The 57,671-nt window shown below is 60.1% G+C and carries 47 protein-coding genes and 9 pseudogenes; 24 read left to right on the top strand and 32 right to left on the bottom strand.

All coding sequences use genetic code 11. From position 1 onward, the window contains the following. Positions 1 to 49 precede the first annotated feature (49 nt). Positions 50 to 502, bottom strand: a complete 453-nt coding sequence (locus tag C7449_RS20590; protein WP_108004787.1) for a transposase — start codon at positions 500 to 502, stop codon at positions 50 to 52. A gap of 1,204 nt (positions 503 to 1,706) precedes the next feature. After that, positions 1,707 to 2,423, bottom strand: a pseudogene (locus tag C7449_RS20580) (penicillin-binding transpeptidase domain-containing protein); the annotation flags it as partial. 11 nt (positions 2,424 to 2,434) lie between these two features. Here C7449_RS20580 and C7449_RS20575 point away from each other — a divergent pair. Beyond that, positions 2,435 to 2,681 (top strand): annotated as a pseudogene (locus C7449_RS20575) (IS630 family transposase); the annotation flags it as partial. Here the strand turns inward: C7449_RS20575 and C7449_RS20570 are convergent. Next, complete coding sequence (locus C7449_RS20570; protein WP_108004785.1) at positions 2,678 to 3,259, bottom strand: helix-turn-helix domain-containing protein; 582 nt, start codon at positions 3,257 to 3,259, stop codon at positions 2,678 to 2,680. The pseudogene C7449_RS20575 and the gene C7449_RS20570 sit on opposite strands and share 4 nt — an antisense overlap. 367 nt (positions 3,260 to 3,626) lie before the next feature. Between C7449_RS20570 and C7449_RS20565 the strand changes: the two genes are divergently transcribed. From C7449_RS20565 to C7449_RS20530, 8 genes are all read left to right on the top strand, one after another. After that, the gene (locus C7449_RS20565) at positions 3,627 to 4,658 is read left to right on the top strand and encodes an ABC transporter substrate-binding protein (RefSeq protein WP_108004784.1); all 1,032 of its coding nucleotides are present in this window, start codon (positions 3,627 to 3,629) and stop codon (positions 4,656 to 4,658) included. Positions 4,659 to 4,734: 76 nt separating this feature from the next. Further along, the gene (locus C7449_RS20560; protein WP_108004783.1) at positions 4,735 to 5,910 is read left to right on the top strand and encodes an ABC transporter permease; all 1,176 of its coding nucleotides are present in this window, start codon (positions 4,735 to 4,737) and stop codon (positions 5,908 to 5,910) included. Then, complete coding sequence (locus tag C7449_RS20555) at positions 5,910 to 6,692, top strand: ABC transporter permease (protein WP_108004782.1); 783 nt, start codon at positions 5,910 to 5,912, stop codon at positions 6,690 to 6,692. Before C7449_RS20560 ends, C7449_RS20555 begins: the two co-directional genes overlap by 1 nt. A 24-nt stretch (positions 6,693 to 6,716) precedes the next feature. Beyond that, complete coding sequence (locus C7449_RS20550; protein WP_108004781.1) at positions 6,717 to 7,766, top strand: ABC transporter ATP-binding protein; 1,050 nt, start codon at positions 6,717 to 6,719, stop codon at positions 7,764 to 7,766. A gap of 19 nt (positions 7,767 to 7,785) precedes the next feature. After that, positions 7,786 to 8,139, top strand: a complete 354-nt coding sequence (locus C7449_RS20545) for a cupin domain-containing protein (protein WP_108004780.1) — start codon at positions 7,786 to 7,788, stop codon at positions 8,137 to 8,139. A gap of 61 nt (positions 8,140 to 8,200) precedes the next feature. Further along, positions 8,201 to 9,508, top strand: a complete 1,308-nt coding sequence (locus C7449_RS20540; protein WP_170115973.1) for an NAD(P)/FAD-dependent oxidoreductase — start codon at positions 8,201 to 8,203, stop codon at positions 9,506 to 9,508. 23 nt (positions 9,509 to 9,531) lie between these two features. Continuing rightward, positions 9,532 to 10,419, top strand: a complete 888-nt coding sequence (locus C7449_RS20535) for a DMT family transporter (protein ID WP_108004778.1) — start codon at positions 9,532 to 9,534, stop codon at positions 10,417 to 10,419. Between the two features lie 27 nt (positions 10,420 to 10,446). Next, entirely contained in the window at positions 10,447 to 11,664 is a 1,218-nt protein-coding gene (locus C7449_RS20530) for a flavin monoamine oxidase family protein (RefSeq protein ID WP_108004777.1), read from the top strand. Between the two features lie 839 nt (positions 11,665 to 12,503). Here C7449_RS20530 and C7449_RS20520 read toward each other — a convergent pair. From C7449_RS20520 to C7449_RS20415, 21 genes and pseudogenes are all read right to left on the bottom strand, one after another. After that, positions 12,504 to 12,608, bottom strand: a pseudogene (locus C7449_RS20520) (chemotaxis protein CheW); the annotation flags it as partial. Between the two features lie 473 nt (positions 12,609 to 13,081). Continuing rightward, positions 13,082 to 14,221, bottom strand: coding sequence for an amidohydrolase (locus C7449_RS20510; protein ID WP_108004775.1), 1,140 nt, complete (start codon positions 14,219 to 14,221; stop codon positions 13,082 to 13,084). A gap of 129 nt (positions 14,222 to 14,350) precedes the next feature. After that, positions 14,351 to 15,784, bottom strand: coding sequence for an aldehyde dehydrogenase (locus C7449_RS20505; RefSeq protein ID WP_108004774.1), 1,434 nt, complete (start codon positions 15,782 to 15,784; stop codon positions 14,351 to 14,353). 138 nt (positions 15,785 to 15,922) lie between these two features. Continuing rightward, positions 15,923 to 17,506, bottom strand: coding sequence for a GMC family oxidoreductase (locus C7449_RS20500; protein WP_108004773.1), 1,584 nt, complete (start codon positions 17,504 to 17,506; stop codon positions 15,923 to 15,925). A gap of 17 nt (positions 17,507 to 17,523) precedes the next feature. Beyond that, a complete protein-coding gene (locus C7449_RS20495) occupies positions 17,524 to 19,428 on the bottom strand; it encodes a dipeptide ABC transporter ATP-binding protein (protein WP_108004772.1) in 1,905 nt (634 codons plus the stop codon). After that, a complete protein-coding gene (locus C7449_RS20490) occupies positions 19,425 to 20,345 on the bottom strand; it encodes an ABC transporter permease (protein WP_108004771.1) in 921 nt (306 codons plus the stop codon). Before C7449_RS20490 ends, C7449_RS20495 begins: the two co-directional genes overlap by 4 nt. Beyond that, positions 20,345 to 21,334 carry an ABC transporter permease gene (locus C7449_RS20485; RefSeq protein WP_108004770.1) on the bottom strand — a complete coding sequence of 330 codons (990 nt, stop codon included), beginning with the start codon at positions 21,332 to 21,334 and terminating at the stop codon, positions 20,345 to 20,347. Before C7449_RS20485 ends, C7449_RS20490 begins: the two co-directional genes overlap by 1 nt. Before the next feature lie 134 nt (positions 21,335 to 21,468). Beyond that, positions 21,469 to 23,019 carry an ABC transporter substrate-binding protein gene (locus C7449_RS20480; protein ID WP_108004769.1) on the bottom strand — a complete coding sequence of 517 codons (1,551 nt, stop codon included), beginning with the start codon at positions 23,017 to 23,019 and terminating at the stop codon, positions 21,469 to 21,471. 267 nt (positions 23,020 to 23,286) lie between these two features. Continuing rightward, positions 23,287 to 24,306 carry a helix-turn-helix transcriptional regulator gene (locus tag C7449_RS20475; RefSeq protein WP_170115972.1) on the bottom strand — a complete coding sequence of 340 codons (1,020 nt, stop codon included), beginning with the start codon at positions 24,304 to 24,306 and terminating at the stop codon, positions 23,287 to 23,289. Between the two features lie 576 nt (positions 24,307 to 24,882). Next, positions 24,883 to 26,127, bottom strand: coding sequence for a flavin-containing monooxygenase (locus C7449_RS20470; RefSeq protein WP_108004767.1), 1,245 nt, complete (start codon positions 26,125 to 26,127; stop codon positions 24,883 to 24,885). A 240-nt stretch (positions 26,128 to 26,367) separates the two neighbouring features. Next, entirely contained in the window at positions 26,368 to 27,207 is an 840-nt protein-coding gene (locus C7449_RS20465) for a carbon-nitrogen hydrolase family protein (protein WP_108004766.1), read from the bottom strand. Beyond that, complete coding sequence (locus tag C7449_RS20460; RefSeq protein WP_108004765.1) at positions 27,204 to 27,899, bottom strand: DUF1028 domain-containing protein; 696 nt, start codon at positions 27,897 to 27,899, stop codon at positions 27,204 to 27,206. Before C7449_RS20460 ends, C7449_RS20465 begins: the two co-directional genes overlap by 4 nt. Beyond that, positions 27,899 to 29,182, bottom strand: a complete 1,284-nt coding sequence (locus tag C7449_RS20455; protein WP_108004764.1) for an NAD(P)/FAD-dependent oxidoreductase — start codon at positions 29,180 to 29,182, stop codon at positions 27,899 to 27,901. Before C7449_RS20455 ends, C7449_RS20460 begins: the two co-directional genes overlap by 1 nt. A 14-nt stretch (positions 29,183 to 29,196) precedes the next feature. After that, entirely contained in the window at positions 29,197 to 29,544 is a 348-nt protein-coding gene (locus tag C7449_RS20450) for a RidA family protein (protein WP_108004763.1), read from the bottom strand. Between the two features lie 67 nt (positions 29,545 to 29,611). Then, positions 29,612 to 30,418, bottom strand: a complete 807-nt coding sequence (locus C7449_RS20445) for an ABC transporter permease (RefSeq protein ID WP_108004762.1) — start codon at positions 30,416 to 30,418, stop codon at positions 29,612 to 29,614. Continuing rightward, complete coding sequence (locus tag C7449_RS20440) at positions 30,418 to 31,275, bottom strand: ABC transporter permease (protein ID WP_170115971.1); 858 nt, start codon at positions 31,273 to 31,275, stop codon at positions 30,418 to 30,420. Before C7449_RS20440 ends, C7449_RS20445 begins: the two co-directional genes overlap by 1 nt. Then, positions 31,275 to 32,354 carry an ABC transporter ATP-binding protein gene (locus C7449_RS20435; RefSeq protein ID WP_170115970.1) on the bottom strand — a complete coding sequence of 360 codons (1,080 nt, stop codon included), beginning with the start codon at positions 32,352 to 32,354 and terminating at the stop codon, positions 31,275 to 31,277. The genes C7449_RS20440 and C7449_RS20435 overlap by 1 nt, the downstream gene beginning before the upstream one ends. 198 nt (positions 32,355 to 32,552) lie before the next feature. Beyond that, positions 32,553 to 33,212: a GntR family transcriptional regulator gene (locus C7449_RS20430; RefSeq protein ID WP_170115969.1), complete on the bottom strand. Its 660-nt coding sequence runs from the start codon at positions 33,210 to 33,212 to the stop codon at positions 32,553 to 32,555. 90 nt (positions 33,213 to 33,302) lie between these two features. After that, complete coding sequence (locus tag C7449_RS20425; protein WP_170115968.1) at positions 33,303 to 34,481, bottom strand: M20/M25/M40 family metallo-hydrolase; 1,179 nt, start codon at positions 34,479 to 34,481, stop codon at positions 33,303 to 33,305. Between the two features lie 122 nt (positions 34,482 to 34,603). After that, positions 34,604 to 36,001 (bottom strand): amidase, encoded by a 1,398-nt coding sequence (locus tag C7449_RS20420; RefSeq protein WP_108004757.1) that lies wholly within the window; start codon positions 35,999 to 36,001, stop codon positions 34,604 to 34,606. 143 nt (positions 36,002 to 36,144) lie between these two features. After that, positions 36,145 to 37,113 carry an ABC transporter substrate-binding protein gene (locus C7449_RS20415; RefSeq protein WP_170115966.1) on the bottom strand — a complete coding sequence of 323 codons (969 nt, stop codon included), beginning with the start codon at positions 37,111 to 37,113 and terminating at the stop codon, positions 36,145 to 36,147. Positions 37,114 to 37,789: 676 nt separating this feature from the next. Between C7449_RS20415 and C7449_RS20410 the strand changes: the two genes are divergently transcribed. The 9 genes and pseudogenes from C7449_RS20410 to C7449_RS20370 all read left to right on the top strand — a co-directional run bounded on the left by C7449_RS20410 (position 37,790) and on the right by C7449_RS20370 (position 46,730). Continuing rightward, the gene (locus tag C7449_RS20410) at positions 37,790 to 38,059 is read left to right on the top strand and encodes a helix-turn-helix domain-containing protein (protein ID WP_108004755.1); all 270 of its coding nucleotides are present in this window, start codon (positions 37,790 to 37,792) and stop codon (positions 38,057 to 38,059) included. Between the two features lie 98 nt (positions 38,060 to 38,157). After that, a complete protein-coding gene (locus tag C7449_RS20405) occupies positions 38,158 to 38,604 on the top strand; it encodes a FixH family protein (protein ID WP_210204772.1) in 447 nt (148 codons plus the stop codon). Between the two features lie 9 nt (positions 38,605 to 38,613). Continuing rightward, positions 38,614 to 39,854 (top strand): annotated as a pseudogene (locus C7449_RS20400) (cytochrome-c peroxidase). A gap of 156 nt (positions 39,855 to 40,010) precedes the next feature. Further along, entirely contained in the window at positions 40,011 to 41,582 is a 1,572-nt protein-coding gene (locus C7449_RS20395) for an ABC transporter substrate-binding protein (RefSeq protein WP_108004754.1), read from the top strand. Positions 41,583 to 41,592: 10 nt separating this feature from the next. Continuing rightward, positions 41,593 to 42,534, top strand: coding sequence for an ABC transporter permease (locus C7449_RS20390; RefSeq protein ID WP_108004753.1), 942 nt, complete (start codon positions 41,593 to 41,595; stop codon positions 42,532 to 42,534). Next, positions 42,531 to 43,421, top strand: a complete 891-nt coding sequence (locus C7449_RS20385; protein ID WP_108004752.1) for an ABC transporter permease — start codon at positions 42,531 to 42,533, stop codon at positions 43,419 to 43,421. The genes C7449_RS20390 and C7449_RS20385 overlap by 4 nt, the downstream gene beginning before the upstream one ends. After that, a complete protein-coding gene (locus C7449_RS20380) occupies positions 43,418 to 44,419 on the top strand; it encodes an ABC transporter ATP-binding protein (RefSeq protein ID WP_108004751.1) in 1,002 nt (333 codons plus the stop codon). The genes C7449_RS20385 and C7449_RS20380 overlap by 4 nt, the downstream gene beginning before the upstream one ends. After that, positions 44,412 to 45,458 (top strand): ABC transporter ATP-binding protein, encoded by a 1,047-nt coding sequence (locus C7449_RS20375; protein WP_108004750.1) that lies wholly within the window; start codon positions 44,412 to 44,414, stop codon positions 45,456 to 45,458. The genes C7449_RS20380 and C7449_RS20375 overlap by 8 nt, the downstream gene beginning before the upstream one ends. Before the next feature lie 27 nt (positions 45,459 to 45,485). Continuing rightward, the gene (locus tag C7449_RS20370; protein ID WP_146165113.1) at positions 45,486 to 46,730 is read left to right on the top strand and encodes an aminotransferase class V-fold PLP-dependent enzyme; all 1,245 of its coding nucleotides are present in this window, start codon (positions 45,486 to 45,488) and stop codon (positions 46,728 to 46,730) included. On the opposite strand, the gene C7449_RS20365 is transcribed toward C7449_RS20370, so the two are convergent. The 3 genes and pseudogenes from C7449_RS20365 to C7449_RS20355 form a co-directional block, all read right to left on the bottom strand. Beyond that, on the bottom strand, positions 46,714 to 47,853 hold the full coding sequence (locus C7449_RS20365; RefSeq protein WP_210204771.1) for a M24 family metallopeptidase: 1,140 nt from the start codon (positions 47,851 to 47,853) through the stop codon (positions 46,714 to 46,716). The genes C7449_RS20370 and C7449_RS20365 overlap by 17 nt on opposite strands. A 32-nt stretch (positions 47,854 to 47,885) precedes the next feature. Beyond that, complete coding sequence (locus C7449_RS20360; RefSeq protein WP_108004747.1) at positions 47,886 to 48,641, bottom strand: UTRA domain-containing protein; 756 nt, start codon at positions 48,639 to 48,641, stop codon at positions 47,886 to 47,888. 526 nt (positions 48,642 to 49,167) lie between these two features. Then, a pseudogene (locus tag C7449_RS20355) lies at positions 49,168 to 49,281 on the bottom strand (transposase); the annotation flags it as partial. Between the two features lie 601 nt (positions 49,282 to 49,882). On the opposite strand from C7449_RS20355, the gene C7449_RS21635 reads away from it, so the two are divergent. The 6 genes and pseudogenes from C7449_RS21635 (at position 49,883) to C7449_RS21630 (ending at position 55,678) form a co-directional block, all read left to right on the top strand. Then, entirely contained in the window at positions 49,883 to 50,098 is a 216-nt protein-coding gene (locus C7449_RS21635; protein ID WP_146165112.1) for a hypothetical protein, read from the top strand. 17 nt (positions 50,099 to 50,115) lie between these two features. Next, a pseudogene (locus C7449_RS20350) lies at positions 50,116 to 51,819 on the top strand (methyl-accepting chemotaxis protein); the annotation flags it as partial. Further along, positions 51,819 to 52,289 carry a chemotaxis protein CheW gene (locus C7449_RS20345; protein ID WP_108004745.1) on the top strand — a complete coding sequence of 157 codons (471 nt, stop codon included), beginning with the start codon at positions 51,819 to 51,821 and terminating at the stop codon, positions 52,287 to 52,289. The pseudogene C7449_RS20350 and the gene C7449_RS20345, both read left to right, overlap by 1 nt. 413 nt (positions 52,290 to 52,702) lie before the next feature. Next, the gene (locus tag C7449_RS20340) at positions 52,703 to 54,031 is read left to right on the top strand and encodes a sensor domain-containing phosphodiesterase (protein ID WP_170115964.1); all 1,329 of its coding nucleotides are present in this window, start codon (positions 52,703 to 52,705) and stop codon (positions 54,029 to 54,031) included. 112 nt (positions 54,032 to 54,143) lie between these two features. Then, positions 54,144 to 54,902 (top strand): GGDEF domain-containing protein, encoded by a 759-nt coding sequence (locus C7449_RS20335; RefSeq protein WP_108004743.1) that lies wholly within the window; start codon positions 54,144 to 54,146, stop codon positions 54,900 to 54,902. Between the two features lie 44 nt (positions 54,903 to 54,946). Continuing rightward, a complete protein-coding gene (locus C7449_RS21630) occupies positions 54,947 to 55,678 on the top strand; it encodes a YncE family protein (protein ID WP_146165111.1) in 732 nt (243 codons plus the stop codon). Here C7449_RS21630 and C7449_RS20330 read toward each other — a convergent pair. The 5 genes and pseudogenes from C7449_RS20330 to C7449_RS20310 form a co-directional block, all read right to left on the bottom strand. Then, complete coding sequence (locus C7449_RS20330; protein WP_108004788.1) at positions 55,585 to 56,127, bottom strand: MucR family transcriptional regulator; 543 nt, start codon at positions 56,125 to 56,127, stop codon at positions 55,585 to 55,587. The two genes, C7449_RS21630 and C7449_RS20330, sit on opposite strands and share 94 nt — an antisense overlap. A 27-nt stretch (positions 56,128 to 56,154) precedes the next feature. After that, a pseudogene (locus C7449_RS20325) lies at positions 56,155 to 56,354 on the bottom strand (IS3 family transposase); the annotation flags it as partial. Between the two features lie 181 nt (positions 56,355 to 56,535). Beyond that, a pseudogene (gene tnpB, locus C7449_RS20320) lies at positions 56,536 to 56,757 on the bottom strand (IS66 family insertion sequence element accessory protein TnpB); the annotation flags it as partial. A 170-nt stretch (positions 56,758 to 56,927) separates the two neighbouring features. After that, positions 56,928 to 57,161 (bottom strand): transposase, encoded by a 234-nt coding sequence (locus C7449_RS21985; protein ID WP_108004742.1) that lies wholly within the window; start codon positions 57,159 to 57,161, stop codon positions 56,928 to 56,930. An 86-nt stretch (positions 57,162 to 57,247) separates the two neighbouring features. Further along, positions 57,248 to 57,405, bottom strand: a pseudogene (locus C7449_RS20310) (ISNCY family transposase); the annotation flags it as partial. Positions 57,406 to 57,671 lie beyond the last annotated feature (266 nt).

Here is a 57,671-nt window from a genome sequence, read left to right as displayed (position 1 = left end):
ACACATAGATCCAGACGGGGCGTTATTTCAAGAGCTGCAGCCGGTCGGCTCAGTCCAGCCCCAACCGCTGGCGAAGCTCTGTGTTCTCCGCGTGGAGCTTTTCCGCGAGCAAACCGCGCAACCGCTGGTTCTCCGCTTCAAGCTTAACGAGATCGGCCAATGTCTCGATGCCAGCGGCCACGTTTGCTTGTGACCTCTTTGCCATCGGCGCTGCGCGTTTCCACTGATAGTAGGTCTGTTCGGAAATGCTTGCGTTCTTGACCGCGGCCTTCAATGTGGTGCCATCAGCAATCTGGGCTTCGATCTGGCGGAGCTTTTCAGCCTTCTCGCTTTCAGAATAACGGCGACCCTTCGTGGACGTCGCCAATATGGCTTCGGTTGATTGTGACGGACGAGGCTCTGTCTTCCGGGCCCGCGTCTTCCGCGCCTTCCGAGGGGGTGCAGATTCGGCCTCGGCTCTGGTCGCCGGGTTGAGTTGTGGAGGGTTTTGTTCTTCGGCCATTGCGAGATCCCCTTTAAACTCCCTTTTGTCAAACGGAAAGCGCGATGAGTCAATAAGGGCGCACTTTCGCGTGCTGATACGCGAACTGCAATGTCTCGCTAAAAGGAAGTGTCATGACCTACAAAGGGGACGAGCAGCGTGCAAAGCGCGCGTTTTTGTAGCCATGACCGGCGTGGCGGCCTGATCTCAGGAAGGCGCTGTTCGATCAGTGTCAATACGCACGGATTTTAATCGGCTAACAGACGGATAAGTATCCGGCCTCTAGCGCGGTGAACGCAATACTACCGCTCTTATTCCTCGTCCTCCTCGCCTATGATTTCGTATTCTCCGCGACGGGTAAAATTGATGAGCTCAATGGGACAGCGATCGTCTCCAATTTGAATGTGTAGGTCACAATCGGCCGTTGCGATGTTCACGGCGGCGATCGCCTCGTTCTCGGAGCGAGCCGTGACCCAAACGGAAGTCAGAGTGGGAATATCAATCAGAAATCTTTTCATTAGTGGGCACCAACTTGAGGTCATTAAAGTTTGTGGTGAGATTTCCGTCGGCGAACTGTTGAATTTCTGTCCGACAGAACTGCCCGACAGACACCGTATGATACGGGTTGCCGATGACCTTGTTATCAAGGGTGGAAGGGCCATACCACTGGCTCGACTGATTGTAGTTATGAGTTAGTTTTTGAGCTTTTAGGCGACAGTCAGCGCAGAGCAAGCTAGACATCTTCAACACCAATCAAGGCCCGCAGTTCACCTTCACCAGCAGACGCCGAACCAAACTTATTTCAAAGCGCTGACGCCGGCGACGGCGTAATTGAGACGGAATTCCACAGAGCGAAACGTCCGAAATAGCCAAACAAACCAAACTATGGGCGGTAATCTGTTGCGGGACTCAATCATGCTTGTGCTGACGCGGGCGTCCTTCGTCCGGGTGTTCTACACGCCTGCCCTTGACACCAAGTTCACGTGACATCACCCGTTGATCACCTGTTCGGCCGCTAATTTCTGCGGCCCCGATTTTGGCTCATCTTCGCTTCCTTTAAATAAGCTGCGATGAGCCCAAAATCCTCTCTTCTCAGTTAAGCCAGTTCTGCCTCAAGGGCGCCGTCCGGAACAGTAATCGCGGACGAAGGCCGCGACGGATGCCACCCTTGGTCGCCGCGTCGGGGACGTCTCCTACAGTTTCCGGCACCCGCGGGCCCGTAGCATCACTTTTTGCAGAGCCTCCGTCGGCCGGAATAGGGCTGGTAGGTGCAATCTGAAGGCCTGAGGGAACGGTAACTGCGGGAGCAGGCCGTGGCGTCGATACTTACTCCCGCTCCGTTCGGAGCAGACGCGGCCATCGCCTCACGCATGAAGTCCCGCCAGATATGCGCTGGCAAGGCGCCCCCGGTGACGCCATTCATCGGCGTGGCATCGTCATTGCTCACCCAAACGCCCGCAACGAGCGGCTCCGTGAAGGGGACGAACCAAGCATCGCGATTGTTCTGGCTGGTGCCGGTTTTGCCGGCGACAAACGCGCCCGGGTGGGCTCCACGTCCGGTGCCGCGCTCGACAACCAGTTGCAGGAGGTCGAGGAGATCCGATCGGTAGGGCGACAGGTCGGTATTCGGCTTTACCTGTGAACCTCGAAACGCTTTCGGCTGTCCGGCGGCTTGAAAGTCGATGATGCCCCAGGGCTCGACCGGCGCCTTGCCGAGATGGACGGACGCATAGGCGCTGGTGAGGTCAAGCAGGTTTACTTCGGATGTGCCGAGCGCCAGAGACGGCGTGTTGGCCAGTGGCGCCTTGATGCCGAGTTCTCGCGCGGCAGCAATGACATTGTCGAGTCCGACCTCTTCCGCAAGCGCCACTGTCGCGGCATTCGACGATCGGGCGAAGGCCTCGGCAAGTGTCAACCAGCCGCGATAGCGGCCGCCGGAATGCCTTCAAGTTAACTTTACGATGCCCCCCAACATCCTGTTCCTGGCTCAACGCCGTCGCGGGCTTCTTCGCCAAGCTCACGCGGCGCAGGCTCAAGCACCGCGTCTTCCATTCCGACGTCGATCTTCAGGCCGCCATCAACCGCTTCATCCGTGAATACAATGCCGACAAGCCCCGCACCGTTCATCTGGAAAGCCGACGCCGATGACATCATCGTCGCACGAAACCGTGGGCTCCGAACGTTGGAGTCAAACCACTAGACCGTCGCCGGGGACACGATCCAAAGCACTTCGCAGACTTGAGAACCTTCGTTCCAGTAGCGCACCAACGCCGTGGCCGGGAAGGCAAAGCTGTCCCCCTCGCGTATGGTCATGCGATACCCGTCCAGTTCCAGCTCCATCGTGCCCGCCAGCACGATACCGCATTTTCCGCCCTCGCTGTTCGAATATGGCTCGCCGGAATCGGCGCCGGGCTGCATGACAAAGCGCAGCATCTGGATCTTGGGCTGGGTGTCCGGAGTCAGGATCTGCTTGAACAGCCCGCCTTCATCATAGGCGATCTCGCGCCGCGAGGCCAAGCGCACGACAAATTCCGCATCATCGTCGTGCTGCGATTGCTGCGCCTCGAAAAGCCATTTGACCGGCATCTCCAGTGCATCACAGATCGCGCGCATCGACTTGATCGAGGGCGAGGTCAGCCCACGTTCGACCTGGCTCAACATGCCCACCGACAGGCCCGAACCATCGGCTACTTCCTTCAGTGACATGGAGCGCATCTTGCGCCGCAGCCTTAGACGCTCACCGATGCGCTTGCGCTCATCAGTATGAAAACTATCCATTCTGCAAACCCGATTTTTTCCAATGCCTGAACCGTAACCGGCACTGCCCAAGCGAAAGGCCCAACAAGATCGCCCGGTGAAATTCGCTGCAGGGTGATTGGTCCTCTGCCCCTGCCTTGCTATTCATGGTTCTGGCCCTCCCGTCCATTCCGAACTCCTACCATGCAAGTTCATTTTTTGCTGACAAAAAATAATGCTACTAAAACTATTTACAAAAATTTTCATTATGCCTAGCATAATCCTCGGATAACCTGCAGCGCAAGAGGAGCCCCTGCAGCTATCCCGCCATAAAAAGAACGAGACGGCACTAGGTGCCAAACGCCCCAGAAACATCTGCGGCGCGTGTTGGACGACGGGAGGTGTTCTTATGAAATTCAAAGCAATTGCAATCACCTGCGCATCCATTCTGGCAATGCCCTGCGCTGTACAGGCCCGCGATTTTACCATCGCAGCCTGGGGCGGCAACTATCAGGATGCGCAGCGCGCGGCCTATTTTACGCCCTTTGCGACCGACAAGGGCCTGAAGACGGTCGAAACCACTTATCTCGGTGGGTTGGCTGAACTCAAAACCATGTCGGATACCGGTAATGTGATCTGGGATCTGGTCATGATGGGCGCTACTGATGCCCAGTTGGCCTGCGACGAAGGCCTGCTGGAAGAAATCGACTGGGAAACTCTCCCCAATGCCGCCGATATCATTCCCGAAGCAAAGTTCGAATGCGCCGTAGGCAATGTCGTCATCGGCAATGGCATGGGCTATAACACCAAGGCCTTCGCTCAGGCCCCAAACAGCTGGGCAGACTTTTTCGACCTTAAAAAGTTCCCAGGCAAACGCGGCATGACCAATAATCCGACCATGAACCTCGAGCGCGCGCTGATCGCTGATGGCGTGCCGATGGATCAGGTCTATAAGGTACTGGCGACGCCAGAAGGCGTTGATCGCGCCTTTGCCAAGCTCGACACGATTAAGAAAGAGCTGCAGTTCTGGGATGCAGGGTCGCAGCCGGTGGAATGGCTATTGGCAGGCAACGTGGCGCTGAGCACCGGCTATAACGGCCGCTTCATCACTGCCAAGAAAGACGGCAAGCCACTGGAGTATGTCTGGAACGAGCACATCTACAATATCGACGTCTGGGCAGTTCCAAAGGATTCCCCCTTCAAGACAGAGGCGATGGAATTCTTCAAGTATGCCGATGATCCCGCGTCGCAGGCCAAATTCTCGTCGCTGATGCCTTATGGCCCAACCAACGCGAAGGCCAATGAACTGATCCCCCAGGCGGATCTGAACAATCTTCCGGCTGGGCCCAATAACGCCCATGCACTGGCCTATTCCGATGCTTTCTGGATTGAGAACTACGACGCGCTGAAGGAACGCTGGGCCAACTGGGTCATCCAGTAATTCCTAGTCCCTACCGTTCCCGCCCTGGCCGGCCCGCGCCTATGCGCCGACCGGGGCAAGCAACCGCAGGTTATCCATGTCGCACGCGAAGTCCCAACCGCATGGGAGCCGGTTTGCAGCCTTCTTGCTGCTCCTGATCCCCACCGCCATCTTTCTGCTGATCTTCGTCGTTCCGCTGGGTTCGATCATCTCGCTCAGCCTCGAAAACACTGCGCTTGGCTCGCGCTTTGTCACGTTCAACGCCGCCGCCGAAAATAATCCTGACCAACGGGCGCAGGCGGTTCTGCAGGATCTGGGCGCAATGGACCAAAAGCAGCTGGGCGAGGTCGCCCGGATGCTCAATCAGGAGAAATCAGGCTTCCGATCACTGATCCTTGACACCGGAAAGAAGGCCAAGACCATCCCGCCCAGTATGGGCGGACTGGTGGCATTCGACAAACGCTGGGCCGAGCCGGACTATTGGGAAATCATTTCGAAGAATGCCGGGGCGATCAGCTGGCGCCATTACCAAAAGGTCTCGGGGCTGAAGCTTGATGCGGCGGGCAATCTGACGATTGCCAAAGGCGATCTCATTTTCATGCGCGTGATGGGTCGTACGCTGGTGATCTCGGTGGAGGTTACCTTGCTGACCCTGCTGATCAGCTATCCCGTGGCATTTGCCGTGGCGCGCGGCAGCAGGCGCACCGCCGCGACCATCCTGACCATCGTCATGGTCAGCTTCTGGACCTCGGTTCTGGTCCGCACCACGGCCTGGGTCGTGCTGTTGCAGACCAATGGCCTGATCAACAATCTTCTTGTCTGGCTGGGCATCGTCCGCGAACCGATCCAGCTGATATTCAACCGCTTCGGTGCGCTGGTGGCGATGACGCATGTGCTGTTGCCCTTTGCCATCCTGCCAATGATCAATGTGATGCGGACCATTCCGAAGGCGCAAAGCGATGCCTCGCGCAGCCTCGGCGCCGGACCGATCGAGACCTTCCTGCGCGTCTATTTCCCGCAGACGCTGCGGGGTGTGGCAGTTGGTGGCGGCACAGTCTTCATCCTCGCCTTGGGCTTCTACATCACCCCAGCGTTGACCGGAGGCCCGAATGACCAGATGCTGGCCTATTTCATCGCCGATTTCGTCAACAAAACCCTGAACTGGGGCATGGCCGCCGCTCTGTCGGTTCTGCTCCTACTTATTGTCATCCTGCTGATCTGCCTCGGAAAACTGATCCAGCGCATGCTGGCAAAACGCGAAAGGGCCATCTGATGTCGCGTCTCATCTACTGGGTCAGCGTGACCTTTTGCGCGAGTTTCCTGATCCTGCCTCTTGTGGTGGTCTGGCCGCTGGCCTTCAACCCCTCAAGCTTCCTGACCTATCCGATGGAAGGCTTTACCTTCGACTGGTTCGCCAAAGTGCTTAGCGATCCGGGCTGGACGCGGCCGATGCTGAACAGCGTGAGAGTGGCGCTGGGGGTGACGGTGCTAGCCGTGGTGATCGGCGGTCTGGCGGCGCTGGGGGTAATGATGACCCGGCGCGGCACCCAGATCGTACTGAGCGCGCTATTCGTCTCGCCGCTGGTCGTGCCTTCGGTGGTGGTTGCTGTCGCGCTGGCCTATGCCTTCGGCCGCACTGGCGTCGGAGGCGGATATCTCTCGCTTGTACTGGCCCATTCGATCGTCGCGGCACCGTTGGTCTTCCTGTCGGTGATGACCTCACTACGGGGGCTGGACCCAAATCTCGATCTGGCCGGAGCTTCACTTGGCGCCTCGCGCATCTACCGCTTCTTCACGGTCACACTGCCACTCACCGCTCCGGGATTTGCCGCAGGCGCCGTCTTCGCCTTCATCACATCGTTCGACGAGGTGGTTCTGGCGCTGTTTCTTGCCGATCCCGGCTCCAGCACCCTGCCCATCGCACTATTCGCCGGACTGCGCGACCGGCTGGAGCCCCCCATCGTCGTGGTGGCTGTGCTTTTGTCAGTGCTCAGCGTGCTGTTCCTGATGCTGCTGAACTATTTACAAAAGCGCCATGCCGCACCGCGTTCGTGATCAGACCTTGTCGGGAATGACCTAATGACCTCGCTTGAAATCAAAAACATCAACAAACACTACGGGGCCGTGCAGGCGCTGCACGATGTCTCGCTCTCAATCAACAAGGGGGAGTTCGTAACCTTGCTGGGGCCGTCGGGCTCGGGCAAGACGACGGTCCTGAAGATCCTTGCAGGTTTCGAACCGGTGACATCGGGTCAAGTGCTGATGGAAGGCCGCGATGTCACCGCCTTGCCCCCGGAAAAGCGCAATTTCGGCTTGGTGTTCCAAGGCTATGCGCTGTTCCCGCATATGAGCGTCTATGACAATATCGCCTATCCGCTGCGGGTGCGAAGGCAATCGAAAGCGATGATCGACGAGCGGGTGCTTGCGGCGCTGGATCTGGTGCAGCTGCGCAAATTCGCCAATCGCCGCCCACAGGAATTGTCCGGTGGACAGCAACAGCGTGTAGCCCTGGCCCGGGCGCTGGTCTTTAAGCCCGATGTGCTGCTGCTGGATGAGCCAATGTCGGCCCTGGACAAGCAACTGCGCCATGACCTGCAGGAAGAGCTGCGCGAGATCCATCGCAGTCTGGGCACCACCTTCATCAATGTCACCCACGACCAGGAGGAAGCGATGCACATGTCTGACCGCATCGCGATCATGGATCACGGGCAGATTAAGCAATATGACACGGCGCATCAGCTCTATCGGCGTCCAGCCTCGCGCTTTGTTGCGGAGTTTGTCGGAAAATCCAATGTCTTCCAGGGCGAAGTCCGCGGGTCCGGCAGCAGCGCCCGCTTCTACAGCGCCAGTTTCGAGATGCCGCTGGCTGATGCCCAGACCGGCGCGTCGACCGTGATGATCCGCCCCGAGGATGCCGAGATCACCACCACCGCGCCGAATGATGGGCGTATCACCCTGCCCGTCCAGGTGATCAGCTCGACCTATTCGGGCGACCGCGCACTCTACACTCTGCTCCAGAGCGACGGCGCCGACTTCATCGCATACGCCCCCGCACGGTCCGGGGTCTTCCCGGATGGCACCGATATTTTTGTCAGCTTCGCGTCGCAAGACGTGATCGCGCTCGCCTGAGACCAGGGAACCAACAACCATGTCGAAACTGAAATTCTTTCGCCCCTCGACCGCCGGGATACCGGAATCCGCAGCCCCCGCGCCGGACCGTGTTCTGGAGGGCAACCCGCAGTTCAGCACCTGGCCGCTGAGCGAGATCGGCGGGGTCTATACCGGGATATGGGGCGCCACCCCTGGATCGCATCGTGTCGAGCGTGACGGATCCTTGCTTGAGCAGTTCTACCTGCTCGAAGGCGAGATGGAGCTGATCGAGGACGGCCTGCCCGCGCAGCGGTTCACCGCCGGGGATCTCGTGGTCATCGAGCCGAATTTCCGCGGTATCTGGAAGACCATCACCCCGGTCAAGAAGGTCTATTTCACCAAATCGCTGTGACTAGTCCGGTGCGCCCGGTTCGTCAGGCGCGCTCAACCAAACCGAATCAATGGGGACAGACATGAAAACCACACCCTTCTGGTGGGAGGAGGCCGAACCGACCCATGGCGAGCGCACCTTTGACCAGACCCGCTGTGATGTATTGATCGTCGGCTCGGGCTATGCCGGGATCAATGCCGCCATCACCCTGGCAGAGGCCGGCGTGAAGGACATCTTCGTTGTCGACGCAATGCGCATCGGCGAAGGCGCCAGTTCGCGCAACGGTGGTCAGATCGGCCGCAACAGCCCAAAATTCAGCCTTGCCGAAGGCATCAAGCGCTTTGGCGAGCAACGCGCCCGCGAGATCATTGAGGACTACGACCGCTCCTTCGACTTCATGCTCGACCGCGCAAAAACCCTGACTGATGATTTCGATCTTAATCTGACAGGTGGCCTGGTCGGCGCGCATAGCCGCAATGACTACGAAGCGCTTTCCGTTTCGGTAGCCGCCTTGCCGGCTGAGCGTCGCGCGCAAAGCCGCATGATCCCCGAAGCCGAGATGAAGCAATATCTACGGACGGACATCTATCGCGGGCTGATGCTGCGTGCAGAAGGCGGCTCGGTGCATCCGGCGAAATATATCCGGGCGCTGGTCAATCGTGCGCGTACGCTTGGGGTGCGAGTGTTCAGTGGCTGGCGCTATTTGGGCGCTACCGATCAGGCAGGCCGCAAGATCGCCACGCTTCAGGATGTGACCAGCAGCAAGAGCGTCACCATCAACGCTGGCAAGGTCTTGGCCGCGGTTAATGGCTATACAGGCAAGGAAGTGCCATGGCTGCGCCAACGCACGATTCCGGTGCAAAGCTACATGATTGCCACCGAACAGTTGCCGCTCGAGCAGATGGAAGAGCTTATTCCTCATAACCGCACGGTGGGCGATACGAAGCATATCCTTTACTACTTCCGTCGCTCGCCCGATGGCACTCGCATCCTCTTTGGCGGTCGCGCGCGCTTCCGCACCTCGACCGAGGAACAAGGCGCTGTCGGTCTCCTCAAATTCCTGCTGCATACCTTCCCGTCCCTAGAAAAGGTCAAGCTCAGCCATGGCTGGTACGGCAACGTCTGCTTTGCCTATGATTTCTGCTCCCATGTCGGGCGAATGCCAGATGGCGTCTATTACATTTCCTGCTGCAATGGGGGCGGGGTCAGCATGATGACCTATCTCGGCCATCGCTGCGCAGAGATGATGATGGATGTGCCTGACCATGACCGCGGGATCGTCAATTCGCGCTTCCCGCAGCTTTATTTCTACAACGGCCATCCCTGGTTCCTGCCCGCCGTAGGGACCTATTACCGCTTCCTCGACCGCGCCGCCCGCTGGGGCGAGTGACCGAGCGCTTTAAGGCTAAAACAATGGTTTCGACTGTCGGCTCCCCGGCCGTAAGCCCACGCACGCTTACGGCTGTGATCCTCATGTGCGTGGCGATGCTGATCGTGCCACTGGTGGATGTGGCCGCCAAGATACTGGGGGATCAAGGTATCTCGCCTTTCCAGATCGTCTCGCTGCGGATGCTGATCGGCACCATCCTGCTGACGCCGCTGATCATGCGCTATGAGCCGGGCATCGTCCGGCAGGCCGCGCGCCATCCATTGTCGGTTTTCGTCATCGGCTCCTCGATCTGCGCGGCCTCGATCTGCTTTTTTGTAGCCTTGAAATATATGCCGATCCCCGATGCTGTGGCGATTACCTTTGTGCAGCCTTTTTTCGTGACGATCCTTTCTCGGCTTTTCCTGCGCGAACATGTGACGGCCGCGCGCTGGATCGCATTGGCGATCGGCTTTTCCGCAACGCTGATGATCATCCGACCCGGCACCGGCAGCTTCGAGCCTGCCAGCATCTTTCCGCTGCTGGCGGGTTTCTTCTCGGCTATTTATGCCATAGCCCTGCGCCGCGGGGTTCCCGGTGTCTCGGGTCTGGCCACGACCTATTACACCCATATCGTCTCGCTGGCGCTGATCCTGCCTTTGGCCGCCCTGACTTGGATGCCGATCTCGGCAGAGCAATGTCTTTTAGTCCTTGGCATGGCCGTGATTGGCATCGGGGTGCAATACATGCTCGTCAAGGCCTATGAGTTTGGCGAGGCGTCGCTCATCGCCCCGCTATCCTACACCGAAATGATCGGCTCGGTGTTTGTCAGCTGGTTGTTCTTCCGCCAGGTGCCGGATTATCTCACGCTGATCGGTGTCAGCATTCTGATCGGATGCGCCATCTTCGCTTCGTATCAGGCCAAGGCAAAATAATTGACTTCAAACCAAGAGGAGAATTCCATGAAATTTCTCGTTGCCGGTGGTGGGCTTGCCGGGCTTAATGCAGCGTGGGAGCTTAAGAAGAAGGGTCACGAGGTGATCTTGCTTGAGGCGAACAGCCGAGTTGGGGGGCGCTGCTGGTCGGAAGAATTACCCAATGGCGAGATAATCGAACATGGCGGCGAATTCATCAGCGTCTTTGACCATACAATCCGTGCTATCTGTGCAGAATTCCGCCTGCCGATCGTTGGCCTCGGCATTCCGTTTGACCGCCGCCATCAGGTCGATGGCAGCTTCCCCAAATCAGAAGAGCTGACCGAAACCATGGCCAAGATGAGCGATGCTGCGGCGCGCCTGGTTAAGAATGGCTATGGCGCCTCGCTGCGTGATGTCGCGCGCGAGGCTTTCGGACCCGATTACGAGAGCCTGCCTTATTGCCAGAAGCTGTTTGCCACGACCACCTGCGATCCAGATCTGATCAATGGCTATGCGGTTGCCGGCAAGATGCAACGCGAGGGTTATGAATATGTCGAGCATCGCGGCCGGGTAAAGCAGGGCAATGATGCCATCGCCAAGGAGATCGAACGCCGTCTGGGCGACAGCGTCCGCTTGAATATGCCAGTGACGCGCGTCACCAATACCGACGCCGTCGTGACGATGGAAACCGCGAATGGCGAAAGCTTCAGCGCCGATCGCGCCATCATCGCCGTGCCGCTGCCGATCCTGCAACAGCTGATAGACACGCTGGATTTGCCCGCCGATATGGTCAAGGCGATCAAGGGACGCCAGATGGGGGCTGCCGCCAAGCTCAACATCATGGTCTCAGGTGATGCGCCGCCGCGGGGCGTCCAGGCTCCAAATGCGCCCTGGTGGTCTTGGACCACCGCCGATAACGGCGGCGACAAACAGCGCGGAGCGCTAACAGCCTATGCGGGCGGCAAAAAGACCATGTCGACCCTCAGCCTTGAAAACGGGGCCCAGGTCTGGCTGGAAAAGGTGCGTAACTACCGCACCGATGTCACAGTCAGCGACGATTACATCCTGACAAACTGGGCCGAACAACCCTTTACCAAGGGCGCATATTCGATGCCTGGTCTGGACTGGGAGCCAGAGCTTGACGGTGTTTTCAACCAAGCTGCCGGGAATATCGCCTTTGCAGGTGAGCATACCCACTTCGCCTCGCTGAATGGCGCCTTGGAATCCGGAGCCCGCGCCGCCAAACTTCTAACTCTGATCTGAACGGCCGCCATGTGCCGCGGCCAGCCACTGGCTGCGGCTGCTGGCGGGCACGTTTGTCACCATTGCCGTCCTGAACAATGGCCCGGACCCAGCGTCTGCGGGGCGACGGCTTCGCGCATCGCCCGCTCGGCCGGCTCGATGTCCTTGAACCACCTGCCGCTCGTCCGAGAGTTGGACGCATATCCTCCGCAAACGAATCTCGGCAGAGAGACAGTGTCAAATTCCCGTTGCTGGCATTGCTGATCCGAGCATTGATGGAGTCCTCCCCGCGCCAGTCGCAGGCGATTCCAGCAGTCCAGGAATAAGATCGGCGGGTACCGAGGCAAACAGCGCGCTTTCGGTTGAGTAGCCCTCTGTCCATCGGAATACGGTCACCCCGGCGAGCCTGAGATCCTCGTAGATTTGGGAGCCGTAAAGGACGTCCGAATCCATGAACAGCGCGGTCCGGTAACCCAGCGTGCGAAAATCTTGGCCCGCTTCAGCATCGTAAGATGGTCACCGTGCTGGACATTATGCGAACCCGGCGCGGTCACGTGGAGGCGCCAGCCGGCTGCGGCAAAACCGAACTCATTGCCAGCTGCGTCGCCGGTACGGTGTCGAAGCCGACTTTGGTCCTGACCCACACCACAGCGGGTGAAGCGGCTTTACGACAACGCCTGCACCGCGCCAACTTCCCATCGGCCAACTATCGGCTGACAGCCATTCAAGCGGCTGTCGGCCGGCGCTGCCAGTCCTGCGACATCGACCAAGAACTGCGCGCAACGTATGGTCGGTTGCTCGGCGACGAGTACCAGGATTGCTCCGTCAGCCAACATGCGATTAGTGGCGTGACCGATGCCCCATCCGCGAATCTCGCGAATGGAAGTGGTGCGCACGCAGAACTGCTGTTCATGCAGTATGAACGCGCTCTCCAGCGCATCGGTGTTGGACGTCCGGGACGTCATCAAAACTCCCATTCGCTCTGGTTCGTATCGAGCGCGGCATCGCAAGGAAAAGGCGGATGCGAGCTTGGCGGCCGAGCGCGCGCACTGGTGACGTTGCGGGCATCTCCCTGCCGTTACCAAGGCCATGCCGTGTCACTTCCGCCGCCAGGGTCTCGACACGGCGGCTCATCAGGTCGTCGGTCTCGTCGGAATGTCGAGCATCAGCCCCGCTCCGCCGCACGTCGCGCACGCTCTCGGCGCCATACCCGCGCAGATGGTCCGGCGTGGTATGGACATGACTGCGGATTGCGAGCAGACCCATCGATACCGCACAGTCGCAATAGCACATCGCACGTTCGATCATTTCATCAACCGTGGCGATCTCGCATAAGCGTTTAACCTTGGCGGTATGACAGGGTTGCGTCCATGCGGAAATGGGGGCCACGAAGGCGGTGAGACCAGATTGCCGCTCTCCGCCACGGAGGAGCACTTTCCTAGGCCGCCAGGGCCGCGCCAATTAGTCGGTCCCACAGCCTGATGCCATCCCCCAGCACCGCATCATTGAAGTCGTAGTACGGCGAATGCAGCATCGGGTTCTCACCGTTCCTGCCTGCGCCGAGCCAAATGTAGCAGCCGGGCTTGCGTTCCAGCATGAACGAGAAGTCTTCGGCGCCCATAGACGGCGGAGCCGAGACAATCCCAAATCCTGCATCTGCCGCAACGCTGCGTGCGAAGATGGCAGCCCCGGCATCGTTGATCGTTGCCGGGTAACGACGCTGATGCACGACCTCTGCGCGGCATTCGAACCCCGCGGCCACATGCTGCGCCACCTCCGTCAGCCGACGTTCGATCAGTTCGACGCCTTCAGCAGTAAACCAGCGGGTCGTACCAGCCAGATGCAGCGATCCGGGGATCACATTATAAGCGTCGCCTCCATGCATCTTGGTCACTGAGACGACGATGGAGTCGAGCGGCGAGACGTTGCGTGCCGCAATCACTTGCAGGGCCGAGACAATCTGGCTGGCGGCAAGGATGGGATCGGCACTTTGGTGCGGCATGGCACCATGCGCACCCTTACCCGAGACCGTGATGTCGAAGGTGCCGAATGCCGACATCATCGCCCCGTCCGGGGCTGCCACGGTGCCGGGCTGGGCATCAGGCCAGTTGTGCAAGCCGAAGATCCGGTCGGGCGCAATCTGATCGAACAGCCCGTCCTCGATCATCTTCTGCGCGCCGCCCTCGACCTCTTCGACATGGAGCACCCCGTCCAGATCCTTGCGGGTGGCGGCGTGGCGCGCCGCCGCCAGCAGCATCGCGGTATGGCCGTCATGACCGCACGCATGCATCATCCCCGCCACCGTCGAGGAGTGGGCAACCCCGGTCTGTTCATGGATTGGCAAGGCATCCATGTCTGCGCGAAGCGCGATGGAGCGTTTGGAACTGCCGCGTCGTAACGTGCCGACGACCCCCGTCCCCCCCAGGCCGCGGGTCACCTCATAGCCGTATTCGGACAGCCTGCCGGCGACAAAGGCCGATGTGCGGTGTTCCTGATAGGCAATTTCCGGGTGCCGGTGCAGGTCATGGCGCCATTGCAGCGCTTCCTGAACAAGATCATGGGGTAGGTCAGCTGTCATCTGGTGCCTCTGAAGCTTATCAAGAGGAGCCGTCCGCCGGGGGGCAGGCCGCGCATCCTTTTGTTACCAATGTTGTACCGGAAGCCTGCGGCGCAGGCGAACATGGACGTTGTTCCTTCTATCCATGGCTCAAATGGCAATCGTCTTGTGCTCGATATAGTGGTTGATCCCTTCAGCGCCGAACTCGCGGCCGATGCCACTCTGCTTGAATCCCCCGAAGGGCGAAAGCAGATCGATCGCCGCGTTGCCATGCGTCACCGTGCCAGTCCGCACGCGGCGGGCGATAGCCTCGGCCCTTTCCGCATCCGGCGTCCAGATCGACCCGGCCAAGCCATAGTCCGAGGCATTGGCCAAGCCGATGGCCTCTTCCTCGCTGTCATAGGGGGTCATGCAGACAACCGGGCCAAATATCTCTTCCTGGGCAATGCGGGAGCTGTTGTCGACGTCAATGAAGAGGGTGGGACGAATGAAACTGCCGTGGTTGATGCCATCGGGCATGCCGCTGCCGCCAACGGCGATGCGGGTGCCCTCCGCTTCGGCCTGACGGATGTAATCCGTTATCCGCAACCGCTGGCGTTCCGAGACAACCGGGCCAAGAAAGGTGGTCTCCGCACTTGGATCGCCGATGGTCATTTCGTTGATCATCGCGGCCATGGCATCGGCAAAGTCGACTTGGCGATGCCTCGGTACCAGTACCCGGGTCTGAGCCACGCAGACCTGCCCATTGTTCGGGAAGGAGCGAAACTTGAGCGCCGCCACTGTTTCCTCGATATCGGCGTCTTCCAGGACGATGGCTGCCGACTTTCCACCCAGTTCCAGGCTCACGCGTTTCAGAAGGGCGCCGCCAAGACCGGCAATGCGGCGCCCCACCGCAGAGGACCCTGTAAAACCGATCTTGTCGATTCCTGGATGGGTCACCAAACGTTCGCTGGTTTCTTTGTCGGCGGCAATTACGCTGAATACGCCCTCTGGCAGCCCCGCCTCGGCGAACAACTCGCCCAGGAACTGGCCGTCAACCGCCGTTTCCTCCGCAATTTTCAGCACTACGGTACAACCGGCGATCAGTGCGGGATAGAGCTTTCCAAGCGCCACCTGATGTGGGGCATTCCACGGAATGATGGCTGCGACGACGCCGACCGGCTCCCGCAACCAAAGGCTCTTGCCGGTGGGGAAACCATCGCGGCGGTCCTCCCACGGGTAGCTGCGCGCGGCCTTGAAAAAGGCATGGCTCTGATTGGTAATCAGGGTCCGGATTGCCTGGGTGAACCAGTGCGGCGCGCCCATCTCGCGCGAAACGAAGCGGGCGAATTCATCCGAGCGCGCCTCGTATAGCGCATGGAACCTCTCGATTACCTGAATGCGCTCTTCCACCGAAAGGCGCGGCCAGGGCCCCTGATCAAACGCACGGCGGGCCGCGTCGACCGCGCGGTCAATGTCTTCGTGGCTGGCCAGCGGGGCAGTGCCGACGACTGAGCCATCATAGGGAGAGCGGACCTCAATGATCCGCGGAGCGGTGGAGGTGACGCGACGTCCTCCGATGAAGAGTTCAGAAAATTCCGTCATGTTAGGATCTGCCTTTTGAACGTGGTTCACTGGCCCGCGTCCCGGCCGGGACGCAGTGGAGCGAGATGAGTGAGGCACGCGACGTGCCGGAAGTCTGGTTTGCGACAAGGCCGGAAACGCGCCCTTGCCAGGACGGCGTCAGGCGTGGATCAAATCCGAGGCCTTGTCCCCGATCATGATCGCGGTGGCATTGGTATTCCCCGAAATGTGCCGCGGCATGATCGAGGCGTCGGCGACCCAAAGCCCCTCGACGCCGCGCACCTTGAGGTCGGGGCGTACCACCGCCTTGTCATCCGATCCCATCCGGCACGTGCCGACTGGATGGAAGAACGGCACCGTCGTGCGACGCAGGTAGGCGATCTCTTCCTCTCGTGAGCTGCCCTCGGGCGGAAGGTCGAGAAAGCGCAGCATGTCTTTCGAAAAGGGCGGTTGGACACAGATCCGACGGATCCACTCGATGCCGCGAAGCAGCGTTTCAACATCATCGGGGTGGTCCAGCAGACGCGGGAAGATTGCCACCTTCTCCCGGGGGTCGGCCGACCGAAGTTCAAGATGACCAACGCTTTTCGAATGATTGATGTTCATCAAGATGGTGACAAGATCCGCCTTCGGCACCTTGAGCTTGGTCTTGGTCTGAGCCAGGCCGAACGGGAAGAGGTGAAACTGCAGATCGGTATACTCCAGCTCCGGCCGCGACTTGATGAATGCGATCAGTTGGGCGGTCGGCACGCTCATCACCCCTCGCCTGCCGAAGAGCCATTCTCCGAAGGCCAAGGCGCCGCGTAGTGGACGAGCCATACGGTTGGCGGTAGGCACTTTCATCTCGGCCAGCGCATAAAGGCCCGGATGCTCAAGCAGGTTCTTGCCCACCTCCGGGCTGTCGACAACCGTGAAGATCCCGTGCTTTTTGAGTTCCGCCGGATCGCCAATGCCGGACAGCATCAGCAATTGCGGCGAGTTGATCGAGCCTGCAGACAGCACCACGCCCCGCCTGGCGGAGAAGGTGACACGTTCACCAGATTGGAGCGCCTCCACCCCCGTAGCGCGGCCGTCCACGATGATCACGCGCTCGACCAGCGTATCGTCGACGAACCTCAGGTTCGGATCGCCAAGCTTCGGGCGGACGAAGCTGTCATAACTCGAAGCACGAACACCGTTCCTGGTCGAGCCTTGGTTCCAGGCCACGCCCTCATGCGAGACGCCGTTCATATCATCGTTGAACGTGGCACCGGCAGCGAGGAAACTTTTCAGAAAAATCTCCGATACCGGATGCGTCCAGCGGAGCGCCGAGACGCGCTGCGGCCCCATGCCGCCACGCACACCATTGTCCTTGTCGTTATCCGCCGTTTCCATCCGCCGGAAATACGGCAATACGTCGTTCCAACCCCAGCCTGGGTTGCCCAGCTTCTCCCAGGCATCGTAGTCCTGCTTGGCACCGCGGATGAAGATCATGCCGTTGATCGCGGAAGACCCGCCCGGCACCTTGCCGCGGGGCCAGGCCTCGGTCAGTCCGTTGCGGGTGGGATCAGGCTCGGTCTTGTAGCACCAATCATAGCGCGAATTGCCGACCGTATGTATCAAGGCTGCGGGAAGGCGGGTGATCGGAATGCGCTCGCGCTTGCCCGCCTCGATGAGTAGCACTTTCATGCCCTTCTCGAGAAGGCGAGCGGTCAGGGGAGACCCGGCACTTCCCGAGCCGATCACGATGTAGTCGAAGTCCATCTGGTGAAACCCTCAGTTCAAGCGCCTGTCCCGGATCTCAAGGCCGGCACTGGGTTAAGATCGTGAAGTCCTGCCGGCGACATGCCGGGTGCGGGCATCCCGCCTTCTGCCAAATGACAGGCAGCCAGATCGCCGCTGCCGCGCGCGAGAAGCGTCGGTTCGTCCTTGGCACAGCGACCGAAAGCAAAGGGGCAGCGTGTGCGGAAACTGCATCCGGGTGGGATGTTGATCGGGTTCGGCGGCTCGCCCTCCAGCAGGTAGGTCGCTGCGTCATAGGGCCGGTGCTCAATCGCCGGCACGGCTGAGAGAAGTGCCCTTGTGTACGGGTGGCCCGGGTTGAAGAACGTGGTTCCGTTCCCGGCCAGTTCGACCACGCGACCAAGATACATCACTGCGACGCGGCTACAGACCCGACGCACCATGCCAAGATCATGCGAGATGTAGATATAGGTCATGCCGTGGCGGACCTGCAGTTTCTCGAACAGCCCCAGTAGCTTGGCTTGCTCCACCTGATCCAGTGCCGAAAGCGTTTCATCTAGGATCAGAAGCTCCGGTTCCAGCACCATGGCGCGGGCGATGTTGACCCGCTGGCGCTGCCCGGCGCTGAGGCCGACCGGCAGGCTATGGGCAAGCTCGGGCCCCAGCCCGACCTCAGCCATGGTCTCTGCCACCTTCTCGCGGATCTCGGCCTTGGAGCGACCGCCGTGGATGATCAGCGGCTCGGCTACGGTCCGACCAATGGTCAGATGCGACGGGATCGAATTGTAGGGGTCCTGCAACAGCAGCTGGAAGCCCCGGCGGAGGTTGAGGAGGGCGGTCCCCCGTAAGCCGCCCACGTCCTGACCCTTGAACAGGATCTTACCGCTGTCGGGCTCCTCCAGTCGACTCAGCAGCCGCGAGAGGCTTGACTTCCCGCAGCCGGATTCTCCGACAATGCCAAGGCTGTCGCCCTTGTAGACGTCGAAGGAAACCCCTCGGACCGCTTGCACATATTGCTTGCCGAAAAGGCGACTTCTGTCCTTGGTCGCATAGGTGCGACTGACATCGCGTACCGAAAGGATAGCCTCTCGCCCATGATTGGAGTTCACACGGGCCCGGACGGCCGGGACTTCGCTCTGCGCCTCCCAGATGCGCGGCATGTCACGGACCAGATGACGGGTGTACTCATGTTCGGGCGACTGCAAGATGCCCTGCATCGACTGGCGCTCGACGACCCTCCCATTCGCCAGTACCAGCACTTTGTCTGCGATATCGTTGACCACCCCCAGAAGCGAGGAAACGAAAAGGATTGCAGTGCGGTATTCGGCCTGCAAGTCCCGTAGCAGCCGCAGAATCTGAGCGGCCACCGTCACGTCCAGCGGCTGGGTGATATTGTCGGCGACCAGCAGGTCGGGGCTGGTCACCAGTGCATCGACGATCATGACGCGTTGCATCATTCCGCCGGAGAACTGAAACGGGAACTCGTTGAACCGTTCGGCGGCCGAGGGAATTCGGACAGCCTGCAGTGTCTCGATCACCCGCTTCCTCGCGTCGGCCTCTGATATACCCGGCTCGACCGATTTCAACTTCTCGACGATCTGGTGCCCGATCGGCAGAGTCGGATCGAGCGCGCTGGTCGGATCGGCCCCGATATAAGAGATCTTGCGACCGCGCAGGACCTGCAACTGCCGCACGGGCATCTGCCTGAGATCCTCGCCATGGTAGAAGATCTGGCCGCTGGTCATCTCGAGCGGGCGCGAGACCCAGTTGACCATTGCCCGCGACAGCACGGTCTTCCCCGAGCCGCTTTCGCCGATGATGCCCAGAACCTCGTCCGCGTGGAGGTCGAGAGAGACACTGTCTAGAACCTTGCGGCGGCTAGCAGCGGATTGCAGTTCAACCGTAAGGTCGCGGACCCTGAGGATTGGATGCGCTTCGCTCATGATACCCCCTGCAGAAGCTTGTTGCGGGCCCGCTCCAGTGCGCCACCCATGAGGTTGATGCCGCAAAGCGAGATCGCCAGCAGTAGGCCTGGGACCGTGGTGATCCACCATGCATTCATCAAGTATTTCGTTCCATCGGCAATGATCGTGCCGAACGTGGGGGTCGGCGGCTGGATGCCGATGCCGATGAAGCCGAGGATGGCCTCGATGATCATCATCCGTGCCACTTCCAGAACCGCTACAAAGGCGATAGGCGGCAGAATGTTTGGCGCGATATGCACGATCATGATGCGCAGATCCGAGGCGCCGAGAATCTTGGCCGCGCGAACATATTCCTTGCGTCGTTCGGACAGCATCACGCTGCGGGCTGTGCGGGCATAGGCGGGCCAGCCGGCGAGAATAAGCACGCAGACGATTGAGAAAGGCGTCGGGCGAGAAACCCCGAGGATGGTGATCGCGAGTATGATGACCGGAATGGCCATCTGTGCGTCAGTGATCCGCATCAGGATCAGGTCCACCCACCCCCCGACGTATCCCGCAATCATTCCGATTGCCGAGCCCAGGAGAAACATTCCAACGACCGAGATCAATCCGATCATCAGCGCATTGCGCAACCCGATGAGCGAACGGGCAAAAAGGTCACGGCCCAACTGGTCGGTTCCAAGCACATGCGCCCAGTTTCCGCCTTCGAAGCCGATCGGAGGCAGAAACTTGTCCGTGACGCTGATTTTCGTGGGCGAGACGCCAAACAATGACGGCCCCAGGACCGACAACACGATCAGCCCGAAGAAGACGAAAAAGCCTATTCGGAACTCGGTCGTTCTCCAGGCATTGATGAACATCGTCGCCGAAAGCCAACGCTGACCGCGGAGGGTGGGTTGTGCGACAGAGGTAGTGGAGACAAGCTCGGGCGTCATCAGTATTGCAACCTTCTGTCAATCGTGGTGGCAGCGAAATCCACGAGGATGTTGACCAGCACCAGCACCGTGCAAGCGAGGATGGCGATGGCCTGGATCACGGGAAAATCGCGCTGGAAGACGGCGTTGATCATCAGCAGCCCGACACCAGGATAGTTAAATGCATATTCAATGACGAAGAGACTGCCGAGCAGCAGGCCGATGGCCTGGATACCGACGACATTCAACAGCGGGATCATCGAGTTGCGAAGGACGTGGGCCACGATCATCCTCGGTCGCGAGAGGCCGCGAATGATGCCCGACGGCACGTAGGATTCCATCATATTACTGGATACGGCCACCGAGGCCGAGCGGATGAACACCGGCGAGAGCTCGATTGCCAGAACGAGCGCCGGCAGGATGGCGTAGGTCCAGTTCTGGTAGCCGATGGCGGGCAGAAGCCCTCCCTTTACCGAGACTAAGAAGATAAGGACCAGTGCCAGCCAGATGTTCGGGAGGGAGACGAAGAGCGAGCTCAGGTATAGGGCAAGTCGATCGGGCCAACGCCCGGAAAACAGTCCCGCAACGATGCCTATGGGAAGCGAGATCACCAACGAGATGCCGAGAGCGAGGCCGGCCAAAAGAAGGCTGTAGGGCAAGGCGGTCAGGATCAGCCCCATGACCGGCGCGCGGTTTGAGGCATCGAAGGTGTCCCCGCCGCGCGAACCGCCGGTACTGCCCCCTTGTGCACTTCGCACGAATGAATGGCCAAAGTCGCCGCTTATGACCTGAGCGGCGTATCGGATGAACTGCACCGGGACCGGATCGCGCAGGCCCATCTTCTGCGCGGTCTCCTCGGCCATCTCGGCCGTGACCATCGGGCCCAGCATAATCCGGACGGGATCGCCCGGCACAACGCGAAGCAGCGTGAAGATCAGCATCGCGACAAGCACGACGATGACCAAACCCTGCACCAACCTGCGCAGAAAGAAGTCTACGGCAAATAACATGACCAGTCCTGTTCGGGTCGCCCTGGAAATCCGGCGGGCTCGCAAATTCTTGCGCCCGGCCCACCCGCAGGCGGGCCGATGCAAATAAGGGTTTCGGGAAATCCCCCGTCAGGGACGGGCAACCCGGCGCGACATCAGACCAGGTCGGCCTTGGTCAGGTCGATCGGGCCATTCGGGTAGTAGTAGGCACCCTTGAGGTTCTTCGCAGCACCGTGGAAAACGACCGCCGAGAAGAGCGAGAAGCTCGGCACCTTGGCAGCGAGAAGCGGGAAGGTCTCCTCGGCCAGCACCTTCATCCGCTCCGCCGGATCGAGCGTCGCCCGCTCCTTGTCCAGCGCGGCATCGATCTCGGCATCGTTCACCCCGTTGATCAGCGCGGCCGAGGAATGCCAGTTCGGGCGTAGCACCAGATCGGGCTCCGGCGAGCCGGTCATCCAGCCCACGTCACACATATGCCCCGGACCCTGACCATCGGCACCGCGGTAGATCGCCTGCTCCCAAGCCGCCGGCTCCAGTACGGTCAGTTGCACATCAAAGCCGACTTCCATCAGCATCGCTGCGATCAGCTCGCCATACTCCTTGGTCTTGGGATAAAAGCCGATCGAGGTGATGTATTCCAGCTGGGGCAAGCCCTTGCCGCCAGGGAATCCGGCCTCCTCGAGCAGACGCGCGGATTCGGCCGGATCATAGGTGGGATAGTTCGGAATGTCCGTGTAGCCGAACTTCATCGGCGAAACGAAGCAATTCGAGGCCACGCCCGCATCCCCCATAAGGGCGAGGATCTGTTCACGGTCGATTGCATGACAGGCCGCCAGACGGATGCGCGGGTCATCGAAGGGGGCCTTGTTGCAGCGGAAATGCAGATACTTGTTTTCCGTAGACATGCCCTTGCGCACCGCCACGGTGTCATTCGACAGCAGCGATTGATACTGCTCAGGTTCCAGCCGCTCGGCGATCTGATACTCGCCGTTCATGAGGCCAAGCACACGGGTGTTCGCGTCGGGCACATAAGCATAGACAATTTCGTCGATCTTCGGCCGACCCGCATAATAGCCGTCAAATGCCTCGAGCGTGCTGCGGTCACCTTCCGTCATTACATACTTGAAGCTGTTGGTGCCGTTCGGGCGCGACTGCAACTTGGCCGGATCGGCGATGTCGGCCGCGCAAAGGATCGGCAGGTAGCTCGACACGAACCAGAACGTGGAGGCCGGGTATCCGTATTTGTCGGTCTTGATACGGACGGTCAACGGGTCGACCACTTCGACTTCGACCTGCCCGGGATAGAAGGAAGAGGCAGGACGATCGGGCTGCGATGCATACTCATAGGTAGCCTTCACATCCGCTGCGGAAAAATCTTGCCCGTCATGGAACTTCACGCCCTCACGGAGCTTGAACTCGAGGGTATGCTCGTCGATGATTTGCCAGCTGAGGGCCAGATCGGGCTCGAGCACGTCAGTCTTGCCCTCTTCCATCGGCGCACGTGTCAGGTGGCTGAAGATCAGCTTGTCAAAATTGCCCTGCCCTAGCGTCGTATGGGAGGTCGGGTCGAAGTTACCGGTCAAGGGACCCATTGATGCCAGCACAACGGTCTTCTTGCCCTGGGCCTTGGCCGCAAGTGGCATCCCAACCGCGCCAAGCGCCAGCGTGGCGCCCGCACCTACCAAAACCTGTCTGCGAGTTGTCATCCGTTTATCTCCTCCCCCTTTGGGCTCCTTGACGAAGGCGCAACGTCACGCCTTCACATCGTTGTTCGATGCAGCAGGACTACATCCGGTAGGGAGGCGATCCTGGCCAGGCAATCACTGGATCATGCTATTGCACTTCCTGGTAAAAGCCCTTGGCTGTGCGGACAAATTTCTTGTCGCAACGGACAGGTCCGAAGGTCGCTCAAGCGTTGATTTGAGGGCAGCAGTGAGGAAGCCACCGCAACGACGCTGTACGATCGCACCCACTCAGCGCAGCGTACGCATTTGCATCGGGCTTAATCCGAAGGTTCGGGTAAAGGCGCGCGAGAAGGAAGCCAGCTCGGCATAGCCAAGTTGCTGTGCCAACTCACCGATCGCGACCTTGTCCTCACAGAGACGGTCTCGGGCATAGTTCATGCGGCACTGCCGCCAGTACGCCTCAACCGAAGTGCCCATCAGCGCGCGGAAACCGTGGGTCAAGCGGGTGCGGCTGATGCCTACCTCGCGGGCGATTTCATCGAGGCTGCCCATGCGATCCAGCCGTGCAGCGACAAGGGCGGCAGCCCGGGTGATGGCTTCGGTGGTGTGTCGCGTGAGCGAGACGCCGACGCTCTCGCCGGGCATTTCGACCGCGGCCTGATAGATCAGCGCGAGGATCTCAAGATAGCGCGAGCGGACGAAGGCACGCCGGGTACCTCCGGTAAAGGGGCAGTCCAGCACCTGATCAACCGCCAGAACCATCCGCCTGTCCAACGGCAGCGAAAAATGCCTCGGCGTATCGATGTGGCCGGGGTCGACCAGGAGCGAAAGATGCTCCGGAACGCGTGACATCGTGGTTTCAAGGAAGCGCAGTACCGCCGCGGGCCGCAGCCAGAGGCACGCTGTGCGCCAGCCATCGACCGGAGAGGAAATCCGCTCTATCCGCGCGCCGCCCGGATAGCGAGTGACGATGCAGCTCCGGCTGGGCTGGTCGATATCTGCGTAGTTCGAGATGCTTTCTACACCCCGCCCGCCAAGACGCAGACAGAAATGCAGCCAATCCCCGCTCTCGACGGTCTGGTAATGATGCCCGACGAGTGGCAAGGGGCGCGGCGTGCCGCTGCCCGTAAACGCGAAGGCATCTGGATCGAATTGTATCAGATCTTGATGAAACGGGTTGCCATCGATGTCGGAGCGCACCACCAGCCCTCGATCATCGTCATAATAGCGTCCGGCACGCTCCGGCGGGGAACCGTAGAAGGCCTCGGCCTTGGGCCGGTCGAAGAGCATCTCGTTAGAAAATTCCATTCGGGCCCGCGTTGCGGCGTCAGGCCCATCCTCCTGGGGACGGCTAGAAGGCAAATACGGTGGCGACATCGGCGGCCTTGTGGAGTTCGAAAGATCAGTCTGTCATAAAGGTGTCATAAACAGTGGCAGTCTTGTTGCAGTGGGTCAACCGGCGTGACCGTGCAGGAAGCCCCGCCATTTGAGGATTACATTATAGGCGTTACCTCAGTGCATCTTGGTCACTGAGACGACGATAGAGTCGACCCGCGCGGACCGGGGGCGCTTTTCGGTATGGCAGTTTGGGGCCGCTAGCGGAATGACGGATCCTGGCGAGAGCTTGCCGGAAGAGGGCGTCAGGCGCCGACGGGTAGTAAGACCGCAGACGTGGGCGCAACGGACCGGGGCCTGATAGTTCTGTCCATAGACATGTACATCGGCGCTCTCCCGTCCCGACGGTCGCCGCGTTTGCGTTGGCCGCTGGCTGCCGCCTGGGCCGTTCGCGAAGTTTCGCTCGACCCCATCTGGCGATTCAGAGGCTGCTAGGACGTTCTCTTGCGGTCAGTCACCGCAAGAGAACGCTAGAAAATAAGCGGCGCATCAGGTGTTATACTTGTCGTGATACGCCTGCATCATGGCAATGTAGTCGGAGATGTATTTCGCGTCATACCAGACGCCGAATAGGAAGCTGGATCGCCGGCGCGTCTGGAATGGCAGACCCAGGAAATAGATGCCTGGTTCCTTGGACACACCAGCCTCGTGGACCGGGTTGCCGTCCTCATCGAAGATATCCAGCTCAAGCCAGCTATAGTCGCGCCTGAAGCCCGAAGCCCAGATGATCGACGTGATGCCCGCCTCGGCCAGATCAAGCTCGCGGATCGGGTTCTTTTCGTATTCGGTGGCCGGAAGCAGGTTGCGCGCGTCCGGCGACTCCGGCAGGTCGAGCCCGTTATACTCGATATGCTTGTCGATCAGGTCGAGCGTATTGAGGTAGCTCTGGTTACCTTCCTCGATGTTCCTGGCAAGGTCATCCGCGAAGGTGAGCTTTCCATTGCTGTACCCTGCGGTGCGGCCGACTAGAATCGCTCCCTTTGAGGCCAGCAGACGGTAGTCGATCGGCATTTTGGTATGGACGCCGCTGATGGCCAGAGCAATGTTCTGGACATTCTTGTCGCGATTGACCGCATCCCAGCGGCCAAGCACGCCGGTCCAGTATGCCCCTTCCCGGTCGCGATAGAAACGTGGCGGGCGTATGTGACGGCCCAGCGACAGATAGACCTTGCGGCCGGTTTCGACCAGTTCTTCAGCGATCTGGCCACCCGAAGCGCCCGCGCCAACGACGAGCACTGCGCCTTCGGGGAGCTGGCTCGGGTTCTTGTAGTCGACCGAATGCATCTGCACGACGCCGGCTGTTTCGGGGACGATCTTGGGGGTAACCGGAACCTGGAACGGGCCGGTTGCTGCAATCACGTTGATGGCTTCGAAATCACCCGCCGTAGTGGAGACAAGAAAGCCCTGCTTCCTGGGCAGTTTCTTGACCGACTGCACAGTGACGCCGGTGCGAACCGGTGCGTTGATCTTCTCGGCAAAGGTCGCGAGATAGTCGACCAGCTTCTCCCTGGGCGTGAAAACGTCCTGCTCGATATTGGGGATCCGCATGCTCGGCAGCCGGTCATGCCATGCCGGGCCGTTGGCGCGCAGCGAGTCCCAGCGCTGCGAACGCCAGCTTTCGGCAACGCGGCCCTTTTCGAGAACGACGTGACTGATATTGGCATTGCTCAGGTGCTCGCTCATCGACAGGCCAGCCTGGCCCGCCCCCACGACTACCGTATTTACCTTTTCCATTCTCTCTCAAACCTTTCTCAGGGGCGCAGCCCCTAACCGTGATGTCAGTCGCCTGGGAAGAAGCGCGCAAAGATCCGCCCTCCCGCCGCGCCGTTCAAAGGTCACGGCGGGTAAAACCCAGTGCTTTTGAGGTGAGCGTCAGATCGTTTCAGTGCTTCATGGAAACGCTGGAATGATCCAAGTTGTTATTTTTCAACAGCTCCTGACGAAAGCCGGCGTCCAATTTTTCTGGATTTGCTTCTAGAAACTTACCGCATCCCCCGTGAGGCGACGCTGCTTCATGACCGGCATGTTTTTGCGAATTGAGTGGAGGTTCTCCATATCCAGTTTAGCTGAAATGATTTCGGCGCCTTGACCGGCGCGCGCCACGACCTTCCCCCAGGCGTCGACGATGACGGAATGGCCGTAGCAGCCCTTTTCCTGACCATCGACAACCACGGTTCCGCCAAGGCCGCAGGCAATGAAATGGCACTGTGTTTCAGCGGCGCGCGCACGCGCCAGAAGCTCCCAGTGCGCCTCACCGGTGGTCATGGTGTAGGCGGCCGGCAGCGTGATGACCTCGGCGCCCTTGAGCCGCAGCGCACGGAAGAGCTCGGGGAACCGGACGTCAAAGCAGATGGCCGTGCCGAAGGTTACGCCCTCGAACCCCCAGGTAACAATCTCCTCGCCCGGCTTTATATAGTCGGATTCGCGGAAGGCGCCGCTGCCTAGGTCGTCCATGTCGAACAAATGAATCTTCCGGTACCCGGCGATCTCCTCACCCTGCCGGTCAAAGATGACCGAGATGTTCGCGACACGCTCTTCGCCGGGAATTTTGGCAAGGATCGTCCCCGCCTGGAGACCGACCTTGTGGCGCTTGGCAAAGGCCTGCGCCATCCGGAAAGCGGGCGTTTCGCGCAGGGGCTGGGCAAGCTCGACCGCGCGCTTCTGGTCGAGGCCGTAATAGCTGAAATACTCCGGGAGAATGAGGAAGTCCGGCCGCTCCGCCGCCTGCATTGCCGTTTCCATCGCCGCTTCTGCTGCAGGCACAGTGACGTCCGGCGACAGACCCATCAACGTTTGGACTGCTGCGATTCTCATTGTCTCGACTCCTCGGATGAGAGAATTTCCAGTGAGTTGGTGGCGCGTCCGCCGATATCCGGGTCTAGGACACGCTCGACGAAGGTGGTCATTTGCGGCTCATAGTCCTCCCAGAGGCGGCGCAACTCACCCAGAGGCTCCGCCCCGCGATCGACGCGAAGGTCAACCGAACAGAAATCCGGGTATTCGGCGACCTTGAGCGCCGCCGAGCACAAGGGGAAGATCTCGCCGCCTGCTTCGAGCGCGGCATCAAGCGCTGCCAGCAGCCTTTCGGCGATCGGCTTGCCGCTTGTTTCAAGTGCTGCCGCCACCATTGCCGCCGGAACCCGGTCGTTCCTCAGGATATTGCCAACAGCCACGATCCCCGGAGCGGATGCGTTCGCATGGATCGGCTGCTGATTGGTGCCCTGCCGCAACGCCGTCGCCCCGTTGCGATCGACGATTGCAAGCTCGCGCCACTCAATGCCGGGCGCAGTCGCAATCTTGTCGAGCGTTTCCTGGGCGGAAAGCCCGTTCCGCAGGTGGCGTAGCGCCAACGGGCCGAGACGCGGGTCGGTACGGTGCTGGGTAATGACAGCGCCGGCGTCATGATTGACGAACAGGCAACGCGCACCCATGGCCATCGATGAGGCCGCACCGGCAATTCCGAATTGCCCAGTTTTCGGACACCGAAGAGCGATCGAGAATGTCATCAGTTCAGCCTCAACATGGCTCTGGCCGGGGAAAACGGTGAGAGATCAACACTCGGTTTCCCGCCCGTCATGAGCTCTGACACGAATTTGCCGGTGATGCCCCCGAGCGTCAGGCCCAGATGGCCGTGACCACAGGCATAGATGATGCGCGGATCCTTTGGCGACCGGCCGATGAACGGAAGGCTGTCCGGCGTTGAGGGACGGAAACCCATCCAGGTATCCTGACGCTCGCCCAGTGCGGGCACCATCTGCCTGGCCTTCTTCTCAAGCACATTGAGACGCGACTGGCGCGCAGGCTTGTCGAGCCCGCCCAGGTCCACCGTGCCGGCCGCGCGGATTTGATGCGACAGCGGGGTGAGGAAGAACCCGTACGAGGGATACATCACCGGGTGCGTCAGCAGCGGCGCATCGTGCGCGAAAGCGACATGGTAACCGCGCTCGGTATTCATGTTGAGGCGGTCGCCAACCTGCCTGGACAGGCCGCGCGACCAGGCACCGGCTGAAATGACGAGGCGGTCGGCCGTGATGAACTGGCCGCCCACATGGACGCGCACGCCATCGGAGCGGCTTTCGATCCGCTCGGCCTTGGCCGTAACGAAACGGCCGCCGCGCTTGTGGATTGCCTCGGCAAGACTCCGGCAATAAGCCTCGGGGCTGTCGATGACAAAGCAGCCGGGGAAAATCGTTCCCCCAATATAGTCCGGCGCGAGATTAGGCTCCAAGGCAGCTATTTCGTCACGCGACAGGTACTGCGCTTCGATGCCCTCAGCGCGTCGACGCTCATTGGCCTTCTTGGCGTTTTGGGCTTCGTCCTCGGTGCGGTACAGGTGAATGGAACCCTTGCCGCGGCCGAGCCGAATGCCACCGACTTCTTCCATCAGGGGCGCATGGCCCTCTTCCAGCACGCGCATCAGCGAGGCAAGCGCCGAGATGGTCCCGTTCTGCCGACGGCGCAGTGAAGCGGTAAGGAAGGCCGCGAGCCATGGGGCAAGATCGAGAAGATCACGCCAATAGAGCGTCAGCGGACCGTCGCTCCGCAACAACATTCCCGGGACTTTCGAGACAATACCCGGAGCGGCAGTGGGAAAGATTCCCGAGGGCGCAACCGTCGCCGCATTGCCGAATGAGGCCGCATTGCGGAACGAAATGCCCTGCAGGGGTGGTGTAGGGTCAACGAGGACCACATCCAACCCCTTCTTCTGCAGCCAGAGCGCCGTGGAAAGGCCCACGATGCCGGCGCCAATCACTGCAACGGAGAGCTTGCCGCTGTTGTTGGTCTGCATTTAAGGCAGTTCCCTCAGATTGCCGCGGTGACGATGATCTCGACATCGTAGCCCTGAGCCGCAGGCGGCGCGACACCGGCAGCGCGCGATGGCTGGTTTTCCGGGTCGACCCACTCTTCCCATATTTCGTTCATGGCGTCGAAATGCTTCTGGTCGGAAATCCATACAGTGGCGCGCAGGATCCTGGACTTGTCGGTTCCGGCTTCCTTGAGCCAACGGTCAACCTTTTGCAGCGCAACACGGGTCTGGTCCTGGATGGACTCGCCCTGATTGCCGCACATGCCCGCCACATAGGCGATGCCGCTGTGGATGGAGACCATCGAGGTGCGCTTCAGTCGTTCAATGCGGACTACATCAGCCATCTTACTTCACCAATTTTCCGGCCGCCTGGGGCCATTGATTTACAGAACTTGTCCGGAAGACCTGAGGCTAGAGCCTCAGGCTCTTCTGGAAACCCATGAGCTTTTCAAGCAGCGCAACCGCAATCACCGAGAGCCCGATCAGTGCCGTCGCCATGGCTGCAACCGTCGGATCGTCGAAATCCTTGATGTACTGATAGGCCGCGACTGGCAGCACCTTGGTGCGGTCATTGGTCAGGAACACCGCGATCGAAAAGTTGTCGAGCGCCTCAACGAAGATGAACACCGATGAGGCAAGGATGCCCGACTTCAACTGCGGAAGCACAATGACAAAGAAGGTGCGGAAGACTCCGGCGCCGAGGTTGCGTGCCGCCTCTTCGATCCGTGGATCAAGACCAAGCAGATTGGCTGAAAGCGCGCGGATGGCGAAAGGCAGTGCGAAGACCAGCATGCCGAGGCAGAGGCCAAACAGACCAATGCGGATCCCGGCCGCCGACAGTAGCGAGAGCAGGGAGACGCCCGTCACGACGCCGGGGATGATCAGCGGCGACAGAATGATCTGCTGGATTAGCTCCTTGCCGCTGAAATTGGCCCGCACCAGCGCGTAACTGGCCGGAATGCCGATCAAAAGGCTCAGCGGCGTTACAATAAGGGCCATCGTGAACGAGTTCTTCGCGGCGTCCATGAACATGGACGAACTGTAGAAGTTCTTGTGCCATTCGAGGGAGAAGCCGGTCGGCGGCCACTGGAAATAGCGTGTCGGGCTGAACGAATGGAGCACGACGAACACCACCGGCAGCAGCAGGAAGATGACCGCGAGTGTCGCCAGGATAGTGGCGACGATGCCGAACTTTGCTTCGAGATCACGCCTAAACATCACGAAACGGCCTTCTTGATTTTCTTGGCAATGAAGTTGATCAGCCAGATCGAGGCGAACGCGCTGACGAGGAATACGACGGCAGTAGCCGCGGCATAGGGAACATCATATTCGGTGAACATGCGGTCGTAGATCTGATTGGCGATCATCCGGACTTTTCCGCCGCCCAGAACTAGCGGGAAGAGGAATGAGGCAAGCGCAATCGAATAGACGAGAACCAGCGTCACCATGAGCCCCGGCAACATGATCGGCATGGTGATGCGCCAGAATGTCGTCGTGCGGCTGGCGCCAAGGCTGCGCGCTGCTTCCTCGACCGAAACGTTGAGGTTCTGGACGACTCCGATGAGCGTAAAGACGGCGAAGGGCAGCAGGTAATGGGTGATCGCGATGCCGACGCCGGACCAGTTGTAAAGGAAGCGGATCGGCCTATCGATGATGCCAAGCCCAACCAGGCTGAGGTTGATCAGCCCCTTGTTTCCCAGAAGGATAAGCCAGGAATATGCACGCGTCACACCACCCGACAGGAAGGTGACAGCGACGGCGAGCATGATCAAGGTGCCGATCCACGGTCGCTTGGAACGCACAATCGCCATGGCCATCGGAATGGAAATGGCGACGGTAATCACCGAGATCACAAAGGAAGCCCCGAGCGTGCTTATCAGCACCGACTGGTTCGTCCCGGTGAACAATACGCGCCAATAATTGTCGAGCGTGAACGCCCCGGCGAACTGCGATCCCGGAGGCCCCTTCACGAAAAAGCTCGAGAGACCGAAGTAGCTGTACGCTGCAACGATAAAGAGGCCGATAATCAAGGCAGGCGCAATCAGATACTTCGCGCGGTCGTTGGTCGCCTCCATCATGCCCTCAACACAATTGTCTGGGCCGGATCGAGGATCAGTTTGACTGACTTCCCGACGGCGTATCGGTCACGGTTGTTGTTGCGCGGAGCATTGGCCTCGATCAGGAGGCCGTTGACCTCAGTACGATAGACCACCCGCTCGCCAAGTTCGTGCATGTTCTTGACGGTTCCGGAGATCCCTTCCCGCGGATCATCGGCGCCGACAACCTCGATATGGGAGGGACGGATCGAAACCTTGCAATCTGCGCCTGCGGATTGGCCTTCGGCGTCACTGACAAAAATCAGCTGTCCGCCCAGCGACAGGGTTGCCTCTCTGCCGTTGCTGGTGACAATTTTTGCATCAAAGATATTGGGCACGCCGAGGAACCGAGCGACGAATTCGCTCTTGGGTCGATCATAGAGCGCGATCGGAGAATCAAGCTGCTCAATGCGGCCCTGGTTCATAACGGCGATATAGTCAGAGAGGTAGAGAGCTTCTTCTTGATCGTGCGTCACAAGGATCGATGTGATGCCGAGTTTCTGCTGAAGCTCGCGCAGCTCAGACTGCAGCCCTTCGCGAAGGTGCCGGTCGAGCGCGCCAAGCGGCTCATCGAGAAGCAAGAGCTTGGGCTTGATGACCACGGCACGCGCGAGGGCGACGCGCTGCTGCTGGCCACCGGACAATTGGCTGGGATAGCGGTCCGCAAGGTGCGTGAGCTGGACCATCTCGAGCGCTTCGCGCACTCGGGTCGCCTGCTCTTGCTTTGATACGCCGCGCATCTTGAGGCCGAACGCGACGTTCGATTCGACGGTCATATGCGGGAACAGGGCATAGTTCTGAAAAACCATGCCGATGTCACGAAAGTTCGGCTCGACCCTGCTGATGTCCTTGCCATCGACGAGGATCTCGCCGGATGTCACATTGAGAAAGCCTGCGATCATTCGGAGAACGGTGGTCTTGCCGCAACCGGATGGTCCAAGAAGAGTCAGGAGCGATCCACTCGGCACGTCCAGATCGAGGTCGCGTAACGCCACGAACGAGCTGTACCGCTTGGTCAGATTCCTGAGTTGCAAAGTACTGCTCTGCAGATGTTTCATGGTCGCCATTCCATCAGAGAAGAATTGGGGGAGTGCTCGAGCGGCCGGCCGCCCGAACATTCGGTCGAATTGCATTTGGGGAACTGTCAGCGCGCTACCGTAGAAGCGCGGGGTTCACCGGACCGTCTCGATCCGGATCCGACTAGAAGTTGCCAAGCATGGCACATGCTGTCGGGTGATACGCACTGTCCTTCATCTCTATCCCACCGGTTGATTGAAACCGCGGATCAGGTGAGCTCTCATCAATTGCTCAGCTCCCTCTGCATCTCGCGCTTTGATTGCGTCGAGAAGTTTGACGTGATCCTGGATCACTTCCTGCGATTGCGCCCGGCTGAGGGCGGCGAGATTCGCTTCACTCATGAAAAAGCCGGCGTAGTTTTCGATCGCACTCTGGAGTTCGGGAACGCCGCACGCGTTGTAGATCCTCCCGTGAAATACATTGTTGTTGCGCACGCGCTCGGTGCGCGCCTCCTCCGGCAGCGTCAGCGCCAATTCGATCGACGCTTCAAGAACCTTGAAATCTTCCTCGTTGAGATGGGGCACGGCGAGCCTCGTCGCGTAACCCTCGAGCGCGATCCGGATCGCGCGGATACCCTTGAGCGCGGACTTCACATCCGCGACAACGACACCAGAAGATTTCCGCTCGAGCAGCCTGTTGGAGATAAGCCGCGTGAAGGCTTCGCGCAGGGGCGTGCGGCTGACGCCGAGCCGCTGGGCCACCTCAACTTCGCGCAGACGCTGCCCCGCCTCGATCTTCCCGTCCAGGATGAGCGACCGCAAGAGTTCATAAACAGCATCTGCAGAGCTGACCGCAGCCAGCCGGCGTCCAACCAGATCGTCAATTCCATCGGCATCCATGATATCTCGCTCCCAAATATTCATTGACATGCCCTGGTTTATGCCGCGCCCAAAAGCTGGCTGCCAGTCCCCAGACAGCCGGTTTGCACCTTATCCCTTGCTCCGAACCTTCCCGTTCGTGGAGAGCTCGGCGATCAGCGTCGAAAACACCGCGCCGCGCGCCACGAGACTGTCAACGACAATCGTTTCGTCGCGCGAGCAGATGTCATTGCAGATCGGACCAAGGCCGTCGATCGTCGGCACACCGAGCGCGCCGCAGAAGCTGGCGTCGGAGCCACCCGAGATATTTGTGAGCTCAAAGCAGGGCGCGCCGATTTCCGCGGAAGCCCTCGCAACGATCTCGTAAAGCTCCTTCGTCTCGGCCGTCCGGGCCCAGGCCGGCCGCGTCCAGCCACCAGAAAGAACCACCGGAACCCGGTCGGTCGAAACCTCGGCAATCAGACGCTCCACTTCCTTTTGCAGCTTTTCAGCCTCCTCGGGCGTGCGGGCCCGCATGTCAACGTGGAGCTTGGCATGGCCCGGAATCACCTGCCGCGCATCGCCACCCTGAAACACGCCAACGGTGACGATGGTGCCCTTTTCGAGATCCGTCAGCGCCTCGATCTGCGGCACGAGGATGGCAAGCGGACGAACCGCGGAAGCGCCCTTGAGATAGTTGGCTGCCGCGTGCGCGGTTTGCCCGGTGGCCTCGATGAAGAAGGCGCCGACGGCACCGCGGGAGGTGAAATACCCACCGCCGGGGCGACCGGGTTCAAGGGTCAGGACCCAATCGGAGGTCTTTGCGTGCGCCTCGATCCAGCCGCGCGAGAGCGGGCTCCCCAGCTCTTCATCGCTGACGACAATGAACTTGATCTCTTCAAACTCGGCGAGGCGCGCCCTTGAAGCAACATCAATTGCATTGATGGCCAACACAAGGCCGCCTCGCATGTCCCCGACGCCGGGGCCCGTTGCAAGCTCGCCCTTGATCTCGAAAGGCCAGTTCTCCAAAGTGCCGCGCGGCCAAACGGTGTCGGCATGGCCGAGGATCATCAACCGACCCTTGCCATCACCCTTGCGAACCGCCAGCAGGCGATCGCCGCGCTCGGGCACCTGCTCATAATGCAGCTCAAAGCCAAGGGCCTGCAACCGTTCGCCTATCCAGCGCGATGTGCGGGTCACACCCTCAACATCATAGGACCCCGCCTCAATGGCGACGAGTTCGGCAATGTCTGCAAGCATTGCATCACGACGATCCGCAAAAACGCTGCGAAACTCACTAGCCAGATTCACGAGAGCCTCCAAATTTGTATACAGGTATACAAACACACCTGCGCACATGATGCAACGAAAAAATTCCGCGTCCAAGGCTTGAGGTGAAGCGCTGACCCTCGACGCGCGGGCTAATCCGGAGATCACCCCCTTGCTGTCTCCCCTTTCAGAAGCGAGAGGGGACGGAGGCCGTTTGCCTGCAAGCGGCTGCCCAGTTCCAGTAACGCGAAGTCAGCGTGCATCGGGGCCATGATCTGAATGCCGATCGGGCAACCGCGGGAATCGCGACTTGCAGAAAGTGCAAGCGCCGGCAGGCCGGTCAGATTGGCAGCCGCGGTGTATTCCAATGGGTTGCCAATGCTCCTGCTTGGTGCGCCAAGCGCATTATCAAGCAGGGGCGGAATGGCTGCATGAACCGGTAACGCCAGCCAGTCGACCTCTTCGAACAGCTTTGCCCACAGGATGGTAATCTCGGCCTGCCGCTTCAGGGCGTCAGCATAGTCCTCATCCGACAGGCACAGCCCCTTTTCGATCACTGCAGCGAGCGCCTGACCATAGTCTTGGCACTTCGCGGGATAGGTGGCGGCATGGCCAAGCGCTGTCTCCCTGGCGCAGATCCGGTCCCAGGTCTCGTACAGGTAGGGGATGTCAGGCAGGTCGCAGGCAATGAGGTCGAGGCCCATACGCGCTGCTGTATCGAGCAGGTGGCGATAGATTGCCCCAACCTCGGGGTCGAGCCCATCTTTGAGCAGCATCGGAAGGTAGCCGAAGCGGCGCAAAGTTTCCTTGCCCGGTTGGCGAGTATTGTCACGGGCCGTCATCGCTTTCAGCAGCAGAGTGCAGCCTTCCGCATTGGATGCCATTGGACCGATATGGTCGAGGCTCGGGGCCATCGCGCAAATGCCAACGGTGCTGACAAGGCCGCGGCTGGGCTTGAGCCCTGTTATCCCGCAATAGGCTGAAGGGAAGCGGATTGACCCGCCAGTGTCGCTGCCCACGGCCGCGGCCGCAAGGCCGGCAGCGACCGCAACGCCCGAGCCCGACGACGATGAACCCACGCGAAACGATGGACCCCACGGGTTGGCCGGAACCGGCATTTTCGGGTGGTGGGCGGAACAGGCACCCTCGGCCATTGCCAGTTTGCCGAGAATGACCGCGCCCGCCGCCAGAAGATTGCTCACGATCGCTGCATTGCGGCCGGTGTTGCGATCGCGAAAAATCGCCATGCCGTTGGAGGTCGGCGCGAAATCAGTTTCGCATAGATCCTTGACCGCAATGGGTACGCCGTGCAGGACCCCAAGCGTCCTGCCCTCAGCCAATGCCCGATCGGCTGCGCCTGCTTGCGCGAGGGCTGTTTCAGCAGTGACTGTGATGTAGGCCTGAAGCGACGGGTTCAACCGGGCGATCCGCTCAAGATAATGTTGCGTAAGCGCGACCGAGCTGACCTTACCTTTTGCGACCGCTTTTGCGATCTGAGCCAGCGGTTGGGCAATCAGCTCGGGAAGTCTGATGGCGGCGGCGATCGGGGTGGACAATGTCATGGCCTCGCAAGAGGTCGACCAGCGAGGCGAGCCGGACGGGCTGGCGCACTGCTGTGATTTGAAGCGTCGTCGGAAACAAGATCAGGTGGCTTTCACCACCTGATCGATCTCGATCCCGCAGAGCGGTGTCGGCGTGTCTAGGGTCAGCGGGTCGCGATTTCGTCGAAGCGGACGGACCACTCGCTGATGTTCTTCAAGACGACAGCGCCATCCATCACGATGCCGTCACCCTCAGCTGGCAGGGCCGCTGCGAGTTCTGGCGGCAGCGAAACGTTCCGGTTGACCGGAGCCATGTTCACCCGAGCCAGCATCTCTTCCTGTGCAGTCTTCGAGATGATGAAGTCGATAAACTTGGCCGCCTCTTCCTGATGCGATCCGTTGGTCATCATCATGACGTCGAAATACATCGGGGCCGGACGCGGAGCGATCATTTTCATGTTAAGGCCTTCGCCTGCAACCGCTTTCATGTGCGAGCTCTGGCCGATGAGGATGGTCCCTTCGCCCTGAACGATGGACTGGCGAGCCTGGGAGTCCGAGGTGTAGTAGAGCGAGACATTCTCATTTAGGCGCTTGAGAGCCTCAAATCCCGGATCGAAGTTTTCCGAGGTGCCGCCATTGATGATGTTTGCAACCGTCAGCAGCGAGCCGGAGTAGATCGACATGGCCGGAGCGATGATCTTGCCCTTGTACTCAGGCTTCCAGAGGCCCTCCCAGGAGGTCGGCGGGACATCTATGGCATCCGCGTCATAGACGATGCCCATCGGGTAATAATAGATGCCGACCCAATCCTCGGACATCGCGCCCTTGATCAACTGGTCGCGGTTGCTCAGCTTGTCCTGCGGGATCTTGACGAACAGCTTCTGATCCTGCGCCGCCTCGCTTGCAATGGTGTTGGTTGCAAACCAGACATCCACGGACGGGTTGTCGCGCTCGACCTGGAGCTTGACCAACCCCTCGCCCGAAGACGACTGGGTGACGGCATTGACCTTGATACCCGTTTCAGCCTCGAACTGCTGTGAAATGGCCATCAGGCCGTTTTCCCAGGTCGAGCCCCAGATCTGAACGGTAATCTCTTTGGCCTGTGCAAATGCGGGGCTCGCTGCGAGCAGCACGCCGCACGATAGAAGCAGGGACTTAATATTCATAACAACTCCTCCTGTTTTTTGGAAAGGTCATCTCCGCTGTCAACGCATATGCGTTCTGCGTAAGCGTCGGCCTTGGAGAAGAACCGTTGGCTCTCCGACAGTCGTCCAGCCAACGGAATTCTGTTGTCCGGGAATGAGCAGCCCTGTCGATGATGTGGTGCATGTCCTGCAACAAGAGCGGATGGGTTTGAATGCCACCGCTTCAAGGCGACCTTTGATCGCGCGGAAAGACCCGGCATCGGCCCCTCGCCGCAATAGGACCCACTTTCAATTCCAGTCAACTCAGCGAAGCCGGCGAGCACAAGGGCCAGCTGCCCCTCCAACCGGGCGTTCAGCTCCGCGGAAAGAGTCAACGGCACATCCCCCAAATGCTTGTGTGCCGGGATACTTGCATACAGGAATGGCAGGCGCAACTAGTTTCTGAAATAGGGATGCAAAAATTGCTACAGAGATGGTCGTAGATCCTGTTGCGGCACGGCGGCCATTTGATCCGAGGCATCACTTTGGGCGCCGTGAGGTCGGAGTCTTTCCGCCCGCGCCTCTGGCGAAAACTCCTTGGCTCTCCGCGCAGGTCAGGGTCCATTGATTTCTCGGATCGTGTGCTCGATCGCATCCCCTCGATGAGCCGCTCACGCTGGCCGAAATGGCTCAGGTCGCCGGCCTGAGCGAAGGCCGCTTCCGCCATCTGTTCGTGGCCGAGACGGGTGTTGCCTTTCGCGCCTACGTGCTCTGGGCGCGCCTCACCCGGGCCCTCCGGCTCGGCTTTGGCGGAACATCCTGGACCGAGGCCGCCCATGCCGCGAACTTCGCGGACTCGGCGCATCTGACACGCACCTGCCGTCGCATGATGGGAATAACCCCCACCTCTCTCCGACTTGACCAGACGGTTCAGGCCCAACGCCTGCTGGCATGAGCGGTTTCCCGATATTGATCTTGCATTAGCCGCTACGTTCAATCCCGCCGGCGGCAATTCCTCTATCGGCACGACCAACTGAACCAATGAAGATCAACATGGAAACATCGAAGAGCCTGAAGCGGGCCTTGTGGTTCGGCATTCCGGCCGGCCTGCTGGTGGCCGGCGCATGTACCGCAATGATGATGATGTCGCCGTCCAAGGACTTGGACCTGGCGCTGAGCAAGCTGTCGGCGGGCGGGATCTACCGCGCCGCGATCCACGCCAATATCGAGCCGGTCACCGTGGGCCGCATGCATAGCTGGACCGTCAGTCTCAACACGGCCACGGGCGCTCCCGTCGAGGGCGCGTCGATCACGGTCGACGGCGGCATGCCGCAGCACGGCCATGGCCTGCCGACCGTTCCGAAGGTCACGAAGTATCTCGGCGACGGCCGTTACCTGGTCGAGGGCATGAAATTTAACATGCCGGGCTGGTGGACCATAAAGGTCGAGGTCGACGGCGTTGCCGGGCACGACGAATTCGTCTTCAACCTGGTGCTCTGAGGGATCGTCATGCGCAGCGCCAGATTGATCGCGGCATCCATTGCCGGAGTGGCAGGGCTCGCCCTTGCCATTGCCAGTTTCTCGACCTCGAGCCAGGCAACCGACTGGACGGCGGAGGAAGTGCGGTTGATCGCCTCGCTCTCCTTGGACAGCCTGCCGCCTTTGCCTGCCGATCCGTCCAACCGGGTGGCAGACGATCCGGAGGCCGCCGCACTCGGCAAGGCGCTGTTCTTCGACGCCCGCATGAGCAGCAACGGCAGGATTTCCTGCGCAAGTTGCCACCAGCCCGACCTCCAGTTCCAGGACGGACTGGCGCTTTCGAAGGGCGTCGGCACCACCAACCGGCGCGCCATGCAGTCGCCGGAATGGCCTACAGCCCGTGGCTCTTCTGGGACGGGCGCAAGGACAGCCTGTGGTCACAAGCGCTCGGCCCGCTGGAGAGCCCGGTCGAGCACGGATCCGACCGCACGGTCCTCGCGCGGCTGGTCGGCGAAAGCTACCGCGGCTCGTACGAGCGTGTGTTTGGCCCGCTGCCCAGCCTAGATGGCTTTCCGGAGCACGCCGCGCCCGCGGGTCCGAAGGAAACTGTCGCGGCCTGGGAGGCGATGAGCGAGGACGAGCGTCAGGCCGTCAACACGGTCTTCGCAAACCTCGGCAAGGCCATCGCGGCGTTCGAGCGTGGAATCATGCCCGCCAAGAGCCGCTTCGACCGATATGCCTCCGCCCTCTCGGCCGGCGCTGGTCCGGAGGAGCACATCCTGACGGCGCAGGAACTGGACGGGCAGCGCCTGTTCATCGGCAAGGGCAACTGCGTCAACTGCCACAACGGCCCCCTGCTGACCGACAACCACTTCCACAACACCGGTGTGCCGGCGGTGCCCGGGTTGCCCGAGGACACCGGACGCGCCGCAGGAGTTCGATCGGTAAGGTCGGATTCGTTCAACTGTCTCGGACGATATAGCGATGCCGGTCCGGAGGACTGTGCCGAGCTGCGCTTCATGGCCACGGACGGGCGCGAAGCCGAGCGCGCATTCAAGGCGCCGTCGCTGCGCAACGTCGCGCTGCGGCCGCCCTACATGCATGCGGGGCAGATCCGGACGCTGGCCGACGTTCTCGAACACTACAATCGCGCACCCGCGGCGCCTGCGGGACACTCCGAATTGCAGCGGCTCGGTTTGGAGGGCAGGGAAATCGCCGCGCTTGAGGCGTTCTTGCATAGCCTCAACGAGGAGCGCGCCGGAGCCGAGTGACCTGTCGCCGAATACCGGGACTTCGGCTGCCTTCGCCGCCCTACTGCACACTTTCACGGCCCAAGAATCCTATTGACTAGACAATAAGGCAGCGTTACGTTTTAATTGTCTAGTCAATTAAATTTGCGCGTCACGAAGCGCTGCAAGGGGAACAAGATGCAGACGAACAGACGAACCCTCCTGAAAGGGATGGCCGGTATGACGGCCATCCTTGCAACAAATCCTATCATCGCTCTGGCACAGGAAGGCGCAGGCGGTGTCCTGCGGGTGGCGGCGGCCAAGCCCGCAGGAGATCTCAATCCGCACGCCTTCAAAGGTCTATGGGCGGTCCAGGATCTCATCTTCGAACCGCTGCTTCGCTATGAGCACGGCGGTAGGTTCTCCCCCGCTCTCGCCACCGAATGGCAGGTCGAAGATGGCGGGCGGCTTTTGCGTTTCAAGCTACGCCAGAACGTGAAGTTCCACGACGGCGCGCCCTGGAACGCCGAAGCCATGATCTGGAATCTCGATCGCTGGATCGGCAAGGATTCCACGGCATGGATGAACGCCTCGCGTCTTTTCGCCGGACACAAGGTCATCGACGATTACACGGTCGAAATCACCTTCAAGGAGCCGGTCCTTGGCCTCCTGAATGAATTCTCCTACGTGCGGCCATCTCGTTTCCTCAGCCCCAAATCGGTTGATGCCGCGGGCAACTACCAAAAGCCGATCGGCACCGGCGCCTGGATGGAGGAACAGGCCACGAACGATGGCAGCGAATTCGAACGCTTCGACGACTATTGGGGCGACAAGCCTGGCTACAAGCACCTTGAGCTCATGGTTCTTCCGGATTCCCGCGGGCGCATGGCAGCGATCCGTGCGGGCGACATCGACCTCACCGGCGGCGAGTTTCTTGCGCCCATCAAGGCCACCGAGGCGGTCACACTTCAGGCAGCGGGCGTGCCCGTCGTCGTCGAACAGGGCACCTCAACCATCGTCGCCGGACTGAATCCGGATCGCAACCCCGCCCTGAAGGACCTCAAGGTGCGTCAGGCGATCAATATCGGGTTCGACCGTAACGCGATCTCGCAGGTTCTCTACAAGGGTCTGGCCCAGCCTGCCGCCAACATCTTCCCCGAGACCGTGCACCTTTCCGGCAAGCGCTTCCCCGTTCCGGCAAGGGACCCGGAAGCTGCCCGCAAGCTGCTCGATGAAGCGGGATGGGTCGGCGACGGTGTGCGTGAGAAAGACGGGCAAACGCTCAGCATCGAGATCGTCGTCAGTGAAGAGCAGATTGCCGGCTCACGGTCGCTGGCCGAGGTGATGCAGGCCCAACTGGGCGAGATCGGCATAGACGTCAAGATTCGCTCCGTCGACCATGCGTCCAGGCATTCCGACATCCCGGCCCGCCATTTCGACATAGCCCTGTTCACTACGTTTGGTGCTCCCTACGAGCCTTTCGGTACGATCATCGGTCTGCTCCTCTCAACCTATGACAATGGCGTTGACGGCAAGCTCGTGATCGATCCGGAGCATCTCGATCCGCTGGTCAACGCCGCTGCATCGGCTTCCGAAGACACGGTGGAGCAGGCGACGCAGGCGATTCATGATTATCTGCATGACCAGGTCTCCTGCTTGCCGCTGTTCTATGTGCCGTCGATCTGGGCGCACACGAACCGCGTGAGCGGGTTCAAGGCGCCCTCCACCGAATACGACCTGCCCTATAAGGGCTTGGCTCTCAACTTCTGAGGGCCATGCCATGCGCACTTTGATCTCCATCCGCCTGCGCAATGCGGCGGTGCTGCTGGTGCTCGCCACCATGCTCTGTTTCACCCTCGTGGTGTCAGCTCCCGGAAACGTGGCGGTGCTCATTGCCGAGCTGCGTTCTCCGAAGGCCACCTTCGAACAGATCCGAGCCGTCGAGGAGGAGCTCGGATTGAACGATCCCCTGGTCGTTCGGTACGGCAACTGGCTCGGCTCCGCACTCAAGGGTGACCTCGGGGTCTCCTACAAGACAGGCGAAAGCATCGGCCCGGCCCTGGCGGGGCGCCTGCACGTCACGGGAATCCTTGTCGCGGGCGGCGCGATCTTCGCGATGATCCTGAGCTTCACGCTCGGGTTCATCGGGGCACTCATGCCCGGCAGCATCGGTGACGCGACCACCCGCATCATCGCTCTGCTCGGTGCATCGATGCCATCCTTCTTTGTCGGCGCCCTCCTCATCTACGGTTTGGCGGTGGAACTGCGGCTGCTGCCAACGTTCGGCAGCGCGGGACTGTCCAGTTGGATAATGCCATGGATGACGATCGGACTCCTGCCCGCTGCGGTGCTCAGCCGCGTGGTGCGTGTCGGTCTGGAGGAGGCGATGGCGCGACCGTTTGCCCTGACGGCTTCGGCCAAGGGCCTGTCGCGTGGGCGGATCATTTTCAGGCATGCGCTTCCCAACATCGCGCCGACTTACATCAATGCGCTCGGCGCGCAGGGCGGCGCCATGGTGGTCGGCGCAGTCGTGGTGGAGCCGCTCTTTGCCTTGAAAGGCGTGGCGGACCTTTTCCTCCAGGGCGTGCTGTTTCGCGACTTCATGGTCGTGCAGGCCTGCCTGCTCGTTTTCCTCACGTCATTCATCATCCTGAACCTGCTGGTGGACATCGGAATGATGTTCTCCGATCCGAAACTCCGCCGTCAGGGAGCCAACGCATGAGAATTCTCCAAGATTTTGCACGGTCGCTCCGCCAGTTGCCTCGTGTCTCCATGGTCGCTGTCGGCGTGTTCGTCACGCTTGGGGTGCTTGCCCCCTACATCGCCCCGCACGACCCCAATGCCCAGGATCTCCTTGCGGCCCATGCCGGCATATCCTGGGAACATTGGCTCGGTGCCGATCATCTGGGCAGGGACACGCTAAGCCGTCTGATCGTCTCCGCGCGGACATCACTCGTCGGGATGTGCCTCGTGCTCCTGATCGCCCTGTCGGTCGGCATCACCATAGGAACGATCGCCGGCTACAAGCGCGGCTGGGTCGAAGAAGTGCTGATGCGGATCGTCGATGTGGGTCTGGCGATGCCCAGCCTCATCGTTGCGCTCGCCGTGATCGGCATCTTCGGGACCGGATACTGGAACATGATCTTCGCGCTTGCTCTGGCTTGGTGGCCCGGCAGCGCACGCATCAGCCGGGCCGTGGCAGTCGGCGTGATGAACCGTCCGCACATCGAAACCTTGCGGGTCCTTGGGGCCAGTCCACTGCGCGTCTACTTCCACCATCTTCTGCCCACAACCATAGGCGCCGTGCTGGTGTATGCGACGGCCGATGCCGGAGCAGTTGCGCTTTCGATCGCGACACTGAGCTTTCTTGGCCTCGGCATCCAGCCGCCGACCCCGGAATGGGGACAAATGCTGGTCGATGCTCTCCCCTATCTCGAGACGGTCCCGATGCAGGTCATTCTGCCTGGCCTCGTACTGACCGCTGTCGTGATCGGCTTCAACCTGCTCGGCGAATCCATCGCGCTCAACCGGGTGCCAACCCCATTGTCGCGTCGCATCCTTGCCAGCCGCCGCATGCTGGCCTCCAACTGGACGAGGGCCCAACAATGACAGGAGCGCTCCTACAAGTCAGAAACCTGACCGTAGACCTCTTCACCGCCAGAACCGCGCTGCGTCCCGTCGATGGCGTCAGCTACTCGGTCCAATCGGGGGAAACGCTGGCGATCGTCGGCGAGAGCGGAAGCGGTAAGACCGTATCGAACTTCGCCCCCCTCGGCCTCATGCCGACCGGTGTCGTGGCAGACATCCACGGGTCCATCCTCTTTGACGGGACCGAACTGGTGGGAATGCCCGAGAAGCAATTGCGCAGGATCCGTGGCGGCGGCATCGGCACCATCTTTCAGGATCCGATGAGTGCGCTAAATCCGGCGCTGCGGGTCGGGAGGCAGATTGCCGAGGTCGGCGAGCTTCATCTGGGGCTCACCTCCATGCAGGCCGAAGCCCGTGCACTCGAACTGCTGAAGCTCGTGCGCATGTCCGATCCCGAGGCCCGGCTGCGGCAATACCCGCATGAACTGTCCGGCGGACTGCGTCAACGCGCGATGATCGCCATTGCGATCGCAGGGGAACCGAAGCTCCTCGTCGCCGACGAACCGACGACCGCACTTGATGTCACCGTGCAAGCGCAGATCATCGCGCTTCTCAAGGACCTTCAGCAGCGTCTGAACATGGCGATCGTGCTGATCACCCACGACATGGGCGTCGTCGCCGGCACCGCCTCCAAGGTAGTCGTGATGTATGCGGGCCGCGTTGCCGAATATGGAACGGCCGAGCAGGTTCTGCTGGAGCCGCGTCATCCCTATACGCAAGGCCTCATCGCCGCGCTTCCGCTTCCCGAGGATCCGCCCGGCTCGCCCTTCCGCGGGTTGCCTGGCGCACCGCCCATCCTTGGCGCGCCGGTTAAAGCGTGCGCCTTCGCGTCGCGCTGTCCATTGGTGCTCGAGAACTGCACCAAGGCCGTTCCGCAACTCCTGTCCATCTCCGGCGTCTCCGCGACTGCCTGCCACGTCGTCAACGCATCCCGCCTGAAGGAGCCAGCCAATGCCTGAAGCCCAGCCGCTGCTGCGCGTGGAAAACCTCGTGACGCGTTTCAAGAGCGTCGAACGCAGCAAATGGATATCGGCCGTTGACGATGTCTCCATCACCCTTGCCCCTGGCGAGATGGTCGGTCTCGTCGGAGAATCCGGCTGCGGAAAATCGACGCTCGGCCGCACGATTGTCGGACTGGAGCGTCCGCAATCCGGCCGAATTCTTCTCGACGGCGTCGATCTGTCGACCCTTCGCGGCGCCGAGCTTCGCAGGCGGCGGCGGGCGATCCAGTATGTCTTCCAGGATCCCTACGCCTCGCTCAACGACAGGCAGACGATCGGTGAAGCGATTGCCGAGGCCCTGATCATCATGGGCATCTCGGACCCAGCCGAACAACGCCGCAGGATCCGAACGCTCCTCGACCAGGTCGGCCTACCGGATGCTCTGGCCGAACGTTACCCCAGGGAGCTGTCGGGTGGTCAGCGGCAGCGGGTGGCAATCGCAAGATCTCTGGCGGTGGAGCCGCGGGTCCTGATCTGCGACGAGCCTGTCAGTGCGCTGGATCTCTCCATCCGGGCTCAGGTGATGAATCTTTTCCTCAGACTCCACAAGGACCTCGGAGTGGCGTGCCTGTTCATCGCGCACGACCTCGCGCTGGTTCGTCAGGCTACCAGCAGGACCTATGTGATGTACCTCGGAAAGATCATCGAGGAGGCCACATCTGCCGAGCTCTATGCCCGGCCGAGCCATCCCTACTCGAAGGCCCTACTCGGCTCCATTCCGAGCGCGGACCCTCGGATCGAGGTAACACGCGAGCCGCCCGAAATCTTCGGCGACATTCCCAGCCCGACCAACCCGCCATCCGGCTGCCGCTTCAGGACCCGCTGTCCGCATGCGGCAGAAGTCTGTGCTTCGGCGGTCCCGCCGCTGGTCGCTCTCTCACCCTCGCATCAGGCAGGCTGTGTGCTGGCGGAAAAATTCTATGCCGAGAGTGCGGCGCAGCCCCTTCCGCATCCCGCTCCCGCTCCGCGGGACATCCAAACCATGCATGCCCGCTGAGAGCGGCATCTCCGAGAGGATAGAAACGTGAACTTTCAATCGGCAGGCAAAACCTTGCACCTGAAGAAGGCACCCGATGACGAAGCCTATTGGCTTTCAGTGCGGGAAACGATGAACCCGCTCTACGTCAACACCCAACTTGTGAACACGCGCCGCGGGCCGGCGCCTCTCGTTGTCCGGGAGAAAGTTCGAGAGCTGGTCGACTTGTCGCTCTCCTACGAACTCGACGAATACGAGCCGTTCAAAGAAATGAAGGAGAGCGGTTCGTCAGTAGAGATCCGAACGCTGCTGGCCGACTATTTCGGTGCGCCCGCCGACGAGATCGCACTGACCCGCAATGCGATGGAAGGCATCGCGACGGTGCTGAACGGCTTCGTGCTGAAACCGGGTGATGAGATTCTCGCGACAAAATTCTGCTATGATTCCAACCTCGCGATCCTCAGACAGCGCGCCCTGCGTGAAGAAATTGCCGTCAAGCTCGTCGACCTGCCGTTCGGCCCGGCAAGCGAGGAGGAAATTCTCACCGCCTTTGAGAACGCGATCGGCGAAAAAACGAAGCTGATCTCCATTCCGCACGTCGTCGCGAGGACCGGCCTCGTTCTTCCCGTCAAGGCGATCAGCGAACTCGCGAGAAGCCGCGGCATCTTCACCTTTGTCGATGGCGCCCATTCCGCCGGTCATCTCGATCTTCGCCTCGAAGAACTCGGCTGCGATGGATATGCGGCCTGCCTGCACAAGTGGATGTACGGCCCCAGGGGCACCGGTTTTCTATACATCCGCAAGGAGCAGATTCCCAAAGTCTGGCCGCTGTTTGCAAGCTGGTCCGACAAGCCGGCCGATTCCATCGAAAAGTTCGAAGAGGTCGGAACGGTCTTCAAGGCGCTCCCCGCCTCCATCCCGGAAATGATCTCCTTCAACCGGAAGATCGGTCAGGCCGAGAAATCGGCGCGCCTGCGCTATCTCCGCGATCGGTGGGCCACACGACTGCGCAGTCACGAGCGCATTCGGCTTCTGACCGATATAGACGCAGCCCCCGGGAGTGGCTTCGGCGGCTTCGTCGTCGAGGGCATGGATGCAGAAGACTTCGCCAACGTGCTCTTGGAGGAATTCAACATCCACGTGAAGGCATTCGAGATGGAGGAAGATTCCTCCATGAAAGGCATCCAGCTGTCTCCGGGACTTGCCAACACCACCGAGGAGATCGATTCCTTCGTCGAGGCCACGCTTGCGATCCTAGCGCGCAGCCACAACAGCTTCAGTCAGGCAGGATGATCAGACGGTTGTCGAGCGTCGTCAGCCGCTTGGCGCCGCCTTCGCCGACAACCAGAGTGTCTTCGTACATTATGCCGCCCCAGCCGGGGCGGTAGTACGGCGTTTCGACGTTGATCACCATTCCCGGGACGAGCCGCTCGGATTTATCCGGCCCGATGGTCGGGAATTCGTGGGGCGCCAAGCCGAGGCCATGACCGACATGATGGCGCCGGTACTGCGGAAGGCCGGCGGCGCAGACCGCGGATATCGTGGCGTGAAAGATCTCCGCGGTTTGACTGCCCGGCAAGACCCGCCCCAGGGCCACGGCCTGACCGGCGAGCAGGGCCGCGCTGACTTTCTCGATTTCGTCTGATGGTTCGCCGACCACGGCGGTGCAGGCGGTATCCGACCAATATCCCCCGAACGTGCCGCCGATGTCGATGCGGACGACATCCCCCGGACGAAGGATTCGCCGGCTGGCATAGGCGTCAGCGAGGGCCGCCCGCGGTCCTGATGTTACAACGACGAACCCAGGGCGGATTCCATTTCGGATCATCGAAGCCGTGATGTCGGCTGCCACATCCGCCTCTGAGACCCCCGACCGCGCATTTGCCAACGACGTGGAGAGAGCCTGTTCGGTGATTTCTGTGGCACTCCGAAGCAGACTGATTTCAGCCGCGCTCTTGACGGAGCGCGCAGTCCGGAACACCCGATCCGCGTCCTCCTGGCTAAGAAGCGGCAGGGTTGATGCAAGATCGAACGCGGTCGGATCGGTATCGAAAGCGATCCGCGTTTTTCCGTCTGAAAGCCTGGCAATCGCAGCGTTAAGCGCGCTATCGAAACTGGAGTACTGCTCGAACCGGGTCTCCCCATCGATCAGCGCCTCCGTATGATCGAAGAAGAAGCGGCGATATCCCATGTAGATGAACGGTTTGGACGCGCATTCCGCTGCGCCCCAGAGGTCCGCCACCGGGCCGACGACGACCATGTTTTCAGAATCGAAGACCACCGCCATCCGGTGATCCGGATCGGTATCGTAAGCCGAGCTTCGATAGCCGGAACAGTAGACCACGTTCGGGAGCTTGGCGGCGACGTACAAAAGGTCGCGTGTCCCGCCGAGAGCGACAACCCTGTCGCGGTTCATGCGCGCGAGGACACCGGGTGGAAGCATGGACATCACGGTTGCAGAGGATTGAATTCGCCGACAAACGCGTTCTGTTCGGCGGGATAGATCAGCTTGACGGATGTTACGGGCAGATCGTCCGCCCATGTCTGACGGAGCGAAATGAGCAGCGCCGATCCTTCCGCCACTCCCAAGAGCTTGGCGGTCTCGGCGGAGGCTACGGCCGCCCGGATCGTGTGACGCAGGCGTGTGCACGGCAGCCGGGCGAGCAGCCAGGTATTCGGCATTTCCGCTTCGAAATCGGCTGTGACCGCATCCGGAGCGGCATTCAGATTGATATAGCGTTCCTCGAGCACCTCTGGCTGACCAAAGCCGCAATGCGCCGCATCGAGCTTGAGAAGCGGGGTATCGGAGGAGACCGCGGGCCACATTTCGATGATGCTCTTCGCCTTCATCCTACGCGCCTTCAGGACCTTATAGGTGTATGCCCGACCCCGTGCCTCAATCTCCTGTCGCACGTCCAGGAAACCGATGACCGCATGAGTTTCTGTCGATCTTGCAACTGTCGTACCCTGCCGGCGCTTTCGATCCAGCAGACCCGCCTCGGATAGTTTCGACAGCGCCTTGCTAACGGTCGCACGGGTCGTCGAGTACGCTTCCATAAAGGCGGATTCGGGTGGAATGCGGTGGCCCGGCGGCCACCGTCCGCTCATGATCTCGGACCTGATCGCGCGTTCAATTTGCTTGAACAGCGGACCTTCCCCGTCGAGCGACGGCGTTTGCCAGATTTCTTCAGCTTGCCGCGCCATGGAATTTGCCGCCCAAAGGTTACATGCTCAGGTTTCATGGATCAGGCGTTTTGTCTAGTCAATAAACTCGTGCGCGGAAACCGTGTTTTTGCAAACTCACGGATCGGTGCTGGTTCGAATTCTTCGCAAGCGCAACACAAGGGCACCTTGTTCCATTCGATCAATGAGGACTCAGTAGCGACGCATCGCGGCCGGCGCCGGATCCATAAAGACGAGCACTCATCCCACGCGGAGGAGATGGGATCGACGCGTGCTCATTGACGCTGAGTTTGTGGGACCAGGGACGGAACCTACTCATGGCCACCAAGGGACCTGATCTCAAAACAGCCGAGGTAGTTAGCGAACGCGCCGATCCACGAAGATTTGCCTCAAAGCGTCGGACACGACCCGAACCGACGGGACATTCTTGATCTCAGAGTGCACGATGAGCCAAACCTCTCGCGTCAGGACCGCATCGGGGTCGATTTTATGAAGACAATCGGTTTCCGAGATGACGAAGTCGGGAAGCATGACGACGCCACCGTCCACGGCGAGCGGTCGACGAAACCGTCTCGCCAGGTTCGAAACTCTGCTCGATGATCTGCAGCTTTTGCTCGGTTGTCCACCGCCTGCGGCGGACATCACCCGTGATCACCTCGATGCGCTCGATAGTCGTTGGACACAAGCCTGTCCTCAAGCCTGTGCTTGAGCCTTTCTGCTTATGCCGACTGTCCGGTCGAAATGGGGGGGCAGTTCATCATCCATTGTCGGTATCACGGCCAGCTCCTCTGCTCGGAATCCCAGCATAGCAGACCTTTATTTGTCATGAATGAGTAAGCAGACCACAAGGCATCCTTCTCCGAGCGCGATGATGAAGTGCCTCTCCGATTCGAGGTCAAAGGCTTGAGAGCCAATGTGGAGCGTTGACCGCAAGCCCCTTCGCGTTCGGGCCAGTCGCACGACATCAATTAAATCAATGCTCTAATACGGAATAGAATACCAAAATTTGTTAGGAAACCGTGATCGGCAGAAATATTTTCTATCCTCGATGAGACAATTCAGAATTGTCGCGGTCCACTGTTAACTGATTTGACAGAGGTGATTCCTAGTAAAATGAAATCCGATTATCTCCGTGGTTCCTCAATATCCTGATCATCGAGATGGCTCGGCCTCAATGACAGAGGCGACGAACGTGCGATGCCTCACAGTCTGAATACCTCCTGCACGAAGGAGCAGATCGCAAAATTGATTGGAAACGTAAGGTGAAAAACCTGTCTTTGAAAGCTGTCCTTACCGGACTTATGGCCACATTGATCATCGCCATCGTGGCTCTTTCGGCCACATCACTGAGAAGTATCAGCACAATTGGCGCTTCGACAGAGGAGCTTGGAGGCTACTGGTTCGAGCGTATTGTCACGGCGCGCGAGGTGAAGGGAGCCTTTGCGATCTGCGTCTGTCTTATGCACGCTATTCCATGATTGCCAACGATATGGACTTTCGTGCCCAGGCTAAACCCCTTAGCGATGCCAAAGAGCACCTGACCGCAGCCGTTACCAAATATGAAGCGGGAGCCATAACTGAAGACGGCAAGGTTTTAGCGGGGAAAATCAGGGTTGCCGTCCAGGAATACGTTGACCAGGGCTCGCGTTATGTCGAGCTCCTCGGAGCCGGTAATCGTGAGGGAGCGCGCGACCTATTTCAGGGCGTCATGCGGTCACGTTCTGACCAGGCAAACGCCCAGATCGACGAGTTGGTTGCCTTCATTACGGAGCGCGCCCAGTCCAACGTGAAGGATGCCGACGCGACGGCGGATTCAGCCTTCCTCATGACGGTCGCCGTTGCGGCAATCGCCGTCATCATCAGCCTCATCGGCATGTATCTTGCCACGGCACGCATTGCCAACCCAATCCAGCGGATTACGGATGCAATGCGCAAACTCGCCCATGGCGACATCCAAAGCCCTGTGCCGTTCGCCGAGCGCCGTGACGAGATCGGTGACATGGCTGCCGCCGTTCAGGTATTCCGAGACAATGCCATCGAGCGGATTCGCCTGGAGAAGGAAACCGAGGCAAATCGCTCGCTGAGCGAGAAGGAGCGGGTTGCCCGCGAAGAGCAAAAGGCCAAGGAAGCAGCGGACGTGAAGTACGCAGTCGATAACCTTGCTACCGGGCTCGCGAAACTTTCGGACGGTGACATCTCCTTCCGGATCAGCCATCCGTTCGTGGAAACTCTCGATGCTGTGCGAATGAACTTCAACCAGTCCGCCGAGAAGCTGCAGGCCGCGCTGATCAACGTTGCCCAGAACGCTCGCGGTATCGACGCTGGCGCAAACGAGATCAAGTCAGCCGCCGACGATCTGGCCAAGCGCACCGAACAACAAGCCGCCGCCGTCGAGGAAACCGCCGCAGCGTTGGAAGAGATCACGACCACCGTGAAGGACTCGACCAAGCGTGCGCAGGAGGCAGGCGCACTCGTCGGCCGTGCGAAGGCCGGTGCGGAGGAGTCCGGCAACGTCGTTCGCAGCGCCGTCATCGCCATGGAGCACATCGCTCAGTCGGCCAACGAGATCAACAACATCATCGGCGTCATTGACGAGATCGCGTTCCAGACGAACCTCCTGGCTCTGAACGCCGGTGTCGAGGCCGCCCGTGCCGGTGACGCAGGAAAGGGCTTCGCCGTGGTCGCTCAAGAAGTTCGTGAACTCGCCCAGCGGTCCGCAAATGCCGCCAAGGAGATCAAGGCGCTGATCACGACTTCGAACCAGCACGTCAACCAGGGTGTTCAACTCGTGGGCAATACCGGTAAGGCGCTGGAGAAAATCGTTTCGGAAGTCCAGGAGATCAATCTCCATGTTGCCGCGATTGTCGATGCGGCACAGGAACAGTCGTCAGGTCTTCAGCAGATCAACACGGCCGTAAACCAGATGGATCAGGACACGCAGAAGAACGCTGCTATGGTTGAGGAGTCGACCGCAGCTAGCCACAGCCTTGCACGGGAGGCTGCGTCCCTGAATCAGCTTCTTTCGCAGTTCAAGCTGTCGGACGACAACCGTTCTACCTCCGATGCACCCGTCCGTTCGGCAACGAGTAGTGACCGCCCCGCCGCATCGCCCGTCCGCGCACTCGGCCGCAAGATCGCCTCTGCCTTCTCGGGCAACGCCGCCATCGACACGTCGATGGACGCATGGGAGGAGTTCTGATGAACGGCACCCTCAGCAGAATGACCGAAGCATTCGAAATTATCGCATTCATGCTCCATGAACAGCAGTTTTGCGTGCGCACCACCTCCATCCGCGAAATTCGCGGATGGGCCCCGGTTACGCCGATACCGCATACGCCGTCCGAAGTGCTCGGCGTCATGAACCTACGTGGAAAGGTCATCCCCATCGTCGATCTCGCGATCAAACTGGGCATGCCTCCGGCGAAGACCAGCGAGCGTAGCGCCATCGTCGTCACGAACGTGCAGGACCGGACCATCGGGCTGATGGTCGACAGGGTGTCAGACATCCTGACGATTTCCGGTTCTGAACTCCAGCCGATGCCGGTGGGTGTCGGGGTTACGTCCGCAAACTACGCCGAGGGCATTTTTGCCCGCGACAAGGACATGATCTGCTTCCTTGATCTGGAGGCGATCTTTGCGAGCGCGATGGAGTGGGCAGAAGTCGCATAATTTCATTGTCTGCCCGACGCAGCAGAAGGCGTCGGGCAACTCATGATCGTGCAGCATTTCCTTCAAAAATACCTTGAAGGAGCCTCACATGGCGTTCCCCTTCCCAGTCCTCCTCAACCCGACTTGTCGCGGCTCCAGGCCACAGGGCAGGAAGCCCTCCGAGACATGATCGCGTTCATGTGGAAGATCGTCAGAGGGGAGGCCTCGTCCGACGAAATTGATGCATGGGTGGCATCGGCTCGATGCTGAAGCCAAGATGACGTTTGGTGGCGTACAAGCGAGGAAGCCAAATGCCGCCGTGCTCGAAGAGAGGCTTCGATCGATTCGCTAGCAGATCAAGCTTGGCGAACAATTTGCCGCCATGACTTCCGCCGTTTGCGTTGCGGGCAAACAAGGTGATGAGGAACGTTAGAATGTCAGCGCACACTCCAGTCCCAGTCAAGCCGAGTATTGACACGGCAGGGGAAGCGCCGTTCCGGCGGCTGTTCAAAGCCGCGTTGACGAATGGAAGTATATGGCCTGCGTTCCAGCCGATTGTCTGCCTCCGTTCAGGACGTATCACGGGTTTCGAAGTCCTTGCCCGATGGACTGACCCGACCGGCGGCGAACTCAGCCCCGCAATTCTTGTACTACGTCTTGAAGCGTTCAGCCTTCTCGACGAACTGCTCGATGCATTATTGCTGGACGCATGTGGCGCGGCAATCGGGTGGCCTGGCGAGTTCAAGCTGGCTTTCAATGTCTCCTCCTCGCAACTTTCGGATCGCCATCTGCGGCAACGTTTTATTGATGCCTCGCACAAGACCGGGTTCCCGCTAGACCGGCTTGAAATCGAGATCACGGAAACCACGCTGACCGTCGATGCTGAGCGCACTCTTGCGGAACTACAGGCGTTCGACATGCTTGGTATTGCCGTTGCCATCGACGATTTTGGAACGGGATACTCCAGCCTCTCCCGCCTTGAGGCTTTCCCCTTCAAGAAACTGAAGATCGACCGGCAGTTCGTCAGCGCACTCGACCAGTCCCGAAGCAAACGACGGTTCGCCGCCGCGATGATCGGCCTCGGGCAGAGCCTCGGCATGACGGTTGTCGCGGAAGGCGTTGAAAGCAAAAAAGAAGAAGCGATCCTGCGTGAACTCGGGTGCCACTATGTGCAGGGCTGGCTCTATGGTCGCCCGGTTCAGGGCGAGAAGGCCGCATTGATGATCGTGGACAGAGGACGCGCGACCAGCGTTGATTTCGCCCATGCACGTGATGTGTCGCCCTTCCAGCAGGTGCACCAGCTTGCTTCGCTTTACGATCAAGCCCCCGTTGGTCTTTGCTATCTCGATATGGACTTTTGTCATATTCGTGCAAACAGGCACTTTGCGTCACTCCACAATCTCTCGGTGGAGGAGCTGGAGGGGCGGACCATCCGTGACATCCTGCAAGGCGAAACCTTGGAAGCGGCAGGCGATATGCTCGACCGTTGCCTCGAGCAGTCCGACCCGGTGCGTTACGTTTGGACTGTCGGCGGACGGAACGTGCGTGCTGCTCCATGCGTCCCGAGTAACCGATGTCGCAGGCGAGTTGATCGGAGCCTCTGTCGTGTCCATCGACATCGACGCGCAGGTCAGTGCCCTGCAGACACTCGCGAACGTTACGAACTCGCGCCGAATAATGTCCGACAGGCAACTCGACCCCGTCTGGCCTGCCCGACGAGCGGACTTGCTCGAACATCTCCAACCGAACACCGAGGACAGTGATAGGCTTGCTGGTTGACGCGGCCTGCAGCTACGACAGCCGGAACCTCTGTGACTGACATAGCGCCCTGAAACAGGGCGGAGAAACACCAATAGCAAGCTCGCATTCATAGCCATGAAACTCGACTTTTCCGCTACCAGCAAGGCGCGCACCTACGCCGGGACAATCGCCGCAGCCATCTTCGTCGTCAGCGTTTCCATGTTGGCCGATCTCTACAATCTGAACTACCTGAACCAAGCCTATGAGGCTAAATCCATTGAGATTGCGGTGTTGGTTCCCCTGTTTATCACCCTTCCCGTCGCCTACTTTATCTTCGAGGCATTTCGTCGAGCGGCAGATGCACGAGAACAGCTGCAGCGAATAGCCTCGACCGACAGCTTGACCAAGGTGTTGAACCGGGGCGCATTCACCATGCTGGTCAATGCCTACCTTGAGAAAGCGCAGCAGCAAGCCTCTATGCAGTATGGCTCCATGCTGGTTATCGATGCCGATCACTTCAAGAAGATCAACGATACCCACGGACATCAGACCGGCGACGATGCTTTCAAGGTCATGGCGCGGACCATTAGGCAAAACGTCCGGGAGATCGATCTTGTAGGAAGGATTGGCGGTGAGGAATTCTGTGTCTTTCTCCCGGCAACGAGGCGTCCCGATGCGGAGATCGCGGCTGAGCGGATCCGCGAAACGATCACGAAGGTCCACATCCTCAGCGAAAAGGGCGGTGTAAGGCTATCCGTTAGTATCGGTGCGGCGAGCTTCCAAGGTTTGGCGACCTATGACCAGCTCTTCGCCGCAGCGGATCGATACGCCTACCAAGCAAAAGCAGGCGGACGGAACAGGGTCGTATGTGGTCCACTTGATGTTGCTGCATAAAGAGGCAACGCGCGAGCAACACGTTGCTTCCTGTGACAGATCGCGTGTTCGTCAATGTACCGGACGCGCGCCAGGTAGTCGTCGCCGATCTGAAATCACGCAAGCGGGTGACGGCCTGGAAAACACCGGGACTGACAGCCAACTTTCCCATGGCCCTCGACGGTACGAGCGGAGAGCTTGCAATCGTCTTCCGAAATCCTGCCAAGCTCACCCTCTGGGACGTGGCAACAGGGGCGATAAGCGAAAATCTGGACACCTGCGGCGATGCCGACGACGTTTTCTTCGACGGCAAGCGCGGTCGAATTTACGTCAGCTGTGGAAGTGGCGCGATTGATGTCGTGCAGCGCGGTCGCGACGGACTCCGACCAGCCGGACGTATGATGACCTCCAGCGGCGCACGGACGTCGCTCTTTGTGCCGGAGTTCGACCGCCTCTTCGTCGCCGCGCGCGCCGGAGGGCCGAGAAGCGTTGCTGCGATCCTCGAGTTCCGCTCGGGCCGTGATGGCCGCCGCCTCGTTTGGAAGCGTTCGGCCGGACTAAAGTCCGTCGTCGCGGCCCGGTTCCATAGGCATCGACCGCACACTGGAGTCGCTGAGTTGTTATTCCGACCAAGTGTACTTTTGCTTCAACGAATTGGGCAGTGGGCCGAAGGTAGCGAGAACGACTTTTTTGAAAGCTCTGCTTATTTTTTCGTTTTCGGTGCGCTCTTGGCCTTCTGCCCACGTCGTTGGCCCAGGCCCATCTGCTTCGCCAAGGACGAGCGAGCTTCGGCGTAGTTTGGCGCAACCATGGGATAGTCAGAGGGAAGCTTCCACCTCGCCCGATAATCTTCAGGCGCAAGCCCGTGTTGAGACTGCAGGTGCCGCCTCAGCGACTTGAACGGCTTGCCGCACTCAAGGCAGATAACGGCGTCAAGTGAAACCGACTTTCTGATTGATACGGCAGGCTTTTGGATCTCCTCCACCACCGGGGGCGTTTGGGCGACGCTTGACGCCTTGCCCAAATCATTCAGGGCCGCGTAAACGTCAGATATCAGGGAGGTGATCTCGGTTTGCGGGGTTACGTTGTTGGCGACGTATGCGGAAACAACATCTGCGGTCAGTTGCGCCAGTTCGTTGTTGCGTTCGTTGTTGGACAAATCTGCCTCCGGTATATTCAGCAGGTGCGATGAGCGCGTCTTATTCAATTTAAACAAGCCATCATCTGCCGTCAGACAGAAAGCCATCAGGAATGACCTTGCCCCCAAGTTATATCCAGTTTTGAGTTCGCTCCAGCGGTTTTGGTTGCTGTGTTCGGGGCGGTAGCGGCGAGATGCGGTGCGGAGCCGTTTCGGCTGCGCAGCACCGCATTCGGGTTGATGGTTTGGGTGAACTCGGCGGGTGTCAGCCAGCCGAGGCCTGAGTGCGGTCGGTGATCGATGTAATCGCTGCGCCAGTTTGAAAGCGCGATGGAGCGTGTGGCACTGCCACGTCGTAACGTGCCGACGACCCCGGTTCCCCCCAGGCCGTGGTATAGTGGTAGATGATCGGCATATTTGGAGACCAGCACATGAGCGATGGTTGCCTCGGTGGGCAATCCGCCAATCGAGGCTCGCAAACAGCGCTTCGAACTGGGCATGTCCCAGGGTCATCAGGCCGTCCCGGATATCTGGCCAGGTAAACGTGTGCTCCTCCAGCCGCTTGTAGGCCATCACCAGACCGCTGCCATCTCAGTAGATCAGCTTTAACCGATCCGCCTTGCGTGACCGGAATACGAAGACCGTTCCCGTGAACGGGTCCTTGTGCAGCTCGTTCTTCACCAATGCTGCCAATCCATCATGTCCTTTGCGGAAGTCGACGGGCTTGGTCGCCAACATGATCCGTACGCGGTTCGATGGAAAGATCATGCTGGAACCGCGCATGCACGTACGACAGCGGCGTCCGGGTGGCAGACGCACCTTCTTCCAGGCGGATTGTGACACCGCCGACGATGATCTCTGGACGGCTGGACTTTTGATCGGCGGCCCCGAGACTTGTGGGTCGACGATCACCGCTGCGAACTCAACCGCATCCTCGGGTGCAGGCAGAACCAGCTTGCCCTGCCGGGCCATCGTTCGCCAAGGTGGTTCGGCTTCAGGCCATGGCGCTCGGCAACTTCATTCACCAGCGCTCCGGGCTGCAGGCTCTCCGAGACGATCTGCGCCTTCACCTCGTCCGGCCAGTGCCTGTGAACCTCACGTCCAGGCTTCCTGGTCGTGAGAACCTCCAATGTAGTCTCCATGGAGAAACTCCCGTTGCTCGTTCACGGAAAGGCGTCACAGATCAAGGTGGTGAGAGCAGCGTGGGAGCGGAGCACCGGTTACGTCCCAATCGACCATCTGCATAGGCATAGGTCTCGACATACCAGCCGACCAATCCGTGTGTCAGCTCGGTCTCCTCCAGCATGATCCGCTGGCGCTCGAACGAGAACGTCAACTGCGACCGACATAACGCTGCTCACGCTTGCACAGGATCTGCTCCATCCGGTGTAAGGTTTGTGGGCCCGCTCCTCACCGCGCATTTCATAAATGGCGGTTCTGCGCGATTGCATCGCCGTTATCCGGGATTAACGGCTCTGCAATCGGGAATATCTCCAGATAGGATCAGCGGACGCGTCTTGGTAGGTCATGATGTGCCCGTGGTGTGAGCGCCAATGGTGGTGCTAATAGATAACTCTCGCCATTATGAATAGAACCGAAGGAGCATCATACTGAGTTGAGCGTTTTCGGCTTCAAGCCGCGACCGGAGCAAC

Origin of the sequence: Mycoplana dimorpha (assembly GCF_003046475.1) — a bacterium.
In the GTDB taxonomy this organism is placed as follows: domain Bacteria; phylum Pseudomonadota; class Alphaproteobacteria; order Rhizobiales; family Rhizobiaceae; genus Mycoplana; species Mycoplana dimorpha.
The sequence above is the reverse complement of the archived record's forward strand: the minus strand, read 5'-3'. Positions and strand labels throughout refer to the sequence as shown.

What these genes read in the sequence shown, in the direction of transcription:
- C7449_RS20590 (WP_108004787.1), bottom strand. Translation starts at nt 502, where the DNA reads ATGGCCGAAGAACAAAACCCTCCACAACTCAACCCGGCGACCAGAGCC.
- C7449_RS20570 (WP_108004785.1), bottom strand. Translation starts at nt 3,259, where the DNA reads ATGGATAGTTTTCATACTGATGAGCGCAAGCGCATCGGTGAGCGTCTA.
- C7449_RS20565 (WP_108004784.1), top strand. Translation starts at nt 3,627, where the DNA reads ATGAAATTCAAAGCAATTGCAATCACCTGCGCATCCATTCTGGCAATG.
- C7449_RS20560 (WP_108004783.1), top strand. Translation starts at nt 4,735, where the DNA reads ATGTCGCACGCGAAGTCCCAACCGCATGGGAGCCGGTTTGCAGCCTTC.
- C7449_RS20555 (WP_108004782.1), top strand. Translation starts at nt 5,910, where the DNA reads ATGTCGCGTCTCATCTACTGGGTCAGCGTGACCTTTTGCGCGAGTTTC.
- C7449_RS20550 (WP_108004781.1), top strand. Translation starts at nt 6,717, where the DNA reads ATGACCTCGCTTGAAATCAAAAACATCAACAAACACTACGGGGCCGTG.
- C7449_RS20545 (WP_108004780.1), top strand. Translation starts at nt 7,786, where the DNA reads ATGTCGAAACTGAAATTCTTTCGCCCCTCGACCGCCGGGATACCGGAA.
- C7449_RS20540 (WP_170115973.1), top strand. Translation starts at nt 8,201, where the DNA reads ATGAAAACCACACCCTTCTGGTGGGAGGAGGCCGAACCGACCCATGGC.
- C7449_RS20535 (WP_108004778.1), top strand. Translation starts at nt 9,532, where the DNA reads ATGGTTTCGACTGTCGGCTCCCCGGCCGTAAGCCCACGCACGCTTACG.
- C7449_RS20530 (WP_108004777.1), top strand. Translation starts at nt 10,447, where the DNA reads ATGAAATTTCTCGTTGCCGGTGGTGGGCTTGCCGGGCTTAATGCAGCG.
- C7449_RS20510 (WP_108004775.1), bottom strand. Translation starts at nt 14,221, where the DNA reads ATGACAGCTGACCTACCCCATGATCTTGTTCAGGAAGCGCTGCAATGG.
- C7449_RS20505 (WP_108004774.1), bottom strand. Translation starts at nt 15,784, where the DNA reads ATGACGGAATTTTCTGAACTCTTCATCGGAGGACGTCGCGTCACCTCC.
- C7449_RS20500 (WP_108004773.1), bottom strand. Translation starts at nt 17,506, where the DNA reads ATGGACTTCGACTACATCGTGATCGGCTCGGGAAGTGCCGGGTCTCCC.
- C7449_RS20495 (WP_108004772.1), bottom strand. Translation starts at nt 19,428, where the DNA reads ATGAGCGAAGCGCATCCAATCCTCAGGGTCCGCGACCTTACGGTTGAA.
- C7449_RS20490 (WP_108004771.1), bottom strand. Translation starts at nt 20,345, where the DNA reads ATGACGCCCGAGCTTGTCTCCACTACCTCTGTCGCACAACCCACCCTC.
- C7449_RS20485 (WP_108004770.1), bottom strand. Translation starts at nt 21,334, where the DNA reads ATGTTATTTGCCGTAGACTTCTTTCTGCGCAGGTTGGTGCAGGGTTTG.
- C7449_RS20480 (WP_108004769.1), bottom strand. Translation starts at nt 23,019, where the DNA reads ATGACAACTCGCAGACAGGTTTTGGTAGGTGCGGGCGCCACGCTGGCG.
- C7449_RS20475 (WP_170115972.1), bottom strand. Translation starts at nt 24,306, where the DNA reads ATGGAATTTTCTAACGAGATGCTCTTCGACCGGCCCAAGGCCGAGGCC.
- C7449_RS20470 (WP_108004767.1), bottom strand. Translation starts at nt 26,127, where the DNA reads ATGGAAAAGGTAAATACGGTAGTCGTGGGGGCGGGCCAGGCTGGCCTG.
- C7449_RS20465 (WP_108004766.1), bottom strand. Translation starts at nt 27,207, where the DNA reads ATGAGAATCGCAGCAGTCCAAACGTTGATGGGTCTGTCGCCGGACGTC.
- C7449_RS20460 (WP_108004765.1), bottom strand. Translation starts at nt 27,899, where the DNA reads ATGACATTCTCGATCGCTCTTCGGTGTCCGAAAACTGGGCAATTCGGA.
- C7449_RS20455 (WP_108004764.1), bottom strand. Translation starts at nt 29,182, where the DNA reads ATGCAGACCAACAACAGCGGCAAGCTCTCCGTTGCAGTGATTGGCGCC.
- C7449_RS20450 (WP_108004763.1), bottom strand. Translation starts at nt 29,544, where the DNA reads ATGGCTGATGTAGTCCGCATTGAACGACTGAAGCGCACCTCGATGGTC.
- C7449_RS20445 (WP_108004762.1), bottom strand. Translation starts at nt 30,418, where the DNA reads ATGTTTAGGCGTGATCTCGAAGCAAAGTTCGGCATCGTCGCCACTATC.
- C7449_RS20440 (WP_170115971.1), bottom strand. Translation starts at nt 31,275, where the DNA reads ATGGAGGCGACCAACGACCGCGCGAAGTATCTGATTGCGCCTGCCTTG.
- C7449_RS20435 (WP_170115970.1), bottom strand. Translation starts at nt 32,354, where the DNA reads ATGAAACATCTGCAGAGCAGTACTTTGCAACTCAGGAATCTGACCAAG.
- C7449_RS20430 (WP_170115969.1), bottom strand. Translation starts at nt 33,212, where the DNA reads ATGGATGCCGATGGAATTGACGATCTGGTTGGACGCCGGCTGGCTGCG.
- C7449_RS20420 (WP_108004757.1), bottom strand. Translation starts at nt 36,001, where the DNA reads ATGACATTGTCCACCCCGATCGCCGCCGCCATCAGACTTCCCGAGCTG.
- C7449_RS20410 (WP_108004755.1), top strand. Translation starts at nt 37,790, where the DNA reads ATGGCTCAGGTCGCCGGCCTGAGCGAAGGCCGCTTCCGCCATCTGTTC.
- C7449_RS20405 (WP_210204772.1), top strand. Translation starts at nt 38,158, where the DNA reads ATGGAAACATCGAAGAGCCTGAAGCGGGCCTTGTGGTTCGGCATTCCG.
- C7449_RS20395 (WP_108004754.1), top strand. Translation starts at nt 40,011, where the DNA reads ATGCAGACGAACAGACGAACCCTCCTGAAAGGGATGGCCGGTATGACG.
- C7449_RS20390 (WP_108004753.1), top strand. Translation starts at nt 41,593, where the DNA reads ATGCGCACTTTGATCTCCATCCGCCTGCGCAATGCGGCGGTGCTGCTG.
- C7449_RS20385 (WP_108004752.1), top strand. Translation starts at nt 42,531, where the DNA reads ATGAGAATTCTCCAAGATTTTGCACGGTCGCTCCGCCAGTTGCCTCGT.
- C7449_RS20380 (WP_108004751.1), top strand. Translation starts at nt 43,418, where the DNA reads ATGACAGGAGCGCTCCTACAAGTCAGAAACCTGACCGTAGACCTCTTC.
- C7449_RS20375 (WP_108004750.1), top strand. Translation starts at nt 44,412, where the DNA reads ATGCCTGAAGCCCAGCCGCTGCTGCGCGTGGAAAACCTCGTGACGCGT.
- C7449_RS20365 (WP_210204771.1), bottom strand. Translation starts at nt 47,853, where the DNA reads ATGAACCGCGACAGGGTTGTCGCTCTCGGCGGGACACGCGACCTTTTG.
- C7449_RS20360 (WP_108004747.1), bottom strand. Translation starts at nt 48,641, where the DNA reads ATGGCGCGGCAAGCTGAAGAAATCTGGCAAACGCCGTCGCTCGACGGG.
- C7449_RS20345 (WP_108004745.1), top strand. Translation starts at nt 51,819, where the DNA reads ATGAACGGCACCCTCAGCAGAATGACCGAAGCATTCGAAATTATCGCA.
- C7449_RS20340 (WP_170115964.1), top strand. Translation starts at nt 52,703, where the DNA reads ATGTCAGCGCACACTCCAGTCCCAGTCAAGCCGAGTATTGACACGGCA.
- C7449_RS20335 (WP_108004743.1), top strand. Translation starts at nt 54,144, where the DNA reads ATGAAACTCGACTTTTCCGCTACCAGCAAGGCGCGCACCTACGCCGGG.
- C7449_RS20330 (WP_108004788.1), bottom strand. Translation starts at nt 56,127, where the DNA reads ATGGCTTTCTGTCTGACGGCAGATGATGGCTTGTTTAAATTGAATAAG.
- C7449_RS21985 (WP_108004742.1), bottom strand. Translation starts at nt 57,161, where the DNA reads ATGGAGACTACATTGGAGGTTCTCACGACCAGGAAGCCTGGACGTGAG.